This window comes from Nocardioides sp. (assembly GCF_025965415.1).
Taxonomy (GTDB): domain Bacteria; phylum Actinomycetota; class Actinomycetes; order Propionibacteriales; family Nocardioidaceae; genus Nocardioides.
The window spans coordinates 1-56886 of record NZ_JAOPWY010000017.1 but is presented as its reverse complement, the minus strand read 5'-3'; the positions used below and the strand labels follow the sequence as shown (position 1 = coordinate 56886).

The window sequence follows — 56886 nt, the reverse complement described above, 5'->3', positions numbered from 1 at the left end:
CACCGCGACCGAGAGTGCCGAGCGCCTCAGGTCCGAAGGCCAGTCCGGAGCCGACGAGGTCAGGTCCTCGGCCCAGGGTTGAGACCGAACGGTGAGCGGCCCGTCCCCGAACCGGGGGCGGGCCGCTCGCGTGCGCGCACGAGAAGAATCGCCTTCGCGCAACACCAACAGAGAGGCGGCGGCGGCCGGTGCCCACCGGGGAGGGAAACATGCGCGAAAACGGTGGTGGGATCGGCGCATGGCGGAGGAGGGGCGTCGGGTACAGGCCCCTTCCCAGCCCCTGCACCCAAGGATCACCATGAGCCCCAAGAAGCCCGTCGCCGCGGCCAAGAAGGCCGCTGGCGAGGTCGTCGACGCGGTCGCCGACGCCGTGTCCCTCGCCGAGAAGCCCGTCCCGGGGGCACCCGGGAGCGAGCCGCCCAGCCTCGAGGAACCGACCGATCCCCGCGAGATGCCACCGCCGAAGCCTGACCAGCAGCAGCCCGCTCCGCTGTCGCCGACCGGTGCGCCGAGCTCGGACCCGCCGACGGCGAGTGCCCAGCAGGGTGCCTACCTCACCACCGCGACGGGTGTCCGCATCGGCGACAGCGACCACTCCCTCAAGGCCGGACCACGTGGCCCGACACTGCTGTCGGACCACCACCTGCGCGAGAAGATCATGCACTTCGACCACGAGCGCATCCCGGAGCGCGTCGTCCACGCACGCGGGGCCGGCGCGCACGGCACCTTCGTTGCGAACGGTGCGGCGTCGAGCGTGAGTCGGGCTGCGGTCTTCGCGCAGGGGGAGGAGACGCCGGTGTTCGTCCGGTTCTCCACCGTCCTGGGCTCGCGCGGGTCGGCCGACACGGTGCGCGACACCCGCGGCTTCGCCACGAAGTTCTACACCCGTGAGGGCAACTGGGATCTCGTCGGCAACAACATCCCTGTCTTCTTCATCCAGGACGGCATCAAGTTCCCCGACGTCATCCACGCAGGGAAGCCGCATCCGGACCGCGAGATCCCGCAGGCACAGAGCGCACACGACACGTTCTGGGACTTCGTCTCCCTGCACACCGAGGCTCAGCACCACACCCTGTGGAACATGTCCGACCGGGGCATCCCTCGCAGCTACCGCACGATGGAGGGCTTCGGGGTCCACACCTTCCGGCTGGTCGACGCAGAGGGCGCCACCACGCTCTGCAAGTTCCACTGGAAGCCCCGACTCGGCGTGCACTCCCTCACCTGGGAGGAGGCGCAGCTGGCCGGCGGCGTGGACCCGGACTTCCACCGCCGCGACCTCTACGACGCCATCGAGTCCGGTGCGTTCCCGGCCTGGGACCTGGGCATCCAGACCTTCCCGGACACCCCGGACCAGATGTTCGAGGGGATCGACCTGCTCGACTCCACCAAACTGGTGCCGGAGGAGCTCGCTGCCGTGCAGGTGATCGGCACACTCACCCTCAACGGCAACCCGACGAACTTCTTCGCCGAGACCGAGCAGGTGGCCTTCCACACCGGGCACCTGGTGCCGGGCATCGACGGCACCGACGACCCGCTGCTGATGGCGCGCAACTTCTCCTACCTCGACACCCAGCTCACGCGCCTGGCCGGGCCGAACTTCAACCAGATCCCGATCAACCGACCGCACGCGCCGGTCAACGACAACCACCGCGACGGCTTCCACCAGCAGGCCGTCCACGGCGGGGTCGCGCCCTACAGCCCGAGCTCCCTCGATGGCGGATGCCCGTTCTTCGCCGGAGCAGAGGACGGGGCCTTCATCGACGTTCCGGTCACGGTGCCGGAGGCCACGAAGGTCCGCGAGAACCCCGCGTCGTACGACGATCACTTCAGCCAGGCACGCCTGTTCTGGAAGAGCATGTCTCCGGTCGAGCAGGAGCACATCGTCCAGGCCTACAGCTTCGAGCTGGGCAAGTGCTACGAGCAGGCGATCAAGGAGCGCCAACTGCTCGCCCTGGCCAACATCGACGAGGAGCTCTGCGCCGCCGTCGCGCAAGGACTCGGCCTGCCCGCACCGGAGCAGACGGTCGCCTACGACGACCCGGAGCCCAGCCCGGCGCTGTCACAGGTCGGCGGCACGTGGCCGGCCGACGGTCGCATCGTCGGGGTCGTCGTCGACCCCGACGGCGACCTGGCGGCGGTCGCCGAGCTGCGGGAGTCCCTGCTCGCATCCGGTGTCCTCCCGCTGCTGGTGGCTCCGCGGGGAGGTGAGCTGGGGGAGGGACTGGTCGCGCAGCGGACCTTCGCCACGGCCCGGTCCGTCGAGTTCGACGCACTCGTCGTCGCGGGCGCGACCGCTCCTGCGCCGGACGCGGTGCCGAGCCGGGACAGCAAGGCCGGCGGATCACCGGTGACGACCGCCGACCCGCGGATCGTCCTGATGGCCGAGGAGTGCTTCCGCCACTGCAAGCCCGTCGTGGCCATGGGCGAGGGGCGATCGGTCGTCGACGACCTGGGGCTCGCAGGTGCTGGCGTGGTGACCGGAGACGGCCCCGGCGACGTGCAGGCCGACCTCATGGCACTGCTGGGCACCCACCGATCCTGGGAGCGGTTCGCCGTGACCGGGTGAGGTCAGGGCTGTGGCAGCCGTGGCGCACTATCTGTGGGCCGCGGCTGCCTCAGCCTCCAGCGCCACTGGTCCGCCCCAGCCGGCCCCTCACTCCACGGAAGTGAGCCACCGACCGTGGCGGGCGCGGCGCACCAGACCGCGCTCCTCGAACACCTCGAGCCAGCCGAGCATCGGGGTGGTGCCCCAGCGCTCGCGGAAGATCTCCGCGTTGCGGACGATGTCGACGACGTGCTCGACCGGAGGGCGCGACACCGGGTGCCACTGGTGGTAGGCGCGCGCTGCGCCCACCCAGCCCAGGTCCAGTCCCACGTCGAGCACGACCCGGCCGAAGTCGGTGTCCTCCCCGCCGTAGCCGACGTACGCCTCGTGGAACCCGCCGGTGCGGTGCCAGGCCTCGACGGAGCAGGCGAAGGAGAGCGACCAGAAGAGATCGGGGTCGGCGCCGGTGAGGCGCTCCCCGATCGCGGGGGCGGGTCGCGCCGCGTGCGGGGAGTCGAGAGCGCTCAGCGCGTCGAGGTCGTAGCCGCCGGACGGAGGCGGGTCGAGGTAGGTGACGGGGCCGGACCAGACGGTCGTCGGCGCATCGGCGACCGCTGCGGCGTACGCCCCGACGAGGGCGGGGGCGGCCAGGCAGTCGACGTCGAGGAAGACCAGCGTCGTGGCGCCGCGGTCGATGGCCACCTGCGCGCCGCAGTTGCGGGCGGCGGCGAGCGGGAGCCCGAGGGGGGTGGTCGACACCGAGGCCGCGCACCAGTCGCTGGCGGCCAGGTGCGGGTCGTCCATGGCCACGACGACGTGGTCGGCCAGGCTGGAGCCCGCCCGGGCGAGCGAGGCGCGCTGCCGTGCCAGGTGGTCGTGGCGACCGTGCGCGATCGTCACGACCGCGGTCGTCACGGGGCCTGCTCGTCGCCGGCGACGCGGGTCACGACCTCGGCGATGCGCTCCGGTGCCGCGCCGTCGCACCAGTCCGCCCAGCGCTGACCGTCGAGGAGCATCGCCTCGTGGAGCAGGTCGAGCCAGCCGATGTCGGGCACCGACTCGACCATGACGGCCGGCCACCCCGCGACCAGGGCGGCCGCGGTGACGTGCTGTTCGTCGAAGGGCCGCGGTGCCGGGACCACGATGGCGGGCACACGCAGGGCGGCCACCTCGGCGAGGGAGTTCTGGCCGGGGTGGAGCACCACGACGTCGGCACTCGCGAGCACGGCCGCGGGATCGGCGTGCCAGGACCCCAGGCTCCGGCTCAGGATCGTCCAGTCCCAGTCGGGGCTCTGGTCCTGGGCGCGGGCGACGGCGTCGGCCGTGAACCCGTCACCGCCGGTCCCCGCCAGGAGGACCGCGTGCGCACGACGACGGTGGGACGGCACCGGCGAGGACGGGCTGGCGAACCTCGCGACGGCCCCGACGGCATCGACGTCGTAGGAAGTGGGGTCGAGTCCCGGCAGCAGGCGGTCGGTCCACCCGTCCGGCCATGCCCCGACGACTGCCGACGCGGCGCCGAAGCCGAGCAGGTGAGGAGGATCGGTACGACGTCCCGGCGCGGTCATGGCCACGACGGGTACGCCGTGCAGGCGGGCGAGGAGGCAGACCTCGACCGACTGGTCGACGACGAGCGCGCTCGGCGACTCGCGGTCGATCCATCCGGCCAGGGCCGACATCCGTCCCCGCAGGCCCTCGTCGCCCAGGGGCACCCAGTGCAGACGGCCCCCGGCCGTGACGTCGGCCTCGCCGTAGGAGGGCGCGGCGTCGTCGCGCGCGAGCTGGAGCCAGGGGCCGGGCCACGCGGGCGGCCGGGGCAGGGACGACAGGCCGGTGACCGGGCCCGGCAGATGGGGAGCGACCGTCATCGCCCGGTGCAGGTGGCCGCTGCCCTGGTGGTGGACGTAGTAGCCGATCACGCAGCCAACCTGCTGTGCACCATCTGGCGGTAGAGGCCCTCGTAGGAGTCGACCATGCGCTCGAGGGACAGGTCGGCCACGGCGCGCTCGCGGCACCGTGACCGGTCCAGGCCGACGGCCTCTCCGATGGCCCTCGCGAGTGCGTCGACGTCACCGGAGGCGGCCAGCCGGCCCGTGTCGTGGGTCAGCACCTCGGGGAGCCCGCCCCGGGCGTACGCCGCCACCGGCGTGCCGCAGGACAGCGCCTCGGCGGCCACCAGTCCGTACGGCTCGTCCCACGCGGGGGTCACCACCGCGACGGCCGACGCACCGACCAGCGTGGCGAGGTCGGCCTGCTGCAGGTGCCCGGCGTAGGTCGCGTCGCTGCCCAGCAGCGGCTCGATCTCGGCGCGGAAGTAGTCGACGTCCAGGACAGGACCCGCGAGCACGATCGGGACACCGGCGCGCCGCGCGGCGTGGACGGCGTGGTGCGGGGCCTTCTCCGCGACCAGGCGACCGGACCACACCGCGGCATGGCCGCCGGGGCCGGCGGGCCACCCGGCTACGTCGATGCCGTTGGGCACGCACACGCTCTCGGCGATCGACGACCACGACTGCGCGGTGAAGCGGGACACGGCGGCGAAGGAGCTGGCGCCACCGTCGAGCCGCACGGCCGACTCCAGCCACCACAGCGGTGGAGTGTGCAAGGTGGTCAGCAGCGGCATGGGCAACGACCTGGCCATCGCGACCGGCAGGTAGTGGAGGCTGTTGTTGTGCACGACGTCGTAGCCCCGCCCGGCACGTCCCGACAGCTCGAGCATGACCGAGAGGTAGGCGTGGTGCTCGGCCACCTCGACGTACGGCGGCGCGTCGACGTCGTGTCGACCGGGGTGCTCGTGGAGGGCGTCCACCTCGAGCTCGACCACCCCGAGTGCCGGGTCCGACCCGCGGGCGGCGAAGACGGCGACCTCGTGGCCGCGGCGCATGAGCTCGCGCGCGAGGTGCCACGTCATCGACTCCAGCCCCCCGGTGAACGGCTCGGCGATCGGGAAGCGGCTGTTGGCGAGCAGGCAGATCCGCAGGGACTCCCTCGTCGGGCGAGCAGTGAGCAGGGCCGTCATCTGCTCAGATCCCGGTAGAGCCGTTCGTGGACCCGCGCCACCTCGCGCCGCTGCGCGGTGCGCTCGTCGAGGCTCGCCCCCCACCGAGGACGCTCGGCGTGGGCGCGCACGACGGCGGCGCGGAGCGAGTCGGCGTCGAACGCGTCCCCGTCGTTGGTGTAGGTGAGGATCGGTCCCTGCTCGGCGTAGTAGCCGCAGCTGGGCGCGAGCACGGTGGTCTGGAGATCCCGGCAGGCCTCGAGCCATCCCGAGTGTGTGCCGAACGTGTAGGGCAGCACGGAGAGGTCGAGCGACGCGAGGTAGGCCCACAGGTCGTCGTCGGAGTAGTAGTCGTGCACGTGGAGCTCGAGGCGGCGTGCGGCCGCCTCACGGCGCAGCCAGGCGGACAGCTCGACGTCGTGGCGCGCTCCGTCTGCCTCGAGGATGTCCCGGTGGCAGTTCACCTGGAGGACAGCGTCGTCCAGCCCGCCCACGGTCTCCACGAGCGTCGGGAGGATCCGCATCGGGTCCATGTTGGCGCGCAGGCTCTTGAGGTGCAGGCCGACCCGGAAGGGACGATTGCGCCACCGCGGCCGCACCTCCAGCGCCCTGGTCAGGATCGGCAGGTCCACGACGTGCGGGTGCGGGACGACCACTGCCTCACGGTTCCATCGTCGGCGGATCTCGCTCGCAGCGCCGGGCGTCAGGGTGAGCACCGCGTCGGCTGCCGGGACGAGCACGTCGAGCTGGTCGTCGTGGAGCCGCCGGTCCTCGTGGTGGGGGTTGCGCAGGTCGTGGACGGTGAACACGAACGGCTTGTCGCGTCCCCGCAGCACCCGGGTCAGCTTGTCGAGGCCCTCGGGCGTGCAGGCGTCGAAGCCGAAGTGCAGGTGGAACACGTCGAGGTCGGCGTGCCGCGCCCACTCGGGGTCAAGCATCACCGGGGGCCACCACGTGGCTCCCGCCGGACGATCGGGATGGCCCGGATCCGGGTCGGGAAGGCGGACCACGTGGGTGCCGCTCAGCGGATCGAGATGGCGTACGTAGACGTGTCCAGAGGGCACCGACGCCACGGTGAGGGGCTCGGACCTGGCCGTGGCCTTGGGGCGCTGCGCAGTCGTCATGCGTCGAGGTACCCCGATCGGGCCTCTTGAATCGCCTCTCCACCCGAGCGGGTGGTGGGGTCGGGGAGCGCGGCGCCCGACGGTCAGCGATAGCGCCGTGGAGGAGTCCAGTGGCCACCGAACTCCAGGTTGAACGACTCCGGCTCGAAGGGACTGTCGCCGCCGGCGGGGAAGCTCGACAGCTCTCCGAAGACGATGCCCCGGGGCAGGTCGTAGAGGTCCACCCGGACGAAGTCGGTGCCCTCCGCGAGCTGCTCGGCCAGGTCGAGCATCCCCTGGAGTCGCACCGGCTCGGGGATCTCCGGGACTGCCCACGGATTGCCCCCGCTGAGCGCCAGGTGCTCCCAGGTACGTGTGTAGAAGTCCTGCGTCCTGCGGTCGAAGCGTCCCCGGTCGACCTGGACGTAGCGGCACGTGCCGTGGAAGACGAAGAACTTGTAGTCGTCCGGGATGCGGCCGCCGGCGTCGGTCAGCAGCTCTTCGACGAGGAGTCGCCGGGGCACGTGCCCGTAGGCCCACTCGCGGTTCGGGCCCTGGCCGTAGAGCTGGGACAGCCAGGACTCGCCCAGGGCCACGAGGTGCTCGACCGGGGCCATCTCCGGCCGCACGTGGTGGTAGCCCCAGGCATGCCGCACGTCCGGCAGTCGGGAGACCACTTCTGCCTGCGCCGAGACGATGACGGCGACCCCACTGCCGTGGGTGGGCTTCAGCACGTAGTCCGGCGGCAATGCGGCGTCCACCAGGTCCCTGGGCTGGTCGAGGACGTGCAGGAGGCGCGGAAGGGCGTCCGGCCCTGCCAGCGCCGCGACGTGCTCACGCACGGCCAGCTTGTCGGCGAACGTCACCATCAGCGGCCGGTGGTCACGCAACATCTTGTAGCGGACCTTGTCGTTGAAGGTGCGCGGGCGGCGCGTGCGCCACAGGCGCCACCAGCGCACGACTCGACTGCGCTCACGTGCGGCGACGGGTCTGCGGACGCCACCCAGCACGCCCGACCTCCGCTCCGTGTTGCTCGTGGGCTCGCGCCCCACGTGGTCGGCGGCCTCTGTCTCCTGGTCGATCGTCGTCCGTGTGTCGAGCAAGGACAACAGCCCATCGGGTGGAACGGCCGGGCGGTCCGATCGCCGCACCGTCCGGGGCATCAGTCGCGCACGGTCTCCCCGATGATCCGGGCGACCCGCGCCGCAGCGGCGGAGGGTTCCCCGGTGCGTGAGGCGAGGGCCAGGTCGACCGTCTCCGGATCGGCGAGCTGGACGTAGGTCGCCCCTGCGACGGCAAGGCTCCGGACCGGCTCCGGCACCAGGGCCACTCCGAGGCCGGCCGCGACGAAGACCACGAGCGTGGCGGTCTCGCCGACCTCGACCAGGCGCGCGGGGCGGAAGCCCGCACGGCCGCACGCGGCCAGGACCTGGTCGTGCATCGACGAGTGGTCACCCGACGGGTGGATGACGAATGCCTCGCTCGCCAGGTCCGCCAGGGCGACGGTCTCGCCGGTCGCGAGCCGGTGTCGCGAGGGGAGAGCGGCGACCAGGCGCTCGGTCCGCAGTGGGCGGAGTCGTACGCCGTCCCGGGCGGCTCCAGGGCGTAACAGGGCGAGGTCGAAGGTGCCCGACTCGATCCCGGCGTACAGCTCGGGGCTGAGGAGCTCGCCCCGCAGGACCAGCTCGACGTCGGGCAGCTCGTCGTGGACGCGTCGCGCGACCTGGGGGAGGACGTCGTACGTCGCCGTGCCGACGAAGCCGACCGAGACCCGCCCGGTGAGGCCCTGCGCCAGCGCGCGCATGTCGGCCTCGGCGTTGCTGGCTGCGCCCGTGATGCGGAGCGCGTGCTCGCGGAAGCGGCGCCCGGCCTCGGAGAGCTCCACGTGGCGGGTGGAGCGGTCGAGCAGCACGAGTCCGACCTCGTTCTCCAGCTGCTTGACCTGCGCCGAGAGGGCGGACTGCGCCACGTGCAGCCGGGCGGCCGCTCGGCCGAAGTGGAGCTCGTCGGCGACGGCGAGGAAGTAGCGCAGGGTCCGCAGCTCCATGACGGCAATTTATCGCACACCCAGATCAATCAGTCGGAACCACGTGTTGGACGAGATGAGTCGGTCCTCGTACGGTCGAGCCGTGACCACGTCTGCCTTCCTCTACGCCGCTGCCCGCACTCCCTTCGGCCGCTTCGGCGGCGCCCTCGCCGAGGTCCGCCCCGACGACCTCGCGGCAACCGCCCTGACAGGGGTGCTCGCGCAGGCACCCGACCTCGATCCCGCCAGGATCGGCGACGTGGTGTGGGGCAACGCCAACGGTGCGGGGGAGGACAACCGGAACGTCGGCAGGATGGCCGTCCTGCTCGCGGGCCTCCCGACCTCCGTGTCGGCCACGACGGTCAACCGGCTGTGCGGCTCCTCCCTCGATGCGGCGATGACGGCTTCGCGCCTCATCGAGTCCGGCGACGCCGACGTCGTCGTCGCCGGCGGCGTCGAGTCGATGACCCGCGCCCCGTGGGTGCTGCCCAAGCCGTCGCGCGCCTTTCCCGCCGGCAACGTGACCGCGGTGTAGACGACGCTCGGCTGGCGGCTGGTCAACGAGCGGATGCCGGCGGAGTGGACCGTGTCGCTGGGCGAGGCCAACGAGATGCTCGCCGACCGCTTCGCGATCTCGCGCGAGCGCCAGGACGAGTTCGCGGCCCGCTCGCACCTCCTCGCCGACGCCGCCTGGGAATCCGGGTTCTACGACGACCTGGTCGTCGCCGTGCCGGGCGCCGACCTCGCTCGCGACGAGGGCATCCGCCCCGGCTCGAGCGCCGAGAGGCTCAGCGGCCTGAAGCCGTCGTTCCGCAAGGACGGCACCATCACCGCGGCCAACGCCTCGCCGCTGAACGACGGTGCCTCGGCGGTGCTGCTGGGCGCCGAGGACGCCGGGTTCGGCGTCGCTCCCCTGGCGAGGGTGGCCGGCCGCGGCATCCACGCGCTCGACCCGCAGGACTTCGGCTTCGCCCCGGTCGAGGCGGCGAACAAGGCGCTGGCGCGCGCCGGGATCACGTGGAGCGACGTGGGCGCGGTGGAGCTCAACGAGGCCTTCGCCGTCCAGTCGCTCGCCTGCGTCGACGCATGGAGGATCGACCCGGAGATCGTGAACACGAAGGGCGGCGCGATCGCCATCGGGCACCCCCTGGGCGCCAGCGGCACCCGGGTCCTCGGCACGCTGGCCCACCGACTCCAGCAGAGCGGCGAGCGCTGGGGCGTCGCCGCGATCTGCATCGGCGTCGGCCAGGGGCTCGCGGTGGTGCTGGAGAACGATTCATGACCCAGGTCTGCGAGGACACGGCCGACGCCGTGGCCGGGATCGCCGACGGCAGCACCGTGCTCATCGGCGGCTTCGGCATGGCCGGGATGCCGGTGGCCCTCATCGATGCGCTGATCGAGCAGGGCGCCACGGACCTGACCGTCGTGTCCAACAACGCGGGTAATGGCGACACCGGTCTCGCGGCGCTCCTCGCCGCCGGGAGGGTCCGCAAGGTGGTCTGCTCCTTCCCCCGGCAGTCCGACTCGTGGGTCTTCGACGGGCTCTACCGTGCCGGGGAGATCGAGCTCGAGGTCGTGCCGCAGGGCAACCTGGCCGAGCGGATGCGCGCGGCCGGCGCGGGGATCGGCGCGTTCTTCTGCCCGACCGGCGTCGGCACGCCCCTGGCCGAGGGCAAGGAGACGCGCGAGATCGACGGCAGGACCTACGTGCTCGAGATGCCGATCAAGGGTGACGTCGCCCTCATCGGCGCCCACCGCGCCGACCGCGCCGGCAACCTCGTCTACCGCAAGACCGCACGCAACTTCGGGCCTGTCATGGCCACTGCCGCGACCACGGTCGTGGCCCAGGTGCGCGAGGTCGTGGACGTGGGCGAGATCGACCCCGAGGTGGTCGTCACCCCCGGCATCTACGTGGACAGGATCGTGGTCGCATGAGCAGCGCCTCCCGCAGCACTCCCCGCAGCACTCCCCGCAGCAAGGACGAGATCGCGGCCGCCATCGCCCGCGACATCGCGCCCGGTTCGTTCGTCAACCTCGGCATCGGACAGCCCACCCTCGTCGCCGACCACCTGGGCGACGACTCCGGCGTCGTCCTGCACACCGAGAACGGCATGCTCGGCATGGGCCCGGCGGCGGTCGGCGACGAGGTCGACGCCGACCTGACCAACGCCGGCAAGGTCCCGGTCACCGAGCTTCCCGGGGCGTCGTACTTCCACCACGCCGACTCCTTCGCCATGATGCGCGGCGGCCACCTCGACGTCTGCGTCCTGGGCGCGTTCCAGGTCTCCGAGCACGGCGACCTGGCCAACTGGCACACCGGCGCACCCGACGCGATCCCCGCCGTCGGTGGCGCGATGGACCTCGCCATCGGCGCCAAGCAGGTCTTCGTGATGATGACGCTGTTCGCCAAGGACGGCACGCCCAAGCTCGTGCCCTCGTGCACCTACCCGCTCACCGGCGTCGGGTGCGTGAGCCGCGTCTACACCGACGTGGCGACGTTCGACGTGGGTCCGCAGGGCGTACGCGTGGTCGAGACCTTCGGCATCACGCCTGCCGAGCTGGCGGAGCGACTGGACGTGGACCTCGGCTGACGCCGTCAGCTGCCGAGTCCCTCCTCGATCGCCTCGATCACCCTCGGCCGCAGCCGCTGGACCGCGACGACCTCGTCCACCGAACCCACCCGGACGGCCCGGTGGACGTCGTGGACGCCGTCGAACTCGGCGGCGACCTCACCGATCTTCTCGGGGCGCACCGCGGCCTTCAGGTCGGCCAGCTCGACGACCATCCGGCTCCGGTCCGGTCCCGTGGCGTCGGCGATCCTGGCCTCGACGTCGCGGACGCGGGGGTCGGCCGACGTGCGCTTCTCGACCTCGCCGGCGAACACGACCGCCGCAGCCGGGGCACCGCCGATCACCGACGCGAACGACCCCTCGAGGGCCAGCACGGTCATGCGGGGGTTGAGAGCCTTGGAGAACACCACGAACGCGCCGCCGTGGTAGCGCGAGATGACGCAGAAGACGATCGGTCCGTCGAAGTTGACGATCGCACGGCCGATCTCGGCGCCGTACTCCAGCTGGAGGTTGCGCATCGAGTCCGGCGAGCCGTCGAAGCCGGAGAGGTTCGCGAGGACGACGAGGGGACGGTTGCCGCTCGCCGCGTTGATCGCGCGGGCCGCTTTCTTCGACGACTTCGGGAACAGCGTGCCGGCGGTGTAGATGTCCGGTCCGTCGGTGGGCGGGAAGCCGCGGCGGGGGACCGGTCGCGACTCGATCCCGAGCAGGCAGACGGGATAGCCGCCGAGGTGGGCGTCCTGGACCACGGCGGTGTCCGCGTCGGCCATGCCCGCCCAGCGCTCGAGCACCGGGTGGTCCTGGTCGGCGAGCGCGCGCATCACGGTGCGGATGTCGAAGGCCTTCTTGCGCTCCGGGTTGGTGGCCGCGGAGAAGATCTCGCCGACGGTGGTGAAGTCGCTGTCGGCCGAGACGTGCGGGTACGACGAGACGTCGCGGTCCGCGGGGTCGGTGGTGCTCGCCCGCCGCGGATGGGTCTCACCGGGCACGACGTAGGTGTGGTCGTAGTGTGCCATCAGCACGTTGAAGGCGCCGGCGAGGTCGGGGGCCCAGTACTGCGCCTGCCCGTTCGGGCCCATCACGCGGTCGTAGCCACCGATGCCGAAGTTGTCCTCCGCGGACACGCCGCCGGAGAAGTCGAGCGACTGCTTGCCGGTCAGCACCATCGCGCTGTCCGGTGTCATCACCAGGATGCCCTTGGTGTGCATGAGCATCGTCGCCTCGGCGTTCCAGTAGGGCTGCGCGCCGACGTTGATGCCTGCGACCACCACGTTGATCTCACCGCCGGCCTGGGTGAACTCGACGATCCGCTTGAGAGCGGCCGCGACCCAGTCCATGTTCTCCGTGCCGGAGTCCATCGAGATCCGGGCGCCCGCGGAGAGCGCGTACCACTCCACCGGCACCTGCATCCGCTCGGCGAGGTCGATGGCGGCGATGATGCGCGAGCACTCCGGCTCCGACACCGCGCCGAGCGCCTTGGTCGGGTCGCCGCAGAGCACGACCCGGGTGACGCCCTCGGGGTGGAGCGGGGTCGGGGTGGTCACGACGGCGACCAGGATCCCGGCCACGTTCTGGCCGGGTCCGCGGTCGACCGGCACCAGGGCGCCGGTCTCGTCGAGGTCGTGCTCGACGAGGCTCCCGTCCGGGCCGGCGAGCACCCCCTCGAGCTCGTAGGGGTAGACCAGGCCACGGCGACGGGCCCGGGCGACGTTGGACGCATAGTCGTCGAGGGGCTTGAGCCGCTCGGTCGGGGGGCCCTCGACGGACGCCGTGACCCCGGCGCCGGGTCGGGCGTGGAACCGCAGCGCGATGGGGAAGGGGGTGCCGTCGGGGCCGATCACCCGGCCCTGCGCGAGCACCTCCTCGATGCCGGCGCCGTCGGTGAGCGGGGTGATCTTGCTCTGCAGTGTGGTGAGCTGCTCGATGTCGGCCTCGACCACCGGCCACACCTGCACCCACACGTGGTTGGTGTCGAGCTTGCTCCCTGCCGCGCCGCGCGACGTCCGCACGCGACGGATCGCCTCCAGGCAGTTCTCCACGGCCCGCTCCGCGTGGGGCAGGCCGGTGACCCTGCCGCTCTCGTCGCGTACGACGGCGAGCTGGCGGACCTGCGCCAGGGCCACCAGCCGGCGGTCGGCGGGGTTCTCACGGGCGACGCACTCGTAGAGCAGGACGTCCTCGGGCGCCTCGATCCGGGTGACGTGGAAGTCACGCAACCGCCAGAGATCGAGGCGGCGGCCGACCATCGGGTGCACGCCGCGGACGAGGTCGTCCTCGACGATCCCGCCGCCCGCGACCGGCCGGAAGGTGTAGTAGGTGACCGGCGTGCCGCCGCCGGGGCAGACCGCCACCGCGATCCGGCGTACGTCGTGGGCGAACGGCAGGGTCGCAACGATGCGGGCGAGCTCCGCGCTGGCCTGCTCCGGCGCCTCCGGGGCCTGGGGCCAGTGCAGGTAGAGGTCGATCACCACCTCGTGACCGGCCGGCCGGGCGGAGACCTGGTCGCCGAGGGCCGCGACGAGGCCGCTGCCCGGGTCGCTGAGCTCGGCGAGGATGCCCTCCGTGGAGACCACCCGGGTGGGGCGGTCGTCGAGGACGTAGTCGGCCACCGCGAACGTCCGCCCCCCGAGCACGATGGACCGCAGGTCGTGCAGCTCGTGCTCGCGGTAGTGCCGGCGCACCAGCACCTCGAGCAGGGGCTCCTGCTCGGGCACGCCGTCCTCGAGCCGCTCCGCGAGGAAGCGCACGACCTGCTCCGGGATCGCGGCCAGCGCCTCCAGCCGGACGGTGCGGTCGGGAGCGCCGGGGTCCGCCGCCAGGGCCGCGACCTCGTCGCGGACGCCCGCGAGCACGCTCGAACGCTCCTCGTCGACCAGCGGCTGGTCGAACCAGCGGAAGCGCGTGCTGCGGGCCAGGTCGCCGACCACCGGGAAGCGGAGCTGGGTGGACCTGACGAGCCGCTCGAGCAGGTCGCGTGCCGCGACGGCGAGGTCCTCGGCCGGCGGGGCCTCGACGATCCAGCGCTGGAGCAGCTCGGTGGCGAGGCGGACCTCGGGGACGGGGCGCTGCTGCGCCAGGAAGATGCGGAACACCGCCTCCTCCAGCTGCGGGGTGCGGTCCAGGTCGGTCACGCCGTAGTGGCCGAGCACCTTGGTCAGGCGGTCACGGAACTGCTCGGGGAGTCCGCCACGGTCCACGTCGAGGCTCTGCAGGAAGGTGTGGAAGTGCTCCCGCGAGCTGTGCACGCGCAGCTCGGTGTGGAGGTCCTCCCCGACGGGGCGGTTGCGGCTGAGCTCGGCGAGGTCGGCGAACAGGCCGAGGAGGTCGATCTCGTCGACCACCACGTCGACGCCGGCCGCCACCAGCTCGTCGCGGGCCGCGAGGTAGCCGGCGACCACGTCGCCCTCCTCGCTCGCATCGACGTCGTACCCCATCACCATCGCGGCGACGTCGGCGCGGCTCCGCGCAGCGCGCTCACGCGCGGACGCGGGCGGCACCGCGGGCGGCAGGCCGAGCGCCGGTCCGGCCTCGTCGGGAGCCACCTCCTCCGGGGCGTCCTCCTCGACGGGCTCGAGACGCACCAGCCGGGCACCGGTCTCGACCTGGCTCCCGGTCAGCACGAGAAGCTCGCGCACGCGTGCCGCGAACGGCGCTCGCAGCACCGTCTCCATCTTCATCGACTCGAGGACCAGGACGGGAGCGCCGGCCGCGACCACGTCGCCGACCACGACGGGGGACGCGACGACCAGCGCGGGGGCCGGTGAGCGGAGCACGCCGCCCTCGTCGCGGCTGACCCGGTGGGTCACGCCGTCGACCTCGACCGTGTAGACGGGACCGTGCATCGCGGTGACCAGGCGGTAGCGCTGGTCGCCGACGGTCATCCGGCTGCGGAACTCGTCGAGCCGCTCGATGTCCGCCACCACGACCTGCTCGACGCCGCCGGACTCCACGCCCACGCGGAACCGCTGCGGACCGATCTGGATCACGGTGACCTTGTGCGCGACCCCGCGCAGCTTGAAGTCGACCGCCCGGCCGACCTTGTGCTGCACCTGCGGGCGGCCGCCGCGGGCGCTCTCGAGCAACCGGGTGACCTCGACCTGGGCCTCGTCCTCGTACGCCTCGATGCCCGCAGCGACCACGGCGATGCCGGAGTGCTCGTGCACGACGAGCCGACCCTCGGCGCGGACCCGGTCGATCCAGCTGGTGTCGGCCCAGCCGGCCTCGCCGTCGACGACCTCGGACTGGTCCAGGAGGTCGAGGATGAAGCCCTTGTTGGTGGCCCCGCCCTCGATCACCACGGTGGTCTCCGCCATCGCCCGGCGCAGTCGTGCGAGCGCCTCGTCGCGGGTGCGGCCGTAGGCGATGATCTTGGCGATCATCGAGTCGAAGTCGGCCGGGATGGTGTCGCCCTCGCCGACGCCGGTGTCCACGCGGATGCCGGGTCCCGAGGGCAGGTCGAGCAGTGCGATCCGACCGGGGGACGGGGCGAAGTCGCGATCCGGGTCCTCGGCGTTGAGCCGCGCCTCGACGGCGTGCCCGCGCTCCACGGGCTTCGAGCCCTCGAGGTGGCCGCCTGCCGCCACGTGCAGCTGGGCCTTGACCAGGTCGAGGTCCGTCGTCGCCTCGGTGATCGGGTGCTCCACCTGCAGGCGGGTGTTGACCTCGAGGAAGGCGAACGACCGCTCGCCGGGGTGGTAGAGGAACTCGACCGTCCCGGCGCCGACGTAGCCGACGGCGAGGGCGAGCCGCTCCGCGGACGCCTTGACCTCGTCGGTCTGGCTGGCGTCGAGCAGGGGAGAGGCCGACTCCTCGATCACCTTCTGGTTGCGCCGTTGCACCGTGCAGTCGCGCACACCGACCGCCCACGCGGTGCCGTGGCTGTCGGCGATCAGCTGGACCTCGACGTGCCGTGCCCCGGTCACGAGGCGCTCGAGGAAGACCACGCCGCTGCCGAAGGCGCGCTCCGCCTCGTCGCGCGTGCGCTGGTAGGCGTCCTCGAGCTCGGCGCCCGTGTCGACCCGGCGGATGCCCCGGCCACCTCCGCCGGCGGTCGCCTTGAGCATGAGCGGGTAGCCGATCCGCTCGGCCGCGGCCAGCGCGTCCTCGAGAGTGTCGACCGCACCTCCGCTCCACGGCGCGACCGGTACGCCGACCTCTTCCGCGAGGAGCTTGGAACCGATCTTGTCGCCGAGCCTGCGCATCGCCTCGGCGCTCGGACCGATGAAGGTCACGCCGATCCGCTCGCACAGGTCCGCGAACGCGGGGTCCTCCGCGACGAATCCCCAGCCCACCCAGACCGCGTCCGCTGCGCACTCGACCAGCACGCGCTCCAGGACGGCGAGGTCGATGTAGGGGCGCGCCGAGGCGGGACCCAGCGAGTAGGCCTCGTCGGCCTCCCGCGCGAACATCGCCGTACGCTCCTCGTCGGTGTGGAGCGCGATCGCACGGATCGGCTCCCCGTCGCCCTGCGCGTTCAGGTCGCGGACGGCGTGGATCAGTCGCATCGCGGCCTCACCACGATTCACGATCGCCACTCGGGTGAACATCCTGGGAGCTCCTGACCCGACGGTCCGCTCGCCGGATCGTCGTCGCGAGACTGTCACGGCTGTGAGGTTACTGCTGGACGGAGGTCGTTCGCTCCCGCGCGTCCGGGGCGTCGAGGGAGAACCTCGACTTGTCCGCGCCCGCGAGCTCGGCAAGTCCCTCCCTGATCCCCTCATGGTGCGCATCGGCGGGCGCGGGCGCGGCCGGTCCCACCGCCATGACGGGGGACATGACCGGGGACACCAGAAGGCCGAGTCTCTCCAGTCCCGCCCGGTCGTCGAGCGCGGTGGCCGCGAACAGGTCGCGGCGCACTTGGTCCGCCACCTCGGGCGCCCACTCTCCCCAGCCCCCCGCCGTCATCGCCGATGCCAGGCGGCGCCGCTCGGGCCGGGCCACCAGGCGGTGACCGGACGTCGTGTGGTTGGTCCACTTGCGGACGAACTCCTCGAGGGTGTGGGACTCGTAGTGCAGGACCTGCAGCCAGGACGCGCGGTGAGCGGGGACGGGTGCCCTGCTGTCGTCCACCACTCGGTGGATCTCCAACCACGCCTCGGACGAGACGCGCAGCCCAGCCTTGCCAGAGGTGTGGCCGCGGAAGTAGGCGTCGTTGTCGGGACGCTCGAGCATCCCCAGGAGGTGGAGCAGGTCCAGCTCCTCGGCGGTGAGGAGGCGCTTGAAGACCGTCACCTCGTCGTTCGGCCATTCCCACTGGGACAGGGCCTCCAGCGGCGCGAGTCGCACGGCGTCGGTGTCCTCGGGAAGCGCCAGCAGGCGGTCCTTGTCGAGATGGAGGACCTCGTCCCCGTCGATGTGGAACATCCATCCTCGTGGGTCGTTCTCGCGCACCACACGCAGCGCGGCGTTGGCGTTGGTGCGCTGGCGGGCATTCAGTCTCGCCGGTTGCTCGTCACCCCACCACGAGCCGGCGTCGACGGCGATCACGCCGGGTCGGGCGTCGAGCAGCTGGGCCGTCCGGGCATCGTCCCGGTCGTCGAGGAAGACCACCATCCGATCGACGCCCGCGGCCGTGTTGCGATCGATCCATCGCTCGAGGCGCGGGAGGTCGTCCTTCACCGTGCTCACCGTGGTGATCACCGGCGGCCCTCCCGTCGTCACGAGCCATGCTAGGCCCCTTGTTCCGAGTGCCTCGCCACGCGCTCGACCTCGTGCGCCTGCCGGTCTATCCACCTTCTGCCAGTCGGGCAGTCCGGGGGAGGGGCAACCGGTCCCGGATGCGGTAGTGTCGAACGCAGGTTGCGAACCTCGATCCCGGTCTTGGATACCGGTGGACGGTGGGCTCCATGAATGGTCTGAGCTTGGGCATCCCCGGCGTCGGTGCTGTCAGCCCAGGGACACACTTCTGCGCCCTCTACTCCGGGCCGGCCGAGCGCGACCGGCTGCTGTTCCCCTTCCTCGACGAGGGGTTGCGCAACGGCGACAAGTGCTTGTGCCTGATCGACGACCTCGAGCCGGCCCTGGTCCGGGACCGGGCCCTGGGGCAGCCCGGACCGGCGTACTCGCGGCGATCGGCACAGCTCGACGTGGAACGGGCGTCGGACGCCTACCTCCGCTCGGGCGAGTTCAGCATCGACGACATGATGAGCTTCCTCTCCGCGAGCGTGGACGCGGCGATTGCCGACGACTTCGACCTGGTCCGGGCCGCCGGCGAGATGTCGTGGGTGATGCCGGGCGCGCCGGGCTGCGACGACCTGTTCCTCTACGAGTCGGCGCTCAACCACCTCGTGGATGAGGTCCCCGCCATCCTCATGTGTCTCTACGACCTGAAGAAGTTCGGGGCCGACATGCTCGTCGAGGTGCTCCGCACCCACCCGAAGGTCCTGCTGGACCGCACGGTGATCGACAACCCCCACTACGTGGCCCCAGGGGAGTACCTGCTGGCTGCCGAGGCCGCCGCCGCCACCCGGTATCCCCTGGTCAAGGCAGGTGCCGACGCCGAGGGCGGGCTGGAACGTGCATGGGCGTCGCTCACCGACGCCGAGCTGCGGGTCGCCTCCCGCGTGTTCCGGGGGATGACCAACCGCAGGATCGCCGAGGAGCTGGTCGTCTCCCACCACACGGTCGACGCCCACCTCAAGCACATCTACCTCAAGCTCGACATCCACTCGCGGGTCGAGCTGACCGTGCTGGCCCTGCAGCACCACCGCGCCGAGGCTCACCCCTAGCCGATCCGGACCGTCGACAACTCATGTTCACGGGATGCTGGCGAGCTGCGGTCCTGAGACATGGGAGGGACACGTGCCCGGCTCCGCGCCGCATGGCGCGTGCCGGGTGATCGGTCCGCCAGGTGTACCTGTTCACGGGATGCAGGTGACGTGCCCTCGGAGAAGCATCGAGCTGGACAGTGCTTCCGGCGAGATGGGGTAGTCATGGGCAGGGCAGTGGGTATCGACCTCGGTACGACCAACTCGGTGATCGCGGCGATGGAAGGCGGTCAGCCGCAGGTCATCCCCAACGCGGAGGGCAACCGGACCACGCCGTCCGTGGTCGCCTTCCTGGAGAACGGTGAGCGACTCGTCGGCCAGATGGCCCGACGGCAGGCGATCTTGAACCCGAAGGGGACGATCTATTCCGCGAAACGGTTCATCGGCCACAAGTACGACGAGGTCAGCAGCGAGCTGACCGCGGTCTCGTTCGACGTGGTCGCCGGCCCCGATGGCGCGGCGCGCTTCCAGGTCAACGGCAAGCTCTACGCGCCGGAGGAGATCTCGGCACAGGTACTTCGCAAGCTTGTCGACGACGCCGGGAAGTTCCTCGGCGAGCGGGTCACCGAGGCCGTCATCACCGTTCCGGCACACTTCAACGACGCGCAGCGACAGGCCACGAAGGACGCCGGCACGATCGCCGGGCTCGAGGTCCTGCGGATCATCAACGAGCCGACCGCTGCTGCCCTGGCCTACGGGATGGACAAGCTGGAGAACGAGACCGTGCTGGTCTTCGACCTCGGCGGGGGCACGTTCGACGTGAGCATCCTGACCGTCGGAGAGGGCGTCGTCGAGGTCCGATCGACGGCCGGGGACACGCATCTCGGCGGCGACGACTTCGACCGGCGGATCGTCGACTACCTGGCCGACGAGTTCAAGAAGTCCAACGGGATCGATCTTCGTGACGACGCGCAGGCACTGCAGCGTCTGTTCGAGGCTGCCGAGAAGGCCAAGGTGGAGCTCTCGGCGGTCACCCAGACGGCCGTGAACCTCCCCTTCGTCACCGCTGATGCCTCGGGGCCCAGGCACCTCAACGTCAACCTGATGAGGTCGACGTTCGAGCAGCTCACCGCCGACCTCGTCGAGCGCTGCCTCGGCCCGGTCAAGCAGGCGATGGAGGATGCGAAGGTGACCGCAGACGACATCGACGAGGTCATCCTGGTGGGAGGCTCGACACGGATCCCGGCCGTGCAGGCATTGGTCCGCCGCCTGACCGGTGGCAAGGACCCCAACATGACCGTCAACCCGGACGAGGTCGTCGCCATCGGCGCCGCCGTCCAAGCAGCGATCATCAAGGGCGATGTCAAGGACGTGCTGCTCCTCGATGTCACGCCCCTGTCGCTGGGGCTCGAGACGATGGGCGGGGTGATGACCAAGGTCATCGAGCGCAACACCACCATCCCGGCGCGGCGGACCGAGATCTTCAGCACCGCGGAGGACAACCAGTCCGCCGTCGACGTCGTCGTCCTCCAGGGTGAGCGGGAGAGAGCGGCCGACAACCGTGTGCTGGCCCGGTTCAGGCTGGAGAACATCCGTCCCGCGCCTCGCGGGGTGCCCCAGGTCGAGGTCACCTTCGACATCGACGCCAACGGCATCCTGCACGTCTCGGCGCGCGACAAGGACACCGGCGCCGAGCAGGAAGTGACCATCAGCGAGACCTCCACGCTCAGCAAGGAGGAGGTGGACCGGATGATCAAGGACGCCGAGACCCACCGCGGTGAGGACGCCGCCCTGCGCGAACGCGTCGACGCCCGCAACGAGCTCGACTCCGTGGCCTACCAGGTGAGCAAGGCCCTCGAGGAGGCCGGCACGTCGGTGCCCGAGCACGACCGCGCCCGCGCCGAGATGCTGGTGGAGGAGGCCCGGCAGGCCGTCGAGGGCGACGAGGACGTCGACCGCCTCCGCGCCCTGACCGGCGAGCTCCACCAGATGGCCCAGGTGCTGAGCACCGCCACCCGGGCCGGTGACACATCGCCGGCCGGGTCTGCCGGCGCCTCCGACGACGTGTCCGGCAGCGATGACGACGACGTCATCGATGCCGAGTTCACCGCTCACTGACGGCTATGTCCGACCAGGAGGCACCGGCGACCGAGGCCACGCCGACCGGGACAGGAGACGACGAGGATCCGGCGAGCGAGACCCCGGAGCACGGCGAGGGCGCAGCCCAGCGCGTCGACCCGGCGCGCACCATCGCGGAGCTGGAGGACGCATGGCGGCGCTCGGCGGCCGAGCTGGACAACTTTCGCAAGCGTTGCGCGCGGGACGTGGTCCGCGGCCGCGAGCAGGAGCGGGCGGTCGTGGCAGCCAGCTGGCTGCCGGTGGTCGACAACCTGGAGCGGGCGCTCGAGCACGCGTCGTCCGACCCCGACTCCGTGGTCGAGGGTGTCCGTGCCGTGCTGGCGCAGGCCGTGGGCGTCCTCGCCGACCTCGGCTACCCACGTCGCGACGACGACGGCCGGGCCTTCGACCCGGCAGTGCACGAGGCGGTCAGCACCATGTCCGGTGGCGGGCTGGTGCCCGGCACCGTCGCCCAGGTCGTGCGTCCCGGCTACGGCCCCGATGACAAGCTCCTGCGCCCGGCCGCGGTCGTGGTGGCCACGAGGGCAACCTGATGGCCCAGGACTTCTACGAGATCCTCGGAGTCCCCCGGGACGCCGAGCCGGCCGACATCCAGCGGGCCTACCGCAGGCTGGCGCGCCAGCACCACCCTGACGTCAACAAGCACGCCGAGGCCGAGGAGCGGTTCAAGGACATCGCCGAGGCCTACGACGTGCTGTCGGACCCAGACCTGCGTCGCCGCTACGACGCCTTCGGTGAGGACTTCCGACGTGTTCCTCCCGACACGGATCCCGCCGCCTGGCGCCGAGCACGGACGTACGCCGACGCCGGGGCGGGCGCGCGTGGCGGCTGGTCGTCGGGGGCGGGACCGTCGGGAGGTTTCGGGGCAGCCGACTTCGGCGACGAGGTCGACATCGAGGACCTGCTCGGCGGGATCTTCGGCGGCCGGGGGCGGGGTGGACGTGGTCGGAGCGGCTGGGGACCGGGCCCCGTCGCGGGCTCCGACCACGAGGCCGAGGTGGAGGTGTCGGTCGAGGAGGCCTACCACGGCACCGAGCGCAGCTTGACGGTCAGCGGTCCCGACGGCAACCGCACGATCGACGTCACCATCCCGGCGGGCGTCGTCGACGGTCAGCGGATCCGACTGCGCGGCCAGGGCGGCCCCGGCAGCGGCTCCGCGGCAGCCGGAGACCTCTACCTGGTGGTCCGGATCGCCGACCACCCGCGTTACCGCGTCGAGGGTCGCGACCTGCACGCACTCCTGCCGGTCGCTCCCTGGGAGGCAGCCCTGGGCGCCTCCGTCTCCGTCGACACCCCCGGAGGCGCCGCCACGGTCATGGTCCCCGCCGGCTCGTCCAGCCACCGCCGGCTGCGGCTCAAGGGCCGCGGACTTCCCCACACGCGAGGCAAGCCCGGGGACTTCTACGCCGAGCTGCAGATCCGTGTCCCGGGGACCCTCACCGACGACGAGCAACGGCTCTTCGAGGAGCTTGCGAAGGTCTCCGGCTTCGACGCGAGGGACAGACGATGACCACGCTCACGCACTTCGCCCTCGCCCGGCCCTACCGGCTCAGCCTGGACAGCTATGCGCAGCTGACCGGCGTCCATCCCGAGCTGGTACGCCGCCTGGTGGCCCTCGGACTGCTCGACGTCACCCGCGACGCGCAGGGACGCCTGTGGTTCGCCCCCTCCCAGGTGAGGGAGATGGCCCGGATCCAGCGGCTGCGGATGAGCCTGAACCTCGGCTACTCCGCCATCGGGCTGGTCGTCGAGCTGCTCGACCGGATCGCGGAGATGGAGAGGACGCAACAGCGCATGCCACGACGAGGAGGAGCTCCATGGACATGAACAGGCTGACCCAGAAGTCGCAGGAGGCGCTGCACGACGCCCAGACCAAGGCGTTGCGCTTCGGGCATGTCGAGGTCGACGGCGAGCACCTGCTGCTGGCACTGCTCGACCAGGCGGACGGCCTGGTCGCGCCCCTGCTGGCCCGGGCGGGAGCCGACCCGGACCGGCTGCGCACGGACCTGGAGGCCGAGCTCGGCCGCCGCCCACGGGTCAGCGGGCCGGGCGCGACGCCCGGACAGGTGCACATCACTCAACGGCTCTCCCGGCTGCTCGACACCGCCGACGGTGAGGCCCGCAGGCTCAAGGACGAGTACGTCTCGGTCGAGCACCTCGTGATCGCCCTGGTGGAGGAGGGTTCTGGCTCCGCGGTCGGGCGGCTCCTCCGCGCCCAGGGGCTGACCCGCGACTCGTTCCTGGCCGCTCTGACCGAGGTGCGCGGCCACCAGAGGGTGACGTCGGCGACTCCCGAAGGGACCTACGAGGCGCTGGAGAAGTACGGCCGCGACCTGGTGGCGGCCGCGACGGCAGGCAAGCTCGAGCCCGTGATCGGGCGGGACGGGGAGATCCGCCGGACGATCCAGATCCTGTCGCGCAAGACCAAGAACAACCCGGTGCTGATCGGGGAGCCCGGGGTCGGCAAGACGGCGATCGTCGAAGGTCTGGCCCAGCGGATCGCCGACGGCGACGTGCCCGAGGGCCTGCGGGACAAGACCGTCTTCGCCCTGGACATGGGGTCCCTCGTCGCCGGGGCCAAGTACCGCGGCGAGTTCGAGGAGCGGCTGAAGGCGGTGCTCAACGAGGTCCAGGGCGCCGCGGGTCACATCCTGCTGTTCGTCGACGAGCTGCACACCGTCGTCGGCGCCGGCGCCGCCGAGGGGGCGATGGATGCCGGCAACATGCTCAAGCCCCTGCTCGCCCGCGGCGAGCTGCACATGGTCGGCGCGACCACCCTCGACGAGTACCGCACACACATCGAGAAGGACGCAGCCCTCGAGCGCCGGTTCCAGCCCGTCATCGTCGACGAGCCCGACGAGGAGGACGCCCTCTCGATCCTGCGGGGGCTCCGCGAGCGGCTCGAGGTCTTCCACGGCGTGAAGATCCACGACGGCGCCCTGGTGGCCGCCGTGACGCTGAGCCACCGCTACATCTCCGACCGCTTCCTGCCCGACAAGGCCATCGACCTCGTCGACGAGGCCTGCGCGATGCTGCGCACCGAGATCGACTCGATGCCGGCCGAGCTCGACGAGCTCACCCGACGCGTGACCCGGATGGAGATCGAGGAGGCGGCACTGTCGCAGGAGCAGGACGCGGCGAGCAGGACCCGCCTCGACGAGCTGCGCAAGGAGCTGGCGGACGCGCGTGCCGAGGCCGACGCCCTGCGTGCCCAGTGGGAGGCCGAGAGGTCGGCGCTGCGTGAGGTCCAGTCCCTTCGCGAGGAGCTGGAACAGGTACGCCTGGAGAGCGAGCGGGCCGAGCGCGAGTACGACCTCAACCGAGCAGCGTCCCTGCGACACGGCAAGCTGCCGGAGATCTCGCGGCGACTGGAGGCGGCTGAGTCCCGGCTCGCGGGAAAGCAGGGCGGCAGGCGGCTGCTGCGCGAGGTCGTGACGGCTGACGAGATCGCCGACGTCGTGTCGCGCTGGACCGGCGTGCCGGTCACGCGACTCCAGGAAGGGGAGCGCGACAAGCTGCTCCGCCTCGACGAGGTGCTCCACGAGCGTGTCATCGGCCAGGACGAGGCGGTCCAGCTGGTGGCCGATGCCGTCGTCCGCGCCCGCTCGGGCATCAAGAACCCCCAGCGGCCCATCGGATCGTTCATCTTCCTCGGCCCCACCGGCGTCGGCAAGACCGAGCTGGCCAAGACGCTGGCGGCCGCCCTGTTCGACACCGCGGAGAACATGATCCGGATCGACATGAGCGAATACCAGGAGCGGCACACCGTCAGCCGGTTGGTCGGTGCACCTCCGGGCTACGTCGGCTACGAGGAGGGTGGCCAGCTCACCGAGGCCGTGCGTCGCAAGCCCTACTCGGTGGTGCTGCTCGACGAGATCGAGAAGGCCCACGTCGACGTCTTCAACACACTGCTCCAGGTGCTCGACGACGGCCGCCTGACGGACTCCCACGGCCGCACCGTGGACTTCCGCAACACCGTGCTGATCATGACCTCCAACATCGGCTCGGAGCACCTGCTCGAGGGAGTCACCGCAGATGGCGAGGTCGAGGACGAGGCGCGCTCGATGGTGATGCGCACCTTGCAGGCGCACTTCCGCCCGGAGTTCCTCAACCGGGTCGACGAGATCGTGATGTTCAAGCCGCTGACGCTCGAGGAGATCGAGCGCATCGTCGACCTCCAGCTGGAGGAGCTGCGCGACCGCCTGGCCGACATGCGCATCACCCTCGACGTCACGACCGAGGCGCGTCGCTTCATCGCAGACCAGGGCTTCGACCCGGCGTACGGCGCCCGCCCGCTGCGAAGGTACATCTCCCGCGAGGTGGAGACCAAGATCGGCCGGGCGCTGCTGCGGGGCGACGCGGCCGACGGGGGCACGATCTCCGTCGCCGTCGTCGACGGGGAGATCACCACGACGGCGGGCCACGGCCGATCAGAGGGGCGGGCAGCGGCATGACCACCAACATGCAGAAGGCGACGACGGTCGAGTGCGCGAACTGCGGAGCCAAGAACCGTGTGCCGTCCGTTGCCGACGGCGTTCCGCGCTGCGCGAGGTGCAGCACTCCGCTCCGCTGGGTCGTGGACACCACCGACGAGGAGTTCCGCGCCGTCGCCGATGAGTCGAGCCTGCCCGTCCTGGTCGACGTGTGGGCACCGTGGTGCGGTCCGTGCCGCATGGTGAGCCCGGCTCTGGAGAAGCTCGCCGGCGAGCTCGCCGGCAAGCTCAAGCTGGTCAAGGTCAACGCCGACGACAACCCGGAGGTGGGCCGGCGGTTCGAGGTCCAGTCGATTCCGACGTTGGTCCTCCTCTCACGCGGCGAGGTGGTCGACAAGAAGATCGGTGCCCTGCCGGAGCACCAGCTGCGCTCGTGGCTCGAGTCCGTGCTCCCGAATACGTCCTCATGACGACCCCGACGGGTATCGGCCCGGACCCGCACCTGAGGATCATCCAGCCCGTGCCGCCGCCCGCCCGGCGCGAGTGCCCCGAGTGCGTGCGCCTCGCCACCCCCTGGGTCCACCTGCGCCAGTGCCTGACCTGTGGCCAGGTCGGCTGCTGCGACTCCTCCCCGATGCGCCATGCGCGCGCCCATGCCGCGGCCTCGGGCCACGTCATCGTGCGTTCGATCGAGCCGGGGGAGAGCTGGAGGTGGTGCTATGTCGACGAGCAGTTCGTCTGAGGCCGCGTCAGCGGAACTGCCCGAGACCCCCGATGTCACGGGCGCCTATCCCCGGCTGACGGACGCCCAGATCATGCTGCTCTCGCGCCACGGCGAGCGGAAGCGGCTCGAGGCAGGCACCACGCTGTTCTGCGAGGGGGACCGCGACTGCGGCGTCTTCGTGGTGCTGGAGGGCAGGGTCAAGGTCCTGCAGGAGGGGCAGGGCGAGGAGCGGGCGCGAGTGATCGCCGTCCACGGGCCGGGTCGATTCGTGGGTGACCTGTCGATGCTCACCGGCCAGGCCGTCTTCGTCACCGCCGTCGCCCAGACCGACGTCGAGGTCCTGGAGATCCCCTTCGACCGGCTCAAGCAGGTGGTCACCGAGGACCAGGCCCTGGGGGACCTGATCCTGCGGGCGTTCATCCTGCGGCGCAGCATCCACGTGAACATCGGCGCCGGGCTCCGCATCATCGGCTCGCGCTACTCGCCCGACACCCGCCGACTGAGGGACTTCGCGAGCCGCAACCGGATTCCCTACCGCTGGGACGACCTGGAGGACGATCCTGCGGCAGAGGCGACCCTGCGCGCCTTCAACATCCCACCCGAGCAGACCCCCGTCGTGATCTGGAAGGGACAGGTGGTCCTGCGCAACCCCAGCGCCGAGGAGCTGGCCGCGGTGATCGGCCTGCGCAGGGAGGTGCCGCCGAGCGATGCGCACGACGTCCTCGTGGTCGGCGCCGGCCCCGCCGGTCTCGCCGCCGCGGTGGCGGCGGCCTCCGAAGGGCTCTCGACGGTCGTGCTCGACGCGGTCGCGACGGGAGGGCAGGCGGGGACGTCGTCCCAGATCGAGAACTACCTCGGCTTCCCCGCCGGCATCTCCGGCGCCGAGCTCGCTGACCGAGCGGTGGTCCAGGCCCGCAAGTTCGGTGCCGTCTTCACGATCCCCGGCGAGGCCCGGTCGCTCGACCGCACCGATGGCCACTTCGTCGTGACTCTGACCGACGGGTCCCACGTGGAGGCGCACACCGTGGTGCTGGCGACCGGCGTGCGCTACCGCCGCCTCGACATCCCCGGCATGGACCGGCTCGAGGGTCCCAGCGTCTACTACGCCGCCACGGAGTACGAGGCACGACTCTGCCGCGGCGACCCGGTCACGGTCGTGGGTGGCGGCAACTCCGCCGGTCAGGCCGCCCTCTTCCTGGCCCGCAACGCTGGTGAGGTCAATCTCGTGATCCGCCACGACGACCTGGAACGCGACATGTCCCGCTACCTCGCTGAGCGGATCGTCTCCTCGCCGCGAGTGCACGTCTGGCGCGGCTGCGAGGTGTCCGAGCTGCGGGGGGACCTCAGTCTCGAGGAGGTGGTCCTGCACGACCTCCGGTCGGACGAGCAACGCGTCCTCAACACGACAGCACTGTTCGTGCTGATCGGCTCCGAGCCCCACACCGGGTGGCTCAACGGGGCGGTCGCGCTCGACGACCGGGGCTTCGTGCTGACCGGCACAGGCTACGAGTGCGCCCCCTCGCCCGAGACCGCCAGCGCAGGCGTGTTCGCGGTCGGGGACGTGCGCAGCGGTTCGGTGAAGCGGGTGGCGTCCGCCGTGGGGGAGGGCGCGATCGTCGTGCGCCTGCTGTACGAGCACCTCGTCCGGGCAGGCCGGAGATGAGCGCAGAGCCCGAGCAGGATCCTCAGCGCCCCGACCCCGATCAGCGCGTAGCCCGCCCAACGGGCACGGTCCCCACCCCCGCCCACGTTGAGCCGGTTGGCCACCCGTCCGACGTACGGCACGGCGTAGACGACTGACCCCTGCACCTGATCGGGTCGGACAGGCTGCTCGTCCGGAGCACGGTTGGCGTCTCCCTGCACGGTGAGGCTGACGTCGCCGTGGGCGTTCCTGGACACTGCGACGACCCGGTGGGTCACCAGCGTCGGGTCGTCCGGCTGTGGCTGGTAGGTGAGCACGTCCCCGATGCGGGCCTGGGTGGCGTCGACGGGACGGACGATGGCGAGTGATCCGGGGGGCATCCCCGGGGCCATCGAGCCGGACAGGATCGTCAGCGGGACGGCGCCCAGCGCCATCGGGAGCAGCACGCAGGCGACCCCCAGGGCCAGGGCGCCCACGAGCAGGGCCCACGAGACGGTCTCCGTCACGATCTGTGCGGCGGACCGGGTCCGGTGTCCGTCACTCCCTGCCATCGGCTGACCCGGGCGCCGCCCAGGGGCGATCGCCGCAGACCTGCGACCGCCCCTGTGCCGTGCTCTGTCCATGGAGTCAGTGGGCCGGGTCAGGGCTGCACGGTCGGTCGGACCTGAGTGGTCACGAACTGCACCTCGGACAGCACCGCGTTGGCGTTCTCGGCCTCGCTGAGCGTGGCGGCCGAGGAGAGCGCGAACGTGACCTTCCCCTCGGCCTGGATGCTGTTGTCGCCCATGGCGCTGCGCAGGAAGGAGACGGTTCCGTTCGTCTCGTCCGTGACACCAGCCTCCGGGGTCGGTGCGACGTCGTAGCTCACGGTGAGGTGGCCTCCGAAGTCCGCGACGTCGAGCGCGGAACCGTCGAGGTCAATCCTACCGGCGAGGTTCTTCCCGACAGCGGTGACGGTGAGCGGGACGGTGAGCGACACGGTGTCACCCGGGACGAGCTTGTCGGTCGCGGGATCCCACGTGGCGTTCGCCGCGCCCTCGGACTCGTCGACCCACGACCCGGTCTGCGCCTGCAGCGAGAGCTCGCCCGCGGAGATCGGGTCGCTCGGCAGGGGGTCCTGCTCCGACCAGAGGGCGAAGGACCCGAACCCACCGACGAGCAGCGCAGTGCCCGTCGCGACCGTGAGCGCGCCCTTGAGGACCAACTTGTTACTGGACATGAGGTGCCTTTCGGTGTGTGGCCTCCCAGATGGAGGACCTGGCACACAGGCTGCGCGAGCTGTGCACCGAAAGGGTCGGAACGTGACGCGGGCGCCGTCCGGGACGACGGTCAGCGCACACTGGCCAGCCCCGACGGCAGTGTCAGGCGTGCCGGTCGAGCGTGTCCGACGGGGCCTCGCCGAAGGCGCTGCGGTAGGCGGCGGCGAAGCGTCCCAGGTGCATGATGCCGAGCCCGACGGCGACGGCACCGACCGTGGTTTCGTCGCGGTCCGCCGCCAGGAGCGCCTGGTGGGCTCGGCGGAGCCGGACCCGGCGCAGGTACGTCATCGGGGGTGTGGCGAGGTCCCTGCGGAATCCCTCTTGCAGGGCCCGGACGCTCAGGTGCACCTCAGTGGCGAGACGGACCGTCGTCCACGGCTCCGACGGCCGCTCCTCGAGGAGCTCCACGGCTTGCCTGATCGCCGTGCCCAGCCTGCCCACACGGTCGCTGAGCACGGCGGTGCGATGGCTGTGGGACTGGCCCAGGAGGAGGCCAGCCGTCACCAGGGCTTCGACGTGCCTGCCCAGGCGGGGATCCAGGCCGGCAGCCGTCGTGTGGTCGAGCTCGTCCACGAGCAGGTTGAGCACGGTGCGCCAACGACGCCCGTCGGGGCTGTGCAGGTCGGCAGTGAAGTCGAACGCCAGCCGCCCCCGGAGGGAACGGCCCAGGAGCTGCTCGAGCTCGGCCTCCAGGCGACCCCGGGGAATCATCAGGCACAGTTGCTCACAGTCGGCCGACCAGGACATCTCGGCAGGTGCTTCCGGCGAGAAGATGAGCGCCTGTCCCGCACCTGTCGTCACCGGCTCGCCGCCTCCACTCCTCGAGCTCGCCCGGCCGCGCAGGGAGAGGTTGACATGGAAGTTCTCGGCGTCAGCGGTCTGCAGACGCACCCGGCGCCCGTAGCGCAGTCGCCCCACCGTCAGTGCACCCACACGAACTCCGGTCACCTCCATGCCCAGCGGAGCGGACCCCTTGGACAGGTCGAGCCGGTTCGGCAGGTAGAGGTCCCTGACGATCCTCTCGGCCTCGTCACGGTCGTCGGTGGCGGTCCGCACCCTCGCTGGCGACGACGTGTGGCTCTCGTCCTGGTCTGGCCCGCGGCCAGCGGCGGCGGCGCTCATGATGCTTCTCCCTGCAGTGGCATGACTCGGCGCCCGGCCGCCGGCAGTCAGAGGCCATTCTAGGTTGCTCAACCAGTGCTGCCGACCCCTCGTTGAGCCGGTATGCGCGGTCTGCGGGCCGGATCACGCGGGGGTCGCCCCGAGACAGCCGTCGAGGCCCGTTGCCGGGTCATCCTTGGGCCGAGGGTTCCTCCCCCGGGGACCCTCGTGGCGCCTTGTGCCCGTCCCCTTCGGGCGACAAGGCGCCACCCAGACCACCGCTCCCAACGCCCCGGGAACTGCCGGCGGGCGCGGTCCCGCTGCGCAGCATGGAGGAGGCGACGTGCCGGAACGTGACGGGCGGACGAGAGGGGATCCGTCGTACGACGTGGCGGGCGCGCCCGACAGCCGAGCGGCGGGGGAGCACGTGTTCGCCCGCGAGCTCGTGGAGCGGGTCAACCATCACCTGCGCACACCCCTGACCGTGGTGCTGTGCCACGCCGAGCTGCTGATCGGCCACGAGCACGAGGTCCCCGCAGAGGTCCACGCGTCGCACCTGGCCGTGCTGCGTGCCGCGCAGCGGCTCAGCGACGTCGTCCTCGGGGTGTGCGACCTGGTCGCCGCGTCCGTCGAACCGATGACCCCGGAGCCTGTCGACATCACGGAGCTGGTGGCGGAGGAGGTCCACGTCCACCGAGACCGTGCCGCAGGGCGCGGCGTGCGGTTCCTGATCAGCGGGGCGAGGCCCCAGACGTGCGTGACCGACGCTCGGCGCCTGCGCCGAGCGCTCCGCGAGCTGCTCGACAACGCCATCACCTACGCTCCCGACTCATCCACCGTCCGGGTCTCGTCGGCCACCTCGGCTGCCGGGACCCGGATCGAGGTCTGTGACCACGGCGACGGCATCGACCCGGCTGACCGCGAGCGTCTGACGCGGCCCTTCGAGCGCGGCACCCACCCTCGGCAACCGGTCGCCGGCCGGGGGATGGGCCTCGCCCTGGCGGCTGTCCTCGCGGCTTCGCTCGGCGGGCACCTGCTCCTCTCCGAGGGCTCGGATCCTGGGCTCCAGGCGTCCCTCGAGCTCCCGGTCGACGTCACGCAACCCGGCCCCGTCCCGGCCCCCGACGTCCCGGCGCAGTGGTGAGGACCCGGATGCCGAAGGCCTTTCGGAGCTCGCCGGAGCCGTGCGCGAATGGCGCAGCCCCCGGCCACCGCCTCCCCTGAGGAATCCCGAAGGGAGGGGTGGCCGGGGGCTGGTGGGCCTGCCGGTGAGCGTGGCTCAGATGTCGTAGGACACCCAGAGGCATCGTGTGTCGCTACTCGCTCAGCACGTTTGTGCAGGTCAGACGGGGGGGCAGCGACGTTTCGCCCGAGCGGGTGGGCGTCCAGTAGGTGCCTGGTACGGGGAAATCCTGGGGGAGTGAGCGCGCCCGGACCCAGCTAGGGCGGGGGTTGATCACCTCGGTCGTACGGCTCACCCCCTCCCGAGCGCGGCCGGGGGCCAACAGACTCTGATCAGGAGGTGAGCCCCCATGGGCGTGCGTGTGCTGATGGTTGATGACCAGGCCCCCTTCCTTCGCGCCATGAGCGCGGTGGTCGAGGCGACCGCGGGGTTCGAGCCTGCAGGCGTGGCCTGGTCTGGTGAGGAAGCGGTGCTCATCTGCGCCGAGGTGCTCCCGGACCTCGTCCTGATGGACGTCAACCTCCCCGGCATCGACGGGCTGGAGGCCACGCGACGCGTGCGGGCGCTCCCGTCCTCGCCCGTGGTGGTGCTGCTCTCGACGTATGACGATGACGCTGGTGCTCGCTTCATTGCGGAGTGCGGAGCGGTGGCCTATGTCACGAAGTCCTCGCTGGGACCGGACCGGCTGCGTGAGGTGTGGTCAGCGGCCACCGTGTGAAGCGCTGGGGCGACGAGGTTCAGGATGCCACCGGCTCCGGCACGCACGCCTCGAGGGCGATGCGGCCATCTGAGCTGGTCACCCACACCGTCCCGCCGGTGGCCTCGACCCGATCCCGGATGTGGTTCAGGGCCAGCCCGCCCCCGTCGCGTCCGCTGACCGCGACCCACAGCTGGTCATCGACCAGAGACAGCTCCACCACGACGGGATCTTGTAGACCGCGCGTTGCCTCGGCGACGCAGAAGTAGGCGGCCGCTTCGGCCCGGGCGTCGAAGCGTCTGTCGGCCACACGCGCGTCGATCGTCAGCCGCGTGGTGCTCCCGATTCGGGTGAACAGGGACGGGAGGGCTGCCGCAAGGCCGGAGCGGGCCAGCTGGGCCGGGAAGACGCCCCGGGTGATCTCCCTCAAGGACTCGAGTGCTGTGTTGAGCGAGAGGACCAGCGGGTCGAGGAGCGTGTCGTCGGACGTCGTGCTCCTCCCGATTCCGGTCAGGGACAGCTGGCGCAACCGATCGGGAAGCGACCGCAGGTGAGGAACGACCTGGCCGGCGATGGCGTGCTCGAGTCGGCTTCGTTCGGCGTCGTTGGCGCTGATCAGTCGGCGGCGCGAGTCGCCCAGCTCGCGGGTGCGCAGCCCGAGCTTCGCCACCTGACCCGACAGCTCGAGCCTCAGTCGCGCATGGCGAAAGGCCAGTCCGGCCTGGTCGGCTAGATCGGCGAGCAGCTGGTGCTGCCAGCCGCGAAGCGGGTGTCCGGCCGGCATGGTGAGGGTGATGCTGCCGAGGCGTTCCCCGAGATGGAGGACGGGAAACTCCAGCTCACGTGCCGTGGGGTCGCCCCCGTCGCCCGGGGGCCAGACCGCAGTCAGCTCGGTGCCGGCTTCGACGTGCAGCACGGCCACGGCGCGGGTCGCCTTGACCGCACGGGCGGCGGCCTCCGCGGCGGCGGGGAGCAGGGTCGACGGGTCCGGACTGTTGCTCAGACGCCGACTGAAGTCGGCGAGCGCCTCGTAGGGGGCGGCCGAGCTGCCGAAGGCCAGACGGTCCGCCAGACGGACCACGCTTCTCCGCAACGGCTGAAAGGCCAGTGCCACTACCGCTGTCGCCAGGAGCGATGGCCAGAAGCCGGTGGTCCCGCCGCCGACGGCGAGCCCCACTGCCACGACCACGAGCACGTAGCCGACGGCCACCACGGCGGTGGCAAGGGTGAGCACGAGCGCGCGGTTGACGATGACATCGATCTCCAGCAGCCGGTGGCGGAGAATCGCGACCGCCACGCAGAGTGGCACTGCCACCTGCGCCATGCGCAGAGGCAAGGAGGCCAGCCAGGTTCCCTCCACCCCGGTCATCCGTGGCACCGCCAGGATCACGATCACGCCCAGTGCCAAGAGTGCCGCTGCCGCAGCAATCCACAGCAGCTGACGGCGTACGTCGTCGCGCGAGCGTCGCAGGCGCGCCACCAGCGAGACCGCGGAGGCGATCAACCCGACGGCCACGAGCATCCACCCCACCGTGAGGAGCGGCGCCGTGATGGGTCGGGTGCTGTCTCTCTGGCCGTAGACGAAGTCGCCAGGCGGGGTCGACAGGGTCCCCATCGTGTGCAGGACGAGGCCGGTGAGGGTGACGGCGACCGCCCAGCGCCACCGGGGTGAGGGCAGGTGTCCGTCGGGTGCGATCAGGAACACCAGCACCAGTGCGGTGAAGGCCGGCCAGCCGAGCAGAGGTCCCGCCCACAGAGCCAGGTGGGCCCAGGCCTCGGGGCCGGGGCCATTCCCGTCGAGCACCCAGTTGCCGTACGCCTCCGCGGCCAACGTCACCGACAGCAAGCTCGCCACGCAGAGCAGCCAGCCGATGGGATGCCTGGGATGGCGTCTGACGATGAGCGCACCCATCGCGGCGCAACCGAGGTTGGCCAGTGGGGCCAGCGGCCACCCGTGCTCGGCCCAGGTCGCCTCGCTCCACAGCGTGCGGTGCATCGCGGTGAAGACGGTGTCGAGGGTGGCGGCCAGTACGCTCAGGCCCAACAGAGCCCAGGCGATCCGCGCGCGCATGTCAGGCCGCCTGAACGTGGACCAGGGCTGAGACCGTGGTGCCGGCGCCGGCCTCCGAGATGACGGTCACGGTTCCGCCGACTGCGTCGAGGCGGTCACGCATGTTGACCAGACCGGCCCCTGTGGCAGCACCTGGCGACTGGATGAACCCCACGCCATCGTCAGTTACGACGAGTCGCGACTCTCCGCGGTCGCTGCTCAGGTCCACGCCCACCGCGCTGGCCCCCGAGTGTTTCGTAGCATTCTGCACCGCCTCCATGCAGCAGAAGTACAACGCCGCTTCGACGGCGGCGGGTAGTCGCGTCATCGCGTCAGCCCTGATCGTCACGGGGGTCGCACTGGTGGCGACCGCGGCGCGCAGGGCTGGCACCAGCCCCTCCTCGGACAACAGCCGTGGGTAGATCCCACGCGACAGGGAGGACAGCGTCTCGATCGCGACCGCAGCCGCGTCGGCTTGTCGGCCGAGGAGCTCGCCGGCCCGGTCAGGCGAATCCTTCGAGAGGGCCTGCGCCAACCGCAGGTTGACCGTCAGCGCCACCAGATGCTGTTGCGCGCCGTCGTGGAGGTCCCGCTCCAGCCGCTGTCGCTCGGCATCCTGGGCTTCGATGAGCCGTTCGCGCGATGCCCTCAGTTCGCCGGCTCGCTCCACCAGCTCGTCGTGCCGGCCCACCAGGTCGGCCCGCACGCCGAGCAGTCGCAGCATCAGCCCGGCGCGATCAGCGAGGGCATTGAACAGCCTCTCCTCGACCCCGGACAGTGGAAGGTCGGGGCGCTCCTGGAGCCGAAGGATGCCCAACGTCTCCCCGCCGAGGCTCACGGCCAGGGCGCGCCGTCCGGGTGCGGTGGCGTCGCGCCCGTCCGGTCCTGGAACGGGGTCCGTCTCTGGGATGCCTGTGTCGGCCGGCCAGGTGGCGGCGAGGGTCAGCCCGGCGGAGGCCATCACCCACACCTGGGCCCACTCGGCACCGGTGCCCTCGCCGAGGAGGCGGGCCATCCGCGCGAGCTGCTCCTCGCCCCCCTCGTCCGCGGGGACGCTGTCGGAGAAGTGACTGAGCACGTCGTACGGCGCCGCTGCGTGGCCGCTGTCCCACCTCCGGAGCCACCCCTCCAGAGTGGTCTGCACCCGTGCGAACGAGAGTGCCACGGCCGTCGTCGCCAGGATGGACAGCAAGACGCTGGGGGACTCCGTGCGGCCCACGAGCGCTCCGACACCGCGCACCACGACCACGTAGGTGGCTGCCACGAAGATGGTCAACCCGACCCACACCAGCACTCGGTGCACCCCGAGGCCGCGGAGTGGTCCCGAGCCGGTGCGTGTCCTCATGATGTGAGTGTGGTCCCGATCGTCCTGCGGGGGCAGTGCCCTCGACCGAACCCATGGGGTGGGGTGGGCCGTACCCCACATCATCAAGCGCCGCTGGCCTTCACATAGGCGAGGACGGCCATGACGCGACGGTTCGTCTCGTGCTCCTCGACCAGCCCCAGCTTCTGGAACACCGAGCCGATGTGCTTCTCCACGGCCCGGTCGCTCATGAAGAGCGTCCTGGCGATGGCGGCATTGTTGCGTCCCGTGGCCATGACCGCGAGGACTTCGCGCTCCCGATCAGTGAGCCCGAGGAGGGGACCGTCGTTGCCGCGTCGGGCCAGCAACGCCTCGACGACCAAGGGGTCGAGCGCGGAGCCGCCACGGGCGACTTCGGTCAGGGCTCGGACCAGCTCATCCAGGTCGCCGACGCGCTCCTTGAGCAGATAGCCCATCCCGGCGACCCCGTCGGACAACAGGTCGAAGGCGTAGTCCTCCTCGACGTACTGGGACAGCACGACGACCCCTACGCCGGGGTGTCGCGCGCGGATCCGCTTGGCCGCCTCGATGCCCTCATCCGTGTGGCTGGGTGGCATCCGGATGTCAGTCAGGACCGCGTCAGGGGAGTGCATCGCGACGGAGGCGAGCAACGTCTCCGGGTCGGCCACGACGTCGACCAGGTCGATGGCCTCGGCCTGGGCCAGCAGCGCTGCGAGACCCTCGCGGACCAGATAGTTGTCGTCGGCGAAGACGACGCGCAGCGCCATGACTCGACTGTAGTGGTGCTGACGCCCACCAGCCGTGGTGCTGACCCCCACGGTGCTGCTGCCAGCCCCATCGTGCGTGGCGAGTGCCGTCCCTAGCGTCGAGGCGTCTCGAACCTTTCGACTTGAGGAGCCCGCAATGTTGGTCGATCTCGCTGACTGGTGCTTCCGGCACCGTCGCATCGTCGTTCTCGCCTGGCTGGGGTCGCTGGCCGCCTCGTTCCTCCTGGCCAGTGCCTGGGGCGGGGAGTTCCGACAGGACTACCTCCAGCCCGGGTCGGAGTCGCGGGCCGCCTCGAGCACCTTGGAGAACGCGTTTCCCCAGCGCTCCGGCGACACCGTCCAGATCGTGCTCCACGCGGAGGACGGGCTCAGCTCGCCGGAGGTGCGGGCCCGCGCCGCCACGATCTTCGCCGATGTGGCGCGCAACGACGACGTTGTCGGCATCGCCAGCCCGTTCGCTCCCGGAGGTGCAGCGCAGGTCTCCGATGACGGGACGACGGCGTACGCCGACGTGGCCCTCGCCCTCACCGTCGACGAGTACACACCGGCGCTGGCCGCGGCGCTGGTCGAGCCGATCCTGGCTGCGGGTGACGAGACGCTTCAGGTCGAGGTCGGAGGCCCTGTGGCCGCTCTCTCCCAGACGGCACCCGTCGGCTCCGAGATGATCGGCCTGGGCGCGGCCGCGATCATCCTGCTCGTCACCTTCGGCTCCGTCGTGGCGATGGGCCTTCCGCTGGTGACGGCCCTGTTCGGCATCGGCATCGCGATGGCACTCGGTGAGGTGCTGCGCCGCGTCGTCGACGTGCCCGACTGGGCTCCCGCAACTGCGGCCATGGTCGGCATCGGCGTCGGAATCGACTACGCCCTGCTCATCGTGACGCGCTTCCGCACCAGTCTCGCCGCTGGGCAGGACCCTCGAGGAGCGACCTCCACCGCGATCGGGACGGCCGGTCGCGCCGTCCTGTTTGCCGGCATCACGGTGATCGCTTCGATGCTCGGCATCCTCTGGATGGGCCAACCGTCCATGAACGGCTTCGCGTTCACCGTGTCGCTCGCCGTCCTCGTCACCGTCGCGGCGTCGCTGACCCTGCTGCCGGCCGTCCTCGGCTTCACCGGCCGCGGTATCGAACGCCTGCACGTGCCGTTCGTGAGGAGAGAGAGCCGCTCCAACGACGGCTCCCGCTGGTTCCGCTGGAGCCGCTTCATCCAGCGCCGTCCATGGGGTGCCGCCATCGGTGCGTTGGCGGTCCTGCTGGCGCTGGGCGCGCCCTTCCTCGGCATCCGCTTCGGGTTCCCGGACGCCGGGAACGACGTGAGGACCTCCACCTCCCGGCAGGCGTACGACCTGCTCGCGGACGGGTTCGGTCCGGGTTCCACCGCCCCGATGGTGCTGACCGTCCAGGGCGCAGGCCGCGACCTCAAGGGTGCTTCCGACGCGCTGGGCTCCACGTTGAGCGCGGTCGACGGGGTGGCGCGTGTCGCCCCAGCGATCGTGAACGACGCCGGGGACACGGCGGTGCTGTCCGTGACGCCGAGCGGCTCTCCCCAGGACGCGGCGACTGTCGACCTCGTCGACACCCTTCGCGAGGACGCCATCCCTGCGGCCTCCGCGGGCACGGATCTGACGGTGCACGTCGGCGGGATGATCGCAGCGAACGTCGACTCGACCCGCGGCACGGCCGACCGGCTGCCGTTCTTCTTCGGCGGCGTGCTGCTGGTGTCCTTCCTGCTCCTGATGATGGTGTTCCGCTCGGTCCTCGTCCCTTTGAAAGCCGTGATCATGAACCTCCTGGCCACGGGGGCGGCGTTCGGGGTCCTGGCACTTGCCACCAGCGGTGGACCGTTCGGAGACCTGGTCGGCATCTCCGAGGCCACGCCGGTGCCCATCCAGCTGCCGATCGGCATCTTCGCCATCCTGTTCGGGCTCTCCATGGACTACGAGGTGTTCCTGCTCTCCCGGATCAAGGAGGAGTACGACAGCACCGGCGACAACGCCCTCGCGGTGGCTGACGGACTGGCCAAGTCGGCCCGCGTCATCACCGCAAGCGCGGCCGTCATGGTGACCGTCTTCCTGTCCTTCGTGCTGGGAGACTCGGTCCTGACGAAGATGTTCGGGCTCGGCCTGGGTGCCGCGGTCCTCATCGACGCCACGATCGTCCGGATGGTGATGGTCCCCGCGACCATGGAGCTGCTCGGCGACCGCAACTGGTGGCTGCCGGGCTGGCTCGACCGGGTGCTGCCCAGCATCCACGTGGATGGCCCGGTGACCGAAGCCGAGCCGACGCCGGCCGAGCCCCTGGTCCCCGCGGTCCCGGTGTCGATCGGCACCCCGTGATCACCGTCGAGGGCGTCACCAAGCACTACGGAGGCTTCACCGCCGTCGACGATGTCAGCTTCATTGCCCAGGCTGGTCGCGTGACCGGATTCCTGCGGCCCAACGGGGCCGGGAAGTCGACCACGATGCGGATCATGGTCGGCCTCACCCGGCCGACGTCCGGCACCGTCACCTTCGCAGGGCGCTGGTACGGCGACCTCCCCAACCCCGGCCTCGAGGTCGTCGTGCTGCTGGACGCTTCTGCGCAGCACGCGGGTCGCACCGGACGGGAGATCCTCACCATCGCCCAGAGATACATGGGGCTACCCGGTCACCGTGTCGACGAGATGCTCGACGTCGTGAGCCTCACCTCCAGTGAGGCATCACGACGGGTCGGCAACTACTCACTGGGAATGCGTCAACGGCTCGGCATCGCCACAGCCCTGATCGGCGACCCTGCGGTGCTGGTCCTCGACGAGCCGGCCAACGGTCTGGACCCGGCCGGCATCCGCTGGATGCGCGACCTCGTGTAGATCGTGGAGCTGGTGTTCATGCGGGGGTCTCGGACCTCTGGTCGACGGGCTGAGTGGGGCCGGCCCCGGGGGCGGCTGGGGTGGTCTGGGCGGGTCGGGTGCCGGTGCGGTAGCGGTAGGTGATGCCGTCGTCGTGGACGATGTAGGTCTCCACGTTGCTGCGGGTCCAGTGCATGACGAGTTGGCCGTATCGTTCGGCGAGTCTGGCTAGGGCGGGGAAGTCGGTGACGTCGATGACCGCTCGGCCTGGTGGGCTGGTGACCGGTTCGATGGGGAGCAGGATGGTGGCGTACCGGCGGCTGATCGCGGCGTCCTCGTTGGTGGCCTTGCGCGCGAGGGCGGGACCGGCAAGGCAGAGAAGCAGGAGTCCACTGAGGGCGAGGGCGGTCGAGGTGGTACGTAGCGTGGTCACGGGAACCTGGTGGCCGACGATGGCGAGGGTGTTCTGGACCCTGGTCGGGTCGTTGGTCGGGGTGGTGTCGTGGACGGTCAGTGCCGGGGGGCCGCCGGGGAGGGTGAGTTGGGTGGGGGTGAGCGTGAAGGCCAGCCGGGGCGTAAAGGTGTGGCCGTCGGTGGCGGTGATGGTGGCCGCCACGGTGAGGTCGACCTGTGCGGCGGGGATTCCGATGGTGTTGGCGGCCGCCTGGGCGCGGGCGTCGAGCTGCTCGAGGTTCAGGCGCACGCGTCCGGTGTCGTCAGTGTCGTTGATGGTGACTGGGCGCTGGAGCGCGATGGTGGAGTGCCAGCCGCTGGTGGTGGAGAGCTCGGCGGTGAGCCTCATCGTTTTGAGGTCACCGCGGTAGGCATAGTGCAGCACGACCTGATCGGTGAGCTTGCGGAAGATTGGGTCGGGTGCAGTGACCCGGGTGCCGTCGTAGGCGGGCGAGGGCGGCACCTGTGCGTGGTAGGAGAAGGTCATCGTGGCGGCGGGCTGGTCGCTCGGATTCTGGGCCGTGGTGCTGGGTCGAGTCCATCCGACGGCGCCGAGCAGGAGTCCGAGGGCGCCGGCTGCGGCGGCGATGCTGACGGTGGCGCGCAGCCGAGGTGCCCAGCCGGTCGCCCACCGGGGGGATCGGGTTGGTGCGGCGTGCTGCGACATTGCTCTCTTCCTTCGTCTGCGCGTGGTCCCTGCGGCGGTGCCGCCGGCCGCCAGCAGTCCGAGGGCGAGGATGCCCAGGGAGGTTGGGGCGGTGAGGCGGTCGAGCCAGATGCCGCCGGAGGGGATGTGGACCAGTTCGGTGCCGATCAGCTGCGCGGTGGTAGGTTGTTCGGGGTCGTCGAATTCGTTGTGATCGCCCCGCAGGGTGTACCGGCCGTCGTCGACCGCGACCAGCCGGTGCAGCACCGTCTGGTCCAGGTCGGCGCTGGTGTAGGCGACCACGTCCCCGACCCGGTAGCTGCTGGACGCTCGGACGATGACGAGGTCCCCGGCGCTGATTCGCGGCCCCATGCTGTTGCCTTGGGTTTCGACCAGGGCGACCGCCCCGGTCTGGAACGCCACGACACCACCGAGCAGGGCGGTGCAGGTCAGTGCGATCAGGAGTCTTCGCATCGTCATCAGGCACCCGGTGCGGAGGGGACCACCCATCAGAGGTTGCCCCCTCCTCACGGAACCTGTCAGCCGTTGACGACGAAGCGGACGCTGGTCACGTCCGCGGTGTCGGAGATGTCGCAGGTGATGGTGCTGAAGTCGCCGGCACCTTCGTCGGTGCCCAGGGGGGCGACGTCGGTGAGAGTGACGGTGCAGTCCTGGAGCGCCTCGGAGTTGATCCCGATCTTGACCACGCCGGCGCTGGTGGAGAGCAGCTGCTCGGCCTTGGCGGAGATCTCGGTGGTGGTGTCGGTGGCCGCGATGTAGCTGTGGCTCACGTTGGTGATGGTGGCGCCGCTGACCGACTGGACCACCGAGCCCACGTTGATCGCGGGGTCGTCGATGGTGCTGGTGGCGGTGAAAGCGGAGCCGGCGGCGGCGGCGGTGCCGGCGGCCACGAGGGCCACGAGGATCTTGGTTGACTTACGCATTGGGGGAGGGCCTTTCATCAGGAAGCACGCTCGGATGCCCCTGTTGGCTCCGAGACCGTTCTCAGAGTCAGCCACCCGAACCCCACGCGTTCAGCGATCGCAATACGCCCGCGCGTAGGGGCTATCGAACCGCGCTCACCGGATAACAACCGGGGGCTGCCCCCGCCCACCCGATGGGCATCACCTGAAGGCGTGACTGGAGGTGGTGTTCCGCGGTTAAGGCGGTATGAGGCATCGCGTCCCCGCGTGCGCCGACCGCATCCAGGCCGCCACCCCGGTGTGCTGCGGGTTCAGGTCCTCACCGCCAGCGACGAGCCCATCGCCTCAGCCACCCGCCTTGCCGAACCCGGTGCTCCGATGGAAGGCGCCACCCGAAAGGCCCAGTGCAGGCTTCGGCCGGAGGCGTCACGTCGACCGCGCGGCGATCCGGGTCCCGAAGCGGGACGCCTTGTGACCGCCGCGACGCACCGCCGATCGGCGCCCCCGGATCACGGCCTCGGGGAGACGGACACCGATCGCCGTCGCAACCCGAGAGCGCCTGCCACCAAGACCCAGGCCATGATCGCCGAGGAACGGAACTGAGAGTGCGGGCGCAGTCCCGACGAGGCGCGGGCGTTCGTCTCCGAGGTATACCTGCCGCACTGGCTGTACCTGCCTTGTGGCCGGGCGCGCCTCGACTTGGAACTGAGCGGGTCCGGCTTGGCATGCTCACCGCTGGCCGGCTCTCGTACGGCCGGGCTCTGCGGATCCTGACCGATGAGCTCCAGAACTTCCACGTGAACTTGCCGGTCACCGGGAGGGCCACGTCGAGGTGCGGCCGCGGCGACGCGGTGACGCTGACCCCTGGCGGGGCAGCCGTCTTCTCGCCGGGCGAGCGGGCCGAGCACGGATACGTGCCGATCGGCGAGACCAGCCGGTGTGGGAGCCTGTTCGAGACGGGCACGCCGGGAGCAGTCGGTAACCCGCGCTGCGGGTCGGTGAAGTCGGCGAGGGCACCATGGCCGTTGGGCTGGCCCACGAGTTCCTGAAGAGAGCAGGTCGACGATGAACGACTCCGCCCAGCCAAGTCATTGGTCGCCGGTCACCACGGTTCGCACCGAGGACCCGGACCGTGCCGAGAGCATCGTTGCCGAGCTGTTCCTGCCTAATCGCCTCGACCTCGGGCACGGGCGCGAGCGGCTCGACATGCGGATCGCCGGCGTCCGCCTGGGCGGGTTGACCGTGGGGCGACTGTCCTACGGCCGGTCAGCCGTGCTGACGACCGCCGAGGCCGACAACTTCCACGTGAACGTACCGCTGTCGGGCCAGGCCCGATCCTGGGGCGCCTGGCCGGGCGGGGCGGTTGTGACGACGCCGGGGATGGCCGCGGTGTTCGGTCCCGGCCGTCCGGCCGAGATCGCCTGGACAGCGAACTGCACGCAGCTCTGCATGATGATTTCCCGCTCCGAGGTGGAGGCCGAGCTCGAGACGCTTCTGGACCGGTCCCTGCGGACCCGCCTGGAGTTCGACCCCGCTATGGACCTCACGACGCCGACCGGCCGCGCGTGGCGCGAGCTACTAGGCATGCTGGCCCGCGAGCTTGACCACGGCCCGGCCCTGGTCCGCCACCCGACGGCGGGCCGTCACGTCCGCGGCCTGGTGATCGACGGGCTGCTGCTCGGGCAGCACCACACCTACACCGACGCAGTCAACGCCGCCGGGTCCGCAGCGCCCCGGTCGGCGGTGGCCCGCGCGATCGACCTCATCCACGATCGGCCAGACGAGCCGTGGTCGAGCGTCCGGCTGGCGACCGAGATGCACGTCAGCGTGCGAGCCATGCAGGAAGGATTCCGCCGCGAGGCCGGCGTACCGCCGATGTCCTACGTGCGTGAGGTCCGGCTCCACCGCGCCCGGGGCCTACTCAGGTTGGCAGACCCCGGCCGGACCACGGTCGCCCAAATCACCGCGCGGTGCGGTATCGGACACCCGGGCCGCTTCGCGGCCGCCTACCGCGACACCTTCGGCGAACTTCCCTCGCAGACGCTGGCCGCTCCCTGAATGAGCTAGCCGATCTGCGCGGATCTCGAGCCGGGATGCGCGGCCCGTGTACCGATGCGGTGTTCTGTCGTTCGGCACGGGTGACCATCCTCTTATGGATGACCTGCGGCCGGACTCGAGCGGTTGGGACCTGCTGCACACGGTGCTGGGCGAGCTTGCGCTGCCGATGGCGGTGATGGACGACTCCCAGCGGCTCGTCCACGTCAGCCCCGCGCTCGAGAGCCTTGCGGACACCCGGTTCGAGCCCATCCCCAGCGAACACGTGGCGTCCTACTTCAATCTCCACGACCCGTCCGGGATCCGGTCCCTCGACCCGTCCGAGCTCACGTTGGTACGCGCCTGCGCGGGTGAGAGCGTCCAGGACTCCTACGTCACGGTGAAGCCGAAGGTCGGTCCCGTCCGGCTGCTGCGCTGCACCGCAGCCCCGCTGCGCAGCACCGCCGGGGAGATCCGTGGAGCTCTGCTCCTGGCCGCCGACGCAACCGACGAGCAGCCCATCGTGTCGCTGCCTCCGGAGATTCGCCGGCAGCGGCTCGGCGTACTGCAGCACGAGCTGCGCACCCCTCTGGCGGTGCTCCTCGGCCATGCCGAGCTCCTCCAGGACCTCGGCCCCGCGCTGCCGGAGGAGGCCCGGGAGTCGCTCGCCGCCATGCTGCGGGCAGGCGAGCGCCTCACACTTGCGCTCGACTCGGTGTCCGCCATTCTCGACGGTCGAGTCCCGCCGGACTGACCTGTCGCGGAGGTTGTCAGTGCGTGTAGACCTCAGAAACCCGTTGTCCGTGCCGCATGGCGAGCACGCCCCGCAAGACTGTCATGCCGCACCATCACCAGAGCCTTCACGAGAGCGTTCGGGCCGACTCCGTCAGACTGGTTCTGCGTGCTCTCCTTCGCCGGACGGGGACGTAGTTCCGGTCCGGGTCGGAGGCTCGGCAGGACTGTGTGGAGGCACGCCAGGCGCGGCTCACGCCTGGTGGTCAAGCTCCTGATCTGTCCAGCTCCTCCAACCAGCCAGTGGCCGGCGACCACGAGCGGACAAGTCGCGCCAGGGCACAAAGGCCAGTCATTCCACGGGTCACACCCGCAGTCAGAAACCCACAGCCCAGCACCGTCAGGTTGCGAACGCGACCCTCACAGTCATTCCTCAAGGTCGCGGCTGCCGACCCTCAGCTGCGTACCTACGTTCCGTAGGTGGATAGCCGTACGAGAACGTGAGGATCGGTCAGCGATCGATTCACGGGCATTGGCGGCGAAAAGACTGTGAGGATCGCCAACGCAGCCTGATGGTGCTGGGCTGTGGGTTGGTGACCGCGGGTGTGACCCCCGAAGAGACTGGCTTCGTGCCTTCGTGCGACCTGTCCGCTCGCGGTCACCGGCCCCGGCCCGGTTGGAGGAACTGGCCTGATCAGGAGCCTGACCACCCGGCGTTAGCGGCGCCGGATGTGTCTCATCACAGTCCTGCCGAGCCTCCGTCCCGGACCGGAACCACGTCCCGTCCGACGAAGGAGAGAACGCATGAACAGTCTGACCGATCTACGCGAACTGGTCGATGTCGTCATCGGCGTCGACACCCACGTCCACACCCACTCCGCGGCCGTGATCGACGCCGCGACCGGTGGTGTCCTCGACGAGATCACCGTTCGAAGCGGACAGCACAGGGCTACGCAGAGTTGGTGGAGTTCGCCAACAACCACGCGACGTAGCGGGCCTGGGCGATCGAAGGGACCGGCGGTCACGGCGCCGGCCTGAGCCGGCACCTGCTGGAGATGACCGAGATCGTCATCGAGCTGGACCGCCCGAAGCGGGCCGCGCGTCGCAGCGGCGCGAAGTCTGATCCGCTCGATGCGATCCGCGCTGCGCGTGAGGCGATGGCGCGACCGCGGTTGGGAACACCTCGCCGTGGGGGCGACCGGCAGGCCCTGTCGGTGCTTCTGGCTGCTCGCCGTTCCGCGATCAGTGCCTCCACCGAGGCCCAGCAGCAGGTCTTCAGCCTGGTCATCGCCGCACCCGAACCCGTCCGAGCCCGGTTCCGCGGCCAGAAGCTCGCCGCGATGCTCAACACCGCCGCGACCTGCGCGTGCGCTCGTCGTGGGACGTGGAGACAACCAGCACCGTGGTGGCGCTGCGGACCCTGGCTCGTCGCGCGCACGCGATGGTGAAAGAGGCACGGGAGCTGCAGAAGGCGATCGTGGCGATCATCCGCACCTGGCGTCCTGATCTGCTCGAGGAGTTCGGTGTCGGACCGATCGTCGCGGCGACGGTGTTGTGCGCCTGGTCCCACCCCGGCCGTATCCATTCCGAGGCGGCGTTCGCGATGCTCGCCGGCGTCGCACCCATCCCAGCCAACAGCGGCCAAGTCACCACCCGCTATCGACTCAACCGCTACGGCGACCGCCAGCTCAACAACGCACTGCACACCGTGGTCCAAAGCCGGATCCAGTACCAGCAAGCCACCCGCGACTACGTCGCCCGCCGCACCGCCGAAGGCAAGACCGGCCGAGAGATCAAACGCTGCCTTGCCCGCTACGTCGCCCGCGACCTCTACCGCCTACTCGAAAGTGAGGCCACAGCTGCTTGACGAAGCATAGGAGCGTCGCGGTCCGACGGTCCCGAATGGCGATCCTCACGCGGAGCGTGACCAGCGCGGGAGGGCCGATCGGTCCAGCCGTCCTCACCGCAGCACGAACAAGACCCCCGATCGACTGACGCAAGAAATCGTTCGGTTGCGATGGCGGTACAGGCTCGGGCCGGTTCAGATCGGCGGACGACTCGGCCTCCCGCCATCCACAGTCCACGGGTCCTGGTGCGCTGCCGAGTCAATCGGCTCACCCACATCGACCGGGCAACCGGGGAGCCCATCCGCTACGAGCACCCTCACCCCGGGTGGTCGGCGTGCTGACCTAGGGTGAGGCTTTCATCTGAAAGAGGAACGATCTATGGAGACGTTGCACGCTGCGCTTCAACCTGTGTACGCCGACGTTTTGCGCCGTAACCAGGGAGAGACCGAGTTCCATCAAGCGGTCTTCGAGGTGCTCAGCAGCCTGAGCCCCGTGGTGGAGAAGCGTCCTGAGTACGTTGATGCCTCGATCATCGAGCGCATCTGCGAGCCTGAGCGCCAGATCATCTTCCGCGTCCCGTGGGTCGACGACTCCGGTGAGGTGCAGATCAACCGCGGCTTCCGCGTCGAGTTCAACTCCGCGCTCGGGCCGTACAAGGGCGGGCTGCGCTTCCACCCCAGCGTCTACCTCGGGATCGTGAAGTTCCTCGGCTTCGAGCAGATCTTCAAGAACGCTCTCACCGGTATGCCGATCGGCGGCGGCAAGGGAGGCTCGGACTTCGACCCGAAGGGACGCTCCGATGGCGAGGTCATGCGCTTCTGCCAGTCCTTCATGACCGAGCTGTACCGTCACATCGGCGAGTACACCGATGTGCCGGCCGGTGATATCGGTGTCGGCGGTCGTGAGATCGGTTACCTGTTCGGACAGTACAAGCGGATCACTAACCGCTACGAGGCCGGCGTACTCACCGGCAAGGGGATCACCTGGGGCGGCTCCCACGCCCGTACCGAAGCGACCGGGTACGGCACCGTCTTCTTCGTCAACGAGATGCTCGCCGCCAGAGGAGACTCCTTCGACGGCAAACGTGTCGTCGTGTCCGGCTCCGGCAACGTGGCTATCTACGCCACCGAGAAGGTGCACCAACTCGGGGGTACCGTGGTCGCGGCCTCCGACTCCTCCGGTTACGTCGTTGATGAGGCCGGAGTCGATGTCGGCCTGCTGCGCGAGATCAAGGAGGTCCGCCGCGGTCGAATTAGCGAGTACGCCGACATCAAGGGCAGCGCCGTCTCGTTCGTGTCCGGCGGATCGATTTGGGACGTCCCCTGCAGCGTCGCCTTGCCCTGTGCCACCGAGAACGAGCTGCCGGTGGACGCGGCGAAGGCCCTCGTCGGCAACGGCGTCCAGGTGGTCGCCGAGGGGGCCAACATGCCGACCACGCCGGATGCGGTGGACCTACTCACCGAAGCCGGCGTGCTCTTCGCCCCTGGCAAGGCCGCGAACGCAGGCGGTGTCGCGACGAGTGCGCTGGAGATGCAGCAGAACGCGTCCCGCGACTCGTGGACCTTCGAGCACACCGAGCAGCGGCTGGCTGAGATCATGGCAGGCATCCACGAGCGCTGCGTCATGACGGCCGAGGAGTACGGCGTACCGGGCGACTACGTGGCCGGCGCCAACATCAGTGGCTTCACCCAGGTCGCCGACGCAATGCTCGCCCTCGGCGTGGTCTGACCCCCCCGGCCGGGTTGCCGGCGGACTTTCGACGGGGTGTGCACCACCACAGTGCGACGAAGATGGTGCACACCATCGAACTCGAAACCGGTAGCGCCGCCGGGGCTAGGCGGCCGGGATGTCGAGAGTGCCTCGTAGGCACCACCCATGCCGACACGTCAGCGGCTTGCCACTCCAAGCTGAACGCTGGCCGTGTCGATATTGGTGGTGAGGTCCGCATTCCGATCTGAGAGGCTGGGCTCACGGACTGAGATACGGACATCGGCTGAGAGTGCGCCGGGAGAGGACGACACGTCCCCCAAGCCGATCGCTATCTGGCGATGTTGAGGCTCAGCGTCGCGAGGGCGGCGTTGATCGTGAACCCGCACTGGCGGTACAGCGCGAGTGCCGCGGCATTGTCCGGTTCGGTTTGCAGGGACAGCCGTAGCGCACCGGCATCGCTGGCGGCTTGTTGGATGGTTTCGACCAGCCGACGGGCGATGCCTTGGCGACGCACCGCGGGGTCGGCGAACAGGTCGCGCAGCTGCCAGAACCGACCCAGCCCAAGAGATGCCGGGACCTGGTGAATGGCTGCGAATCCGACCATCCGCAGACCGTGGTAAGCGCCGTAGAACTCGAGCTCGCCGGATCTGGCCATCTCGCCGACCCACGCCCGTGTCGCGGCCGGAGCCGGCGACTGGCCGTAGTGGATCCGGTACAGCTCGAACAGGCTCGCCAGCTCGGTGACCTCGTCGGACATCGGATCGACGGGACGACAGGCGGCGGTCTCTGGCACCAGCACAGCCTACGAGCGCAGCCGCTGCAGGAGCACAATCATCGAAGAGGATCGGCTCGCTCCGCGTGCCCATCCCGCACTGGTCACGCTCCGGATGACGATCGGACTATGGCGCATGCGGGAGGTCGCGTCGCCGCGCGACGTGTAGGACGGCGCCCCAGCCGCGGCGGAGGTCGCTACACGACGGCGAAGGCTACCTTCGTGCTCGAGATCGTGAACCGGGCTCATGGCGCGAGGGGTCTTCAACCTGTCACCGGACCTCTGTAGCCAGCGGCCCGACCCGCGAACGTGGCATGGTCGGGTCGATCTCACCCCGCGGGCCCTGGACGGATGCCCGCCTTCAGTGTCGGAGGTCCGTGCTTGTGTGGACGTATGCACAAGGTCGTCGTCGGCGCGCTAGTGAGTGAAGGGCGGGTGCTCCTCGTGCATCGAAGCCCGAAAAAGCGTGCCTACCCGAACCTTTGGGACCTGCCCGGTGGGGGCATCGAGGCCGGCGAGTCGGAACTCGGCGCGCTCGCGCGGGAGCTGCACGAGGAGCTGGGCGTGCGGATAGCCACGGACTCGGCGTCTCACCTATGCCGGGTGACCGTAGGGCCTGCAGATGAGGCAGCGCTCCTGAGCGCCTGGCTGGTACGTGACTGGCAGGGAAGGCCATCGAACACCGCTCCCGAGGAACACGACGACGTCGGATGGTTCGGCCTCGAGGAGCTGCCTTGTCCCGCTACCGCACACGACCTTGTGCGCACGGCTCTGGTGGAAGCGATACGAAGCCACCCCGGTCGATCTCCGACGCGCTGACATGGCGTGAGAGCTCGCGTCGAGCAAACGGAAGGCGACCCGATGGCCCCCACCTCGTGCGGTGCGCATCCTCTGCGCCAAGCGTTTGTAGGTGATTGGATCTGCGTGTGCCGACGCCGGAGGAGATCACCCGCCATCACGACGCAGGCGAGGTGGTCTATGTCGGTGCCCACCCCACTGGCTACACCCTGCGGATTGAGGAACCCGATCCCACCTGGGCGCAGCGGTACGGCGTGCTGGAAGCCCAAATCCTCGAGGGTCTCGGTGATCGCGTAATCGGCATCCAACACATCGGCTCCACCGCGGTACCAGGGCTTCCCGCCAAACCCATCATCGACATCGACCTAGCCGTGGCGGACCCCGCCGACGAGGCGGCCTACGTCCCCGATCTCGAAGCCCTCGGGTACGTGCACTGGCTCACCGAACCCGATTGGCACCAACACCGCCTGTTCAAGCAACTGACCGAGCCACGGGTGCACCTACATGTCTTTGGGATGAACTGTCCCGAGATGGTTCGGCACCAGATGTTTCGCGATTGGCTGATCGCGCACCCGGAGGACCGCACGCGATACGCCGATGCCAGACGCGCCGCCGCCGCCGAGATGACCTCCACCGGGGATGACAACGGAGCGCTGGGATTCGGCATGCGTTACAACAGAATCAAGGAGCCCCTCGTGCACGAGATCTACCACCGGATGTTCCGAGCGGCTGACCTCCTCGGCTGAGGCTTCGCGACGGGCCGTGTGTGCTCAGCACCGCTCAGTCGGTGCCTGCGGCACCTAACGGACACATTCACATCTAACGGCAGATGAGTGCGCACAACGCACATCGTCTAAGGTCGCGCGTGCCCATTCCCCGTCCAGGAAAGGCCGAGCCGTGACCGATCGCCCTGAAATCGTCTGCATCTGTGGCTCGGCGCGATTCATGGCGGAGATGCGGGCGGCGAACCGCGACTTGACCTTTGCCGGAGTCATCGTCGTGGCCCCCAGCGATGCGGACCAGTCGCCCACCCCCGAGCAGAAGGCCGTCCTGGACGCCCTTCACCTACGCAAGATTGACCTCGCCGACCGGGTCTTGATCGTCAACCCGGGCGGGTACGTCGGCGAGTCGACGCGCAGGAAGATCGTCTACGCCCAAGCCGTCGGCAAGCCGATCACCTTTACTGATCCCATCTGACGACGAGGGCCGCGCTCTTCTCGGCACGTCAGGAGGTCCCGCGAGCCGAACGTCTACCGGAATACGCACAGCTAGCTGCGCGGCAGTCGCGGTCGCGTCCCGTAAGAGCCGTCCGCGGTGCGTCCCGGGATTGGTGGCTCTATGGCGACGCATGGGCCCGGCCATCGCAAGCGAACGCTGCCCGGCACGCGGCGGATAGACGCACGAGCGTGGGGACCAGGGCCCGTCATTCAAGGCCTGGGAGAAGTCGCCCCTCGGACCGCAGATCGCTGTGGTCTAGTCGCGGCTGGCGCCCGCCGTCGGAGCCACATACGGTCTGGCCACGCGCTCGTTGGTAGGGGGTACCCGATGAAAGTTCGTCCGTGGACGACTGCGGCTGCGGTGGCCCTTCTTCTCGGGGGCGCATTGGCCGCGCCTGCGGAGGCCAACACGCCCTCCACTGCGCAGTCGGCATCACTCGGCACCACCTACTTCGGTAACACAACGCGAACATGCACCAGCAGCGCCAACTGCAACATCGACTTCTGGCGCCTCCCGAACTTGCGCGCGCAAGACGAAGTCACGATTGCCTGGCGCGCCGAACACGGCTACATGTGTCTCACAGCCGACGTCGACGACTACGACTACGCGCAGAACCTTTGCAACTTTGCTGAGTACGTCATGCGGGACCCCGCTGGGCGTCGAGATGTGTTCATCGCCGACTACGCCACGGCAAACGCCTACGTCAACTTCTACGGAACCCCGGGCATGTTTGAGACCGGCCCGTACCAGTTCGTAGTCGAGACCATACGGTCCAAGATCGGCGTCGCCATTCCAGCAAAGTCCACGGTTCGACGAGACAGCGCCGTCACTCTCAAACCGACCTTCACAGACGGCACTGCTCTGCCGGACGGTGTCAGCTTCACGATGAAAATCACATTCAAAGACCTCGACAAGACCATCGTGCGCACCGCAAGAACCGCCGGAGGCAAGGTGCGCCTTCGCCTGAGACTCGGTAAGGGCTTCGCCGGGCACAAGGGCCGCTTCATTGCGACTCGCCGCAGCGACACCATCTACCAAGGCGTCCGATCGCCCACCCAAACCATCACGGTGAAGTGAGCGTCAATGGGGAGGTGAACCCGCTCGCTGGCGGTGGCATTCCGTCGGCGGCCACGATAGGTGGCTCGCCTGGATGCGGGTCTTCGCGGCTGAGTGACGCAGAGGATGAGCTTGAGCGGGTTACCCCTGATATCGGGGTTTTCTCGGCCCAATGCCCGGTTCACACTCGGTGGCACCGCGACGGCGCTGGACCGGCGGTCAGCCCTACGATTGGAGCTTTCTAATGGCTTCTGGTGGCGTCGATTCCTAGGGGTCACTGTCGTCGTGACGGCTGCAGGCACCAACATGTTTGCGCTACCAATAGCCGGCGGTGCCTCACCCGAACTACGCGCGAGTCACGCCGTATGCAGCCGAATCCTGTTCCTCGGTGCCCGAGGTTCCGGCCAGCCGACTGGAAAGTGGCAGGGCTACGGCCCGGAAGTTCACAACTTCAGGCAAGAGTTGCGCCGACTGGAGGCCAATCGATCGGGCTGGATGGACGAATCGTGGGTGAACTACCCCGCGCACTCCACCGACCGCCTGACGCGCCCGCGCCTCGATTCTCAAGACCTATGGGGTTATTGGGAACAAGCCAAGTCCTACTTCGATGGACTGGACAAGGGCGTCGGCGAGACCGTGCGTCGGTTGAAGGACGCCGCACGCAAGTGCCCAACACAACACGTTGTCCTAGCCGGCTACTCGCAAGGCGCCATGGTGATGCAGCGGGCGGCCGCAAAACTGCAGGCTGATGGACGAACGGACATCGTGGCCAGGATCGCCGGGCTGGTGTTTTTCGGGAACGGGGATCGGCCGCCCGATGCTGGCACCAGGATTGAAGGCAGCCCGCACGCCGGCGCGGCGGGTCAAGGGATCGCGCAAGCTTTTGGGAAGCATCCGCCGGTGCCAAGAAGCCTCACGGAGCGCACTTGGGACATCTGCAGCAAGAACGACCTCATCTGTGACTGGCGTGGAGCCTGGTCGATTAAGAACCTCTCGGAAGCGCTCGCCGTGCACGGCACGTACGGCGAATGGAAGTCCAACGAGACGACGGCGAAGTATCTCGTCAACTACGTCAACAGCAAGACAGGCTGCCGTGCTCTCGATCCGCTCACGCGGTCCACAGACGTTCCCGAATGGGTCGGCACGCCTTGGTTGGTGCCAGAAGCGGACCAAGCGGGGCACTACGGCATCTACGCCAACATCCGAAACCGTGCACCCGACGAACGCCTCATCTACGCCTACACCATGAAGGTCGTCAAGCAATCTCCCGACTGGAAGACGTGCAGTCGGTACTTCACCGGCGCGGTTCCTGTACAAGGAAACCCAACGTTGGGCAGCACCACGTTCACCAACAGACGCGTGGGACTCTTCACGGCCTTCCATGGGCCGGATGCCGAGTACACCTGCACCGTGCTGGTTGCCGCCTCCTCCGCAACAATGCCGAACGGGACCGGGATATCAGAGCCGAGATGCTTCTGGGGTAATGGGCAGTCGGCCCCTCCGTTCATGGTCGCGCAGTACTAATCGTTCCTTACTGGCAGGCGGCCCCAAGGCAAGCGTCGCGACAAGGGCCGCACAGAAACTACGGAAAGCGACGACTGCGACCCCTTCCCAGGTCTACATGTGGGAGAGGGCCCGGGTCGTCAGGCGGCGTATTGACGCAGCTGTGAACACTGCCGAGATAGCCGCCGCGGCCTTAGCGTGGTGACTCAGAGCTTGGGCGTCGGGTTGCGAGGTGATCGTATGGAGAGTGGGGGAACGACCTCGGCGTGGTTCGCACTAATCGGTGCGTTGGGCGGGGTCTTTCTTGCCGGACTTGGGGGCCTCATGGTTGCGGTCTTGAACAATCGGCACGCCAGGCTGCTCGTTGAGTTGGAGCACGCGCGTCAACTCCGGCAACAACGCGCCCAGGAGCGTCGCCAGGCCTACACCGACTTTCTGGTCGAGACCAATGAGGTGTACCAGTTGGCCGCGGACCTCTTGACTAAGGCGCGGCGAAAGGGTCAACCGCTCGACTTCAGGAAGGAAACCGGAGAGGCGGTCAGAGCGTTGATGCGCAGTGAGTTGACACTCGCGCTGGTCGCCTCGGCTGGGGTACGCACGAGCGCCAAGGAGTACGCCGAGTCGCTACGCGGGCTGTTGCTGGCTGCCACTCGTGCTGAGTGGGTCGACAAGACCAGCCAGACTCGGAATAGCTTGTTCGCTCGGATGATCGAGGATGTGCAGTCAGACGATCAGTGAAGCGTCCGGGCCCGGCAAACCGGGCATCGAGGCGTGATCGTGGCGAAAGGACGCGGGTCCCTGGCCAGGGTTGCGCAGATCTGCTCAAGAACGGTTGGGCCTGGGGAAAGAGACACCAGTTCAGGGCAGGGTCAGCTTCCTAGCCGCCAGGTCCAACTACCCTCGTCCCAGTTGGCTGTGGCTGAGAACACCCAACCGCGGAACTGGCCGCCGTCGAGTTTTTCGTTGACCGCAATGCACTCAAACGTCGTTGTAAGTGCAGTCAAGTCATCAACGGATCCGCCACCCAATGGGTCGCACGATGTGTAGTAGATCGGTCCCTCAAGCTCGCCGTCAGCCACCCGCTCCTTGGCATCCTTCGTGATCGAACCTTGCATTTGCTTCACGAGATTCATACGAAGTCGGCGTTCGGCACGCGCGGCGGCCGCCTTGGCTTCTTGGCGCGCTTCTTGAGCCGCCTCTGCAGCGTCAGCCACCTCTTGGGCCTCCAAGGCATCCGCTTCCTCGGCCTTGCGGTCAGCCAAGGCAACGGCCTCGTCCGCTTGATCACGATCGTGTCTGACCTTGAGGGCGATTCCCGTCGCGATGAGACACACAATGAGCACAACGCCCAGCGTCAACGCGATCGCCTTGCGGCTGAGGCCACTCCGGCGAGTCGCGTAACCCTTTCCGCAGTTGGGACAAAACTCCCCTGAGGTCTGCGTCTGAACACTGCAGTGTGCACAGACCTTCGTGGGCGGCTCTGGCGGGGCGATGTTCTCGTCGGTGGTCACGGCGCAGGTTAAGCGAGCAACGCCAGCTCATGCAGCGGAACGCCGGGATCTTGTGAAGCCGACCAGCAGGTCGGGCGCCCCTCCGCTGCGTCGAGCCGGAGGGGCAGGGGCGAGAGGACTCCACCAGCGTCGGTCGTCCGACGCGGTATCGGACTTGACGGGCAACAGCGGCGGAATGCCGCGGGTCATGCGAAGCCGTAACCTCGCCCTTTGAGCACCTAGACGGTCAGCGCAAAGGATCGCTCCGATTGGCGTCATCGGATTGCTTTGACCTGGGTTGCGTCGGTTCAGGCTTCCAGAGGACGGTCGCCCGGGCGCTGCAGCTGTTGGGCGGTCGTACGAATGGCCCTCGCGAACGGCTCGTCCTCGGCCTGCGTGTCTGGCGACAGCTCGGCGAAACGCTTCATCGACTCGTGCGTTTGTCCTCTGAGCTCCATCCATGCAGTCCAAGCGTCATGAACGTCACGAGCGGTCACCTTCTCGCCCTTGACGTTCATGAGAACCGCGTACAGCAGGAACAGGTCGTCGGCGCCATCAGGCACGTCCGTTCCGATGGGGACTGCAGCCCTTATCCGCGCGGCGTCTTCAACGAGGTAGCTCATTGCCTTGGAAGGTACACGGCCAGGACCAGGTTGATCGCCACGAAGAACCACGGAACTACTCTCTCGATTGTCCCAAGTTCTGCGTATCTTGGACGCCACCTTGACACGGGGTCCTGCTTGAGCGATGCCCATTCGGCGGAGAAGACGGCGACCTGAAGTTGCTCCTCGAGGTTGTTGATGACGCTGAACTTGGCTCGGTTGAGGTCGCGATAACTGCGTAGTTGGAGGAACCATGTCGCTCCCGTGGCGGCACCGACAAGACAGATGGCGACTAGCAGACCGCCACTCGGCTGAGTCGGTAGGGAGGTCACCAACCCCAGGATGGCCAGGCCAGCCGTCTGCAGACTGAGATAGAAGGTGTTCGCGGCGCTTCGCCGGGCCGAGACTCGATCGGCCATCTCGACCGCCATCTTGTACATGTCTAGGGTGACGGCGGCATTCGACTGCTCGGACGGACCCGGTGTGCTCACCTGGAGCCAGCGATCAGGAGTTTGAGGTTCGGCCAAGTCCAGTCGTACATCTTGTCGCTGGTGAGAGCGGAGGTCGGGCGTTGGTTCGTGCCACTCGCACGACCGGCCAGGAGAAAGTACGGGATCGATTCGTCTCGAGCGATTGTCAGTTCGGTGGCGACCCCAGCGGCCGACCGGGTATGGAGCCCACAGATGATGGCGACACAGTCGCTGGCGCGGATGCGTCGACGCGCCTCTTCCATCCAGCCGCTCGAGGCTTCCTTGATCGACCAGTCAGCGATGACGAACGGGGAGTCGGGGTTCCTAGCCTGCCCGACCAAGAGGTTCTTGAGGTCGTTGTCGTGGTCGTAATCGAAGCTGATGAACACTCTCGTTGCCGGCATTCGTCCCCCTGGTCAATTGGTTGTTGGTTCACAGAGTGCCACCAGGCACCGACACTTCGGCACGATCGGGATGGGTCTGTGCCTGGCCCCGCGACGAAAACATGCGCTCGCCGGCTGCGCGCCTCGGTTGAAGGGGAGGTGCCGCAGGACACGCCTTAAGGCGAGAGCAAACCTGTTGCACGCCGCTGGTCGCAGTTGCTACTCGACTCCTGCCGTCAACGTTATGTCCTCAAAACCCGGCGTGTGCAGATCGTCATCACGAACGTCGAGGTAATGCCGGAATGCTGGGTGCACCCTAAAACGCACCGGACGGCCAGAACGCTCCGACGACCTACGTGCCACCCGAAGTTTCTTCTCGACCTCGGACTGCCCCTCAACGTGCATGAACTTTCCTTCGCGAACCTCGATCCCGAGAAAAGACGTTCGTAGCAGCCAATTCTTCGTGTCGGATGGGTCATGGCTCGCTTCGAGGAGTACGTCCTGAAGTTCCTTCTCAGTGAGCGTCGCATTGAGCCCGGCGAACGCAAAGAGCACCTCCTCCAGGTCGAAGCCTTGCGCGTCGCTCTCTACGACCAGTGCCTCGTAGGCGAAGCGTGAGTAGTTTTCGTCCGCCATTGCGATGTCGTCTTGGGTGATCATCGCGTGATGACGGTTGATTGCCGTTGTCAACGCGGCATTGCCGAAGTAGATGATGTCGCGCGGCCGCGGCAGGATTCTCCACAGAATGTAGTCCTTGGCCGGCAGACCATTGACTTCCTCCGGGAAAATGGATGACCACATGTCATCATCGGCGGGTTTGCGACGGCGCCGGTTGGCCGCGTATCGCTCCTCGAGCACGCGCGCCAGCAGGTGAGGATCATTCCAGTGGACCGTGAGCGGACCGATCTTGTCCGGTTCGCGGGCGTACTTGGTCATGACCTCATAGATGTCCGATCGAATGAACACGCCGAGGGTCAGATCGATCTCGTCCGTACCCTTGAGCAGCGCCTTCCGGAACTGTCCGCTAGCTGTTCTGACCACGGACGTTAGGTACGGCGTTTCTGCTTGGCGATGACGAAGACCTCCGAGTGAGGTGTGGAGCTACCACGCAACCACTCCTCAAGACTCGGAGGTCTTCGACGATGCACGCTACCCA

51 protein-coding genes and 3 pseudogenes (1 of these 54 only partly in view) are annotated in these 56886 nt (G+C 69.5%); 32 read left to right on the top strand and 22 right to left on the bottom strand.

All coding sequences use genetic code 11. From position 1 onward, the window contains the following. Both JWN97_RS02030 and JWN97_RS02025 read left to right on the top strand, forming a co-directional pair. Positions 1-82, top strand: partial view of a DUF3618 domain-containing protein gene (locus JWN97_RS02030; RefSeq protein ID WP_297617386.1) — the 3' end only. It extends 512 nt beyond the left edge of the window; the window shows 82 of its 594 coding nt (coding positions 513-594); its start codon lies beyond the left edge, outside the window; the stop codon is at positions 80-82. A 216-nt stretch (positions 83-298) separates the two neighbouring features. Next, a complete protein-coding gene (locus JWN97_RS02025; protein WP_297617383.1) occupies positions 299-2566 on the top strand; it encodes a catalase in 2268 nt (755 codons plus the stop codon). 87 nt (positions 2567-2653) lie between these two features. Here JWN97_RS02025 and JWN97_RS02020 read toward each other — a convergent pair whose 3' ends face one another. The 6 genes from JWN97_RS02020 to JWN97_RS01995 form a co-directional block, all read right to left on the bottom strand. Then, positions 2654-3460, bottom strand: coding sequence for a galactosyltransferase-related protein (locus JWN97_RS02020; RefSeq protein WP_297617374.1), 807 nt, complete (start codon positions 3458-3460; stop codon positions 2654-2656). Beyond that, positions 3457-4464, bottom strand: coding sequence for a glycosyltransferase (locus tag JWN97_RS02015; protein ID WP_297617371.1), 1008 nt, complete (start codon positions 4462-4464; stop codon positions 3457-3459). The genes JWN97_RS02020 and JWN97_RS02015 overlap by 4 nt, the downstream gene beginning before the upstream one ends. Beyond that, complete coding sequence (locus JWN97_RS02010; RefSeq protein ID WP_297617368.1) at positions 4461-5564, bottom strand: glycosyltransferase; 1104 nt, start codon at positions 5562-5564, stop codon at positions 4461-4463. The genes JWN97_RS02015 and JWN97_RS02010 overlap by 4 nt, the downstream gene beginning before the upstream one ends. Beyond that, the gene (locus JWN97_RS02005; protein WP_297617366.1) at positions 5561-6667 is read right to left on the bottom strand and encodes a glycosyltransferase family 1 protein; all 1107 of its coding nucleotides are present in this window, start codon (positions 6665-6667) and stop codon (positions 5561-5563) included. The genes JWN97_RS02010 and JWN97_RS02005 overlap by 4 nt, the downstream gene beginning before the upstream one ends. Before the next feature lie 83 nt (positions 6668-6750). Further along, positions 6751-7749, bottom strand: a complete 999-nt coding sequence (locus JWN97_RS02000) for an ATP-grasp fold amidoligase family protein (protein ID WP_297617363.1) — start codon at positions 7747-7749, stop codon at positions 6751-6753. Positions 7750-7808: 59 nt separating this feature from the next. Then, on the bottom strand, positions 7809-8693 hold the full coding sequence (locus tag JWN97_RS01995) for a LysR family transcriptional regulator (RefSeq protein ID WP_297617360.1): 885 nt from the start codon (positions 8691-8693) through the stop codon (positions 7809-7811). Here JWN97_RS01995 and JWN97_RS01990 point away from each other — a divergent pair. The 3 genes and pseudogenes from JWN97_RS01990 to JWN97_RS01980 all read left to right on the top strand — a co-directional run bounded on the left by JWN97_RS01990 (position 8692) and on the right by JWN97_RS01980 (position 11263). Further along, positions 8692-9954: pseudogene (locus JWN97_RS01990) on the top strand (thiolase family protein). The gene JWN97_RS01995 and the pseudogene JWN97_RS01990 sit on opposite strands and share 2 nt — an antisense overlap. Beyond that, positions 9951-10607 (top strand): 3-oxoacid CoA-transferase subunit A, encoded by a 657-nt coding sequence (locus JWN97_RS01985; RefSeq protein WP_297617357.1) that lies wholly within the window; start codon positions 9951-9953, stop codon positions 10605-10607. Before JWN97_RS01990 ends, JWN97_RS01985 begins: the two are co-directional and overlap by 4 nt. Continuing rightward, positions 10604-11263: a 3-oxoacid CoA-transferase subunit B gene (locus JWN97_RS01980; protein WP_297617354.1), complete on the top strand. Its 660-nt coding sequence runs from the start codon at positions 10604-10606 to the stop codon at positions 11261-11263. Before JWN97_RS01985 ends, JWN97_RS01980 begins: the two co-directional genes overlap by 4 nt. A 5-nt stretch (positions 11264-11268) precedes the next feature. Here the strand turns inward: JWN97_RS01980 and JWN97_RS01975 are convergent, their stop codons facing one another. Together JWN97_RS01975 and JWN97_RS01970 are read right to left on the bottom strand one after the other, a co-directional pair. Further along, positions 11269-16788 (bottom strand): carboxyl transferase domain-containing protein, encoded by a 5520-nt coding sequence (locus tag JWN97_RS01975; protein ID WP_297617351.1) that lies wholly within the window; start codon positions 16786-16788, stop codon positions 11269-11271. Positions 16789-16855: 67 nt separating this feature from the next. Then, positions 16856-17902 (bottom strand): glycosyltransferase family 2 protein, encoded by a 1047-nt coding sequence (locus JWN97_RS01970; RefSeq protein WP_297617347.1) that lies wholly within the window; start codon positions 17900-17902, stop codon positions 16856-16858. Between the two features lie 185 nt (positions 17903-18087). Here JWN97_RS01970 and JWN97_RS01965 point away from each other — a divergent pair, with 185 nt between their 5' ends. The 9 genes from JWN97_RS01965 to JWN97_RS01925 all read left to right on the top strand — a co-directional run bounded on the left by JWN97_RS01965 (position 18088) and on the right by JWN97_RS01925 (position 27907). Then, positions 18088-18969 (top strand): MEDS domain-containing protein, encoded by an 882-nt coding sequence (locus JWN97_RS01965; protein WP_297617344.1) that lies wholly within the window; start codon positions 18088-18090, stop codon positions 18967-18969. 204 nt (positions 18970-19173) lie between these two features. After that, the gene (dnaK, locus tag JWN97_RS01960) at positions 19174-21066 is read left to right on the top strand and encodes a molecular chaperone DnaK (RefSeq protein WP_297617341.1); all 1893 of its coding nucleotides are present in this window, start codon (positions 19174-19176) and stop codon (positions 21064-21066) included. A gap of 5 nt (positions 21067-21071) precedes the next feature. Then, entirely contained in the window at positions 21072-21620 is a 549-nt protein-coding gene (locus JWN97_RS01955) for a nucleotide exchange factor GrpE (RefSeq protein ID WP_297617338.1), read from the top strand. Next, on the top strand, positions 21620-22597 hold the full coding sequence (locus tag JWN97_RS01950; RefSeq protein WP_297617336.1) for a DnaJ C-terminal domain-containing protein: 978 nt from the start codon (positions 21620-21622) through the stop codon (positions 22595-22597). The genes JWN97_RS01955 and JWN97_RS01950 overlap by 1 nt, the downstream gene beginning before the upstream one ends. Further along, positions 22594-22914: a chaperone modulator CbpM gene (locus JWN97_RS01945; protein WP_297617333.1), complete on the top strand. Its 321-nt coding sequence runs from the start codon at positions 22594-22596 to the stop codon at positions 22912-22914. The genes JWN97_RS01950 and JWN97_RS01945 overlap by 4 nt, the downstream gene beginning before the upstream one ends. Then, positions 22905-25541, top strand: a complete 2637-nt coding sequence (gene clpB / locus JWN97_RS01940) for an ATP-dependent chaperone ClpB (RefSeq protein WP_297617329.1) — start codon at positions 22905-22907, stop codon at positions 25539-25541. Before JWN97_RS01945 ends, clpB begins: the two co-directional genes overlap by 10 nt. Continuing rightward, positions 25538-25990: a thioredoxin gene (gene trxA, locus JWN97_RS01935; RefSeq protein ID WP_297617326.1), complete on the top strand. Its 453-nt coding sequence runs from the start codon at positions 25538-25540 to the stop codon at positions 25988-25990. Before clpB ends, trxA begins: the two co-directional genes overlap by 4 nt. After that, positions 25987-26262 (top strand): UBP-type zinc finger domain-containing protein, encoded by a 276-nt coding sequence (locus tag JWN97_RS01930; RefSeq protein ID WP_297617323.1) that lies wholly within the window; start codon positions 25987-25989, stop codon positions 26260-26262. The genes trxA and JWN97_RS01930 overlap by 4 nt, the downstream gene beginning before the upstream one ends. After that, complete coding sequence (locus tag JWN97_RS01925) at positions 26240-27907, top strand: FAD-dependent oxidoreductase (RefSeq protein WP_297617320.1); 1668 nt, start codon at positions 26240-26242, stop codon at positions 27905-27907. The genes JWN97_RS01930 and JWN97_RS01925 overlap by 23 nt, the downstream gene beginning before the upstream one ends. 110 nt (positions 27908-28017) lie before the next feature. Here JWN97_RS01925 and JWN97_RS01920 read toward each other — a convergent pair. The 3 genes and pseudogenes from JWN97_RS01920 to JWN97_RS01910 form a co-directional block, all read right to left on the bottom strand. Further along, positions 28018-28437: pseudogene (locus tag JWN97_RS01920) on the bottom strand (signal peptidase I); the annotation flags it as partial. Positions 28438-28526: 89 nt separating this feature from the next. Then, complete coding sequence (locus tag JWN97_RS01915; RefSeq protein WP_297617318.1) at positions 28527-29105, bottom strand: alternate-type signal peptide domain-containing protein; 579 nt, start codon at positions 29103-29105, stop codon at positions 28527-28529. A gap of 142 nt (positions 29106-29247) precedes the next feature. Then, positions 29248-30201 (bottom strand): AraC family transcriptional regulator, encoded by a 954-nt coding sequence (locus JWN97_RS01910; protein ID WP_297617315.1) that lies wholly within the window; start codon positions 30199-30201, stop codon positions 29248-29250. Between the two features lie 388 nt (positions 30202-30589). Here JWN97_RS01910 and JWN97_RS01905 point away from each other — a divergent pair, with 388 nt between their 5' ends. Next, the gene (locus JWN97_RS01905) at positions 30590-31390 is read left to right on the top strand and encodes a HAMP domain-containing sensor histidine kinase (RefSeq protein WP_297617312.1); all 801 of its coding nucleotides are present in this window, start codon (positions 30590-30592) and stop codon (positions 31388-31390) included. A gap of 388 nt (positions 31391-31778) precedes the next feature. Next, a complete protein-coding gene (locus JWN97_RS01900; RefSeq protein ID WP_363321240.1) occupies positions 31779-32147 on the top strand; it encodes a response regulator transcription factor in 369 nt (122 codons plus the stop codon). 19 nt (positions 32148-32166) lie between these two features. On the opposite strand, the gene JWN97_RS01895 is transcribed toward JWN97_RS01900, so the two are convergent. The 3 genes from JWN97_RS01895 to JWN97_RS01885 form a co-directional block, all read right to left on the bottom strand. Next, the gene (locus JWN97_RS01895; RefSeq protein ID WP_297617309.1) at positions 32167-34197 is read right to left on the bottom strand and encodes a hypothetical protein; all 2031 of its coding nucleotides are present in this window, start codon (positions 34195-34197) and stop codon (positions 32167-32169) included. 1 nt (position 34198) lies between these two features. After that, positions 34199-35191, bottom strand: coding sequence for a histidine kinase (locus JWN97_RS01890; protein ID WP_297617306.1), 993 nt, complete (start codon positions 35189-35191; stop codon positions 34199-34201). A gap of 413 nt (positions 35192-35604) precedes the next feature. Beyond that, positions 35605-36261 carry a response regulator transcription factor gene (locus tag JWN97_RS01885; protein ID WP_363321241.1) on the bottom strand — a complete coding sequence of 219 codons (657 nt, stop codon included), beginning with the start codon at positions 36259-36261 and terminating at the stop codon, positions 35605-35607. 142 nt (positions 36262-36403) lie between these two features. On the opposite strand from JWN97_RS01885, the gene JWN97_RS01880 reads away from it, so the two are divergent. Both JWN97_RS01880 and JWN97_RS01875 read left to right on the top strand, forming a co-directional pair. After that, positions 36404-38602, top strand: a complete 2199-nt coding sequence (locus JWN97_RS01880; protein WP_297617300.1) for an MMPL family transporter — start codon at positions 36404-36406, stop codon at positions 38600-38602. Beyond that, positions 38599-39114, top strand: a complete 516-nt coding sequence (locus JWN97_RS01875; RefSeq protein WP_363321239.1) for an ATP-binding cassette domain-containing protein — start codon at positions 38599-38601, stop codon at positions 39112-39114. The genes JWN97_RS01880 and JWN97_RS01875 overlap by 4 nt, the downstream gene beginning before the upstream one ends. A 16-nt stretch (positions 39115-39130) precedes the next feature. Here the strand turns inward: JWN97_RS01875 and JWN97_RS01870 are convergent, their stop codons facing one another. Then, complete coding sequence (locus tag JWN97_RS01870; RefSeq protein ID WP_297617297.1) at positions 39131-40702, bottom strand: signal peptidase I; 1572 nt, start codon at positions 40700-40702, stop codon at positions 39131-39133. 29 nt (positions 40703-40731) lie between these two features. Beyond that, a complete protein-coding gene (locus tag JWN97_RS01865; protein WP_297617294.1) occupies positions 40732-41136 on the bottom strand; it encodes a hypothetical protein in 405 nt (134 codons plus the stop codon). A gap of 383 nt (positions 41137-41519) precedes the next feature. On the opposite strand from JWN97_RS01865, the gene JWN97_RS21165 reads away from it, so the two are divergent. From JWN97_RS21165 to gdhA, 8 genes and pseudogenes are all read left to right on the top strand, one after another. Then, positions 41520-42164: a hypothetical protein gene (locus JWN97_RS21165; RefSeq protein ID WP_363321238.1), complete on the top strand. Its 645-nt coding sequence runs from the start codon at positions 41520-41522 to the stop codon at positions 42162-42164. A 16-nt stretch (positions 42165-42180) separates the two neighbouring features. Beyond that, positions 42181-43173, top strand: a complete 993-nt coding sequence (locus JWN97_RS01860) for an AraC family transcriptional regulator (RefSeq protein WP_297617290.1) — start codon at positions 42181-42183, stop codon at positions 43171-43173. 94 nt (positions 43174-43267) lie between these two features. Beyond that, complete coding sequence (locus JWN97_RS01855) at positions 43268-43903, top strand: histidine kinase dimerization/phospho-acceptor domain-containing protein (protein ID WP_297617287.1); 636 nt, start codon at positions 43268-43270, stop codon at positions 43901-43903. 782 nt (positions 43904-44685) lie between these two features. Further along, positions 44686-44919 (top strand): hypothetical protein, encoded by a 234-nt coding sequence (locus JWN97_RS01850; RefSeq protein ID WP_297617284.1) that lies wholly within the window; start codon positions 44686-44688, stop codon positions 44917-44919. Between the two features lie 17 nt (positions 44920-44936). After that, positions 44937-45329 (top strand): hypothetical protein, encoded by a 393-nt coding sequence (locus tag JWN97_RS01845; protein WP_297617281.1) that lies wholly within the window; start codon positions 44937-44939, stop codon positions 45327-45329. After that, positions 45284-45748, top strand: a complete 465-nt coding sequence (locus JWN97_RS01840; RefSeq protein ID WP_297617278.1) for a transposase — start codon at positions 45284-45286, stop codon at positions 45746-45748. Before JWN97_RS01845 ends, JWN97_RS01840 begins: the two co-directional genes overlap by 46 nt. Before the next feature lie 76 nt (positions 45749-45824). Beyond that, positions 45825-46054: pseudogene (locus JWN97_RS01835) on the top strand (IS481 family transposase); the annotation flags it as partial. 52 nt (positions 46055-46106) lie between these two features. After that, positions 46107-47456, top strand: a complete 1350-nt coding sequence (gene gdhA, locus JWN97_RS01830; protein WP_030486124.1) for an NADP-specific glutamate dehydrogenase — start codon at positions 46107-46109, stop codon at positions 47454-47456. Positions 47457-47766: 310 nt separating this feature from the next. Here the strand turns inward: gdhA and JWN97_RS01825 are convergent, their stop codons facing one another. Next, the gene (locus tag JWN97_RS01825; protein ID WP_297617273.1) at positions 47767-48231 is read right to left on the bottom strand and encodes a GNAT family N-acetyltransferase; all 465 of its coding nucleotides are present in this window, start codon (positions 48229-48231) and stop codon (positions 47767-47769) included. A gap of 372 nt (positions 48232-48603) precedes the next feature. On the opposite strand from JWN97_RS01825, the gene JWN97_RS01820 reads away from it, so the two are divergent. From JWN97_RS01820 to JWN97_RS01795, 6 genes are all read left to right on the top strand, one after another. Beyond that, on the top strand, positions 48604-49029 hold the full coding sequence (locus tag JWN97_RS01820; RefSeq protein WP_297617270.1) for an NUDIX domain-containing protein: 426 nt from the start codon (positions 48604-48606) through the stop codon (positions 49027-49029). A 107-nt stretch (positions 49030-49136) separates the two neighbouring features. Then, entirely contained in the window at positions 49137-49754 is a 618-nt protein-coding gene (locus JWN97_RS01815) for a GrpB family protein (RefSeq protein ID WP_297617267.1), read from the top strand. Positions 49755-49905: 151 nt separating this feature from the next. After that, the gene (locus JWN97_RS01810) at positions 49906-50205 is read left to right on the top strand and encodes a hypothetical protein (RefSeq protein ID WP_297617264.1); all 300 of its coding nucleotides are present in this window, start codon (positions 49906-49908) and stop codon (positions 50203-50205) included. 348 nt (positions 50206-50553) lie between these two features. Then, the gene (locus JWN97_RS01805) at positions 50554-51303 is read left to right on the top strand and encodes a hypothetical protein (protein ID WP_297617261.1); all 750 of its coding nucleotides are present in this window, start codon (positions 50554-50556) and stop codon (positions 51301-51303) included. A 264-nt stretch (positions 51304-51567) separates the two neighbouring features. Then, positions 51568-52806, top strand: a complete 1239-nt coding sequence (locus JWN97_RS01800; protein WP_297617258.1) for a cutinase family protein — start codon at positions 51568-51570, stop codon at positions 52804-52806. A gap of 315 nt (positions 52807-53121) precedes the next feature. Next, entirely contained in the window at positions 53122-53523 is a 402-nt protein-coding gene (locus JWN97_RS01795) for a hypothetical protein (RefSeq protein WP_297617255.1), read from the top strand. 131 nt (positions 53524-53654) lie between these two features. On the opposite strand, the gene JWN97_RS01790 is transcribed toward JWN97_RS01795, so the two are convergent. The 5 genes from JWN97_RS01790 to JWN97_RS01770 form a co-directional block, all read right to left on the bottom strand. Next, positions 53655-54296 carry a hypothetical protein gene (locus JWN97_RS01790; protein ID WP_297617252.1) on the bottom strand — a complete coding sequence of 214 codons (642 nt, stop codon included), beginning with the start codon at positions 54294-54296 and terminating at the stop codon, positions 53655-53657. A gap of 287 nt (positions 54297-54583) precedes the next feature. After that, entirely contained in the window at positions 54584-54898 is a 315-nt protein-coding gene (locus tag JWN97_RS01785) for a hypothetical protein (protein WP_297617249.1), read from the bottom strand. Beyond that, positions 54895-55317, bottom strand: a complete 423-nt coding sequence (locus JWN97_RS01780; RefSeq protein ID WP_297617246.1) for a hypothetical protein — start codon at positions 55315-55317, stop codon at positions 54895-54897. The genes JWN97_RS01785 and JWN97_RS01780 overlap by 4 nt, the downstream gene beginning before the upstream one ends. Before the next feature lie 47 nt (positions 55318-55364). Further along, on the bottom strand, positions 55365-55736 hold the full coding sequence (locus tag JWN97_RS01775; protein WP_297617243.1) for a hypothetical protein: 372 nt from the start codon (positions 55734-55736) through the stop codon (positions 55365-55367). A gap of 213 nt (positions 55737-55949) precedes the next feature. Beyond that, complete coding sequence (locus JWN97_RS01770; protein ID WP_297617240.1) at positions 55950-56771, bottom strand: hypothetical protein; 822 nt, start codon at positions 56769-56771, stop codon at positions 55950-55952. Positions 56772-56886: the final 115 nt, after the last annotated feature.

Bases quoted from the DNA above. Each gene is read 5' to 3' on its own strand.
- JWN97_RS02025 (WP_297617383.1), top strand. From the start codon at position 299: ATGAGCCCCAAGAAGCCCGTCGCCGCGGCCAAGAAGGCCGCTGGCGAG.
- JWN97_RS02010 (WP_297617368.1), bottom strand. From the start codon at position 5,564: ATGACGGCCCTGCTCACTGCTCGCCCGACGAGGGAGTCCCTGCGGATC.
- JWN97_RS02005 (WP_297617366.1), bottom strand. From the start codon at position 6,667: ATGACGACTGCGCAGCGCCCCAAGGCCACGGCCAGGTCCGAGCCCCTC.
- JWN97_RS01995 (WP_297617360.1), bottom strand. From the start codon at position 8,693: ATGGAGCTGCGGACCCTGCGCTACTTCCTCGCCGTCGCCGACGAGCTC.
- JWN97_RS01985 (WP_297617357.1), top strand. From the start codon at position 9,951: ATGACCCAGGTCTGCGAGGACACGGCCGACGCCGTGGCCGGGATCGCC.
- JWN97_RS01980 (WP_297617354.1), top strand. From the start codon at position 10,604: ATGAGCAGCGCCTCCCGCAGCACTCCCCGCAGCACTCCCCGCAGCAAG.
- JWN97_RS01975 (WP_297617351.1), bottom strand. From the start codon at position 16,788: ATGTTCACCCGAGTGGCGATCGTGAATCGTGGTGAGGCCGCGATGCGA.
- JWN97_RS01965 (WP_297617344.1), top strand. From the start codon at position 18,088: ATGAATGGTCTGAGCTTGGGCATCCCCGGCGTCGGTGCTGTCAGCCCA.
- dnaK (WP_297617341.1), top strand. From the start codon at position 19,174: ATGGGCAGGGCAGTGGGTATCGACCTCGGTACGACCAACTCGGTGATC.
- JWN97_RS01955 (WP_297617338.1), top strand. From the start codon at position 21,072: ATGTCCGACCAGGAGGCACCGGCGACCGAGGCCACGCCGACCGGGACA.
- JWN97_RS01950 (WP_297617336.1), top strand. From the start codon at position 21,620: ATGGCCCAGGACTTCTACGAGATCCTCGGAGTCCCCCGGGACGCCGAG.
- JWN97_RS01945 (WP_297617333.1), top strand. From the start codon at position 22,594: ATGACCACGCTCACGCACTTCGCCCTCGCCCGGCCCTACCGGCTCAGC.
- clpB (WP_297617329.1), top strand. From the start codon at position 22,905: ATGGACATGAACAGGCTGACCCAGAAGTCGCAGGAGGCGCTGCACGAC.
- trxA (WP_297617326.1), top strand. From the start codon at position 25,538: ATGACCACCAACATGCAGAAGGCGACGACGGTCGAGTGCGCGAACTGC.
- JWN97_RS01930 (WP_297617323.1), top strand. From the start codon at position 25,987: ATGACGACCCCGACGGGTATCGGCCCGGACCCGCACCTGAGGATCATC.
- JWN97_RS01925 (WP_297617320.1), top strand. From the start codon at position 26,240: ATGTCGACGAGCAGTTCGTCTGAGGCCGCGTCAGCGGAACTGCCCGAG.
- JWN97_RS01915 (WP_297617318.1), bottom strand. From the start codon at position 29,105: ATGTCCAGTAACAAGTTGGTCCTCAAGGGCGCGCTCACGGTCGCGACG.
- JWN97_RS01900 (WP_363321240.1), top strand. From the start codon at position 31,779: ATGGGCGTGCGTGTGCTGATGGTTGATGACCAGGCCCCCTTCCTTCGC.
- JWN97_RS01895 (WP_297617309.1), bottom strand. From the start codon at position 34,197: ATGCGCGCGCGGATCGCCTGGGCTCTGTTGGGCCTGAGCGTACTGGCC.
- JWN97_RS01890 (WP_297617306.1), bottom strand. From the start codon at position 35,191: ATGGCCCGCCTCCTCGGCGAGGGCACCGGTGCCGAGTGGGCCCAGGTG.
- JWN97_RS01880 (WP_297617300.1), top strand. From the start codon at position 36,404: ATGTTGGTCGATCTCGCTGACTGGTGCTTCCGGCACCGTCGCATCGTC.
- JWN97_RS01870 (WP_297617297.1), bottom strand. From the start codon at position 40,702: ATGGGTGGTCCCCTCCGCACCGGGTGCCTGATGACGATGCGAAGACTC.
- JWN97_RS01865 (WP_297617294.1), bottom strand. From the start codon at position 41,136: ATGCGTAAGTCAACCAAGATCCTCGTGGCCCTCGTGGCCGCCGGCACC.
- JWN97_RS01860 (WP_297617290.1), top strand. From the start codon at position 42,181: ATGAACGACTCCGCCCAGCCAAGTCATTGGTCGCCGGTCACCACGGTT.
- JWN97_RS01855 (WP_297617287.1), top strand. From the start codon at position 43,268: ATGGATGACCTGCGGCCGGACTCGAGCGGTTGGGACCTGCTGCACACG.
- JWN97_RS01850 (WP_297617284.1), top strand. From the start codon at position 44,686: ATGAACAGTCTGACCGATCTACGCGAACTGGTCGATGTCGTCATCGGC.
- JWN97_RS01845 (WP_297617281.1), top strand. From the start codon at position 44,937: ATGACCGAGATCGTCATCGAGCTGGACCGCCCGAAGCGGGCCGCGCGT.
- gdhA (WP_030486124.1), top strand. From the start codon at position 46,107: ATGGAGACGTTGCACGCTGCGCTTCAACCTGTGTACGCCGACGTTTTG.
- JWN97_RS01820 (WP_297617270.1), top strand. From the start codon at position 48,604: ATGCACAAGGTCGTCGTCGGCGCGCTAGTGAGTGAAGGGCGGGTGCTC.
- JWN97_RS01805 (WP_297617261.1), top strand. From the start codon at position 50,554: ATGAAAGTTCGTCCGTGGACGACTGCGGCTGCGGTGGCCCTTCTTCTC.
- JWN97_RS01785 (WP_297617249.1), bottom strand. From the start codon at position 54,898: ATGAGCTACCTCGTTGAAGACGCCGCGCGGATAAGGGCTGCAGTCCCC.
- JWN97_RS01780 (WP_297617246.1), bottom strand. From the start codon at position 55,317: ATGTACAAGATGGCGGTCGAGATGGCCGATCGAGTCTCGGCCCGGCGA.